This is a genomic window from Streptomyces sp. NPDC001787 (genome assembly GCF_040297465.1).
Taxonomy (GTDB): domain Bacteria; phylum Actinomycetota; class Actinomycetes; order Streptomycetales; family Streptomycetaceae; genus Streptomyces.
The window spans coordinates 1-57,671 of sequence record NZ_JBEOZE010000014.1; the positions used below are offsets into that span (position 1 = coordinate 1).

General features: G+C 70.1%; 41 protein-coding genes and 5 pseudogenes (1 of these 46 running past the window's edge). 17 read left to right on the top strand and 29 right to left on the bottom strand.

Translation table 11 applies throughout. The features are described 5' to 3' along the window. Positions 1–154 precede the first annotated feature (154 nt). Positions 155–917 (bottom strand): annotated as a pseudogene (locus tag ABT170_RS19980) (transposase family protein). Between the two features lie 903 nt (positions 918–1,820). On the opposite strand from ABT170_RS19980, the pseudogene istA reads away from it, so the two are divergent. Both istA and istB read left to right on the top strand, forming a co-directional pair. Further along, positions 1,821–3,464, top strand: a pseudogene (gene istA, locus ABT170_RS19985) (IS21 family transposase). Continuing rightward, positions 3,461–4,258: an IS21-like element helper ATPase IstB gene (gene istB, locus ABT170_RS19990; protein ID WP_266357142.1), complete on the top strand. Its 798-nt coding sequence runs from the start codon at positions 3,461–3,463 to the stop codon at positions 4,256–4,258. The pseudogene istA and the gene istB overlap by 4 nt, the downstream one beginning before the upstream one ends. Positions 4,259–4,276: 18 nt before the next feature. On the opposite strand, the gene ABT170_RS19995 is transcribed toward istB, so the two are convergent. Further along, positions 4,277–5,266, bottom strand: coding sequence for a hypothetical protein (locus tag ABT170_RS19995; RefSeq protein WP_351869039.1), 990 nt, complete (start codon positions 5,264–5,266; stop codon positions 4,277–4,279). 481 nt (positions 5,267–5,747) lie between these two features. On the opposite strand from ABT170_RS19995, the gene ABT170_RS20000 reads away from it, so the two are divergent. Then, positions 5,748–6,929 (top strand): NsdA family TPR-like regulatory protein, encoded by a 1,182-nt coding sequence (locus tag ABT170_RS20000; RefSeq protein WP_502970542.1) that lies wholly within the window; start codon positions 5,748–5,750, stop codon positions 6,927–6,929. Between the two features lie 453 nt (positions 6,930–7,382). Here the strand turns inward: ABT170_RS20000 and ABT170_RS20005 are convergent, their stop codons facing one another. From ABT170_RS20005 to ABT170_RS20050, 10 genes and pseudogenes are all read right to left on the bottom strand, one after another. Next, positions 7,383–8,477, bottom strand: coding sequence for an NUDIX domain-containing protein (locus ABT170_RS20005; RefSeq protein WP_351869045.1), 1,095 nt, complete (start codon positions 8,475–8,477; stop codon positions 7,383–7,385). Positions 8,478–8,534: 57 nt separating this feature from the next. Then, positions 8,535–9,342 (bottom strand): annotated as a pseudogene (locus ABT170_RS20010) (PIG-L deacetylase family protein). Beyond that, on the bottom strand, positions 9,335–11,650 hold the full coding sequence (fxlM, locus tag ABT170_RS20015; protein WP_351869048.1) for a methyltransferase, FxLD system: 2,316 nt from the start codon (positions 11,648–11,650) through the stop codon (positions 9,335–9,337). Before fxlM ends, ABT170_RS20010 begins: the two are co-directional and overlap by 8 nt. A gap of 44 nt (positions 11,651–11,694) precedes the next feature. Beyond that, positions 11,695–12,347 (bottom strand): annotated as a pseudogene (locus ABT170_RS20020) (M15 family metallopeptidase); the annotation flags it as partial. Next, entirely contained in the window at positions 12,344–13,384 is a 1,041-nt protein-coding gene (locus tag ABT170_RS20025) for a GNAT family N-acetyltransferase (protein WP_351869051.1), read from the bottom strand. The pseudogene ABT170_RS20020 and the gene ABT170_RS20025, both read right to left, overlap by 4 nt. Further along, positions 13,381–14,823 carry a phosphotransferase gene (locus ABT170_RS20030; protein WP_351869054.1) on the bottom strand — a complete coding sequence of 481 codons (1,443 nt, stop codon included), beginning with the start codon at positions 14,821–14,823 and terminating at the stop codon, positions 13,381–13,383. The genes ABT170_RS20025 and ABT170_RS20030 overlap by 4 nt, the downstream gene beginning before the upstream one ends. Then, positions 14,820–15,689, bottom strand: a complete 870-nt coding sequence (locus ABT170_RS20035) for a class I SAM-dependent methyltransferase (RefSeq protein WP_351869057.1) — start codon at positions 15,687–15,689, stop codon at positions 14,820–14,822. Before ABT170_RS20035 ends, ABT170_RS20030 begins: the two co-directional genes overlap by 4 nt. Beyond that, on the bottom strand, positions 15,686–15,916 hold the full coding sequence (locus ABT170_RS20040) for a hypothetical protein (protein WP_351869060.1): 231 nt from the start codon (positions 15,914–15,916) through the stop codon (positions 15,686–15,688). Before ABT170_RS20040 ends, ABT170_RS20035 begins: the two co-directional genes overlap by 4 nt. A gap of 26 nt (positions 15,917–15,942) precedes the next feature. Next, positions 15,943–16,878 carry a protein-L-isoaspartate O-methyltransferase family protein gene (locus tag ABT170_RS20045; protein WP_351869062.1) on the bottom strand — a complete coding sequence of 312 codons (936 nt, stop codon included), beginning with the start codon at positions 16,876–16,878 and terminating at the stop codon, positions 15,943–15,945. Positions 16,879–16,978: 100 nt separating this feature from the next. Then, positions 16,979–19,021, bottom strand: a complete 2,043-nt coding sequence (locus ABT170_RS20050) for an ABC transporter ATP-binding protein (protein WP_351869065.1) — start codon at positions 19,019–19,021, stop codon at positions 16,979–16,981. A gap of 688 nt (positions 19,022–19,709) precedes the next feature. On the opposite strand from ABT170_RS20050, the gene ABT170_RS20055 reads away from it, so the two are divergent. Beyond that, on the top strand, positions 19,710–20,087 hold the full coding sequence (locus tag ABT170_RS20055) for an HIT domain-containing protein (RefSeq protein WP_351869068.1): 378 nt from the start codon (positions 19,710–19,712) through the stop codon (positions 20,085–20,087). Positions 20,088–20,214: 127 nt separating this feature from the next. Here the strand turns inward: ABT170_RS20055 and ABT170_RS20060 are convergent, their stop codons facing one another. Then, entirely contained in the window at positions 20,215–20,406 is a 192-nt protein-coding gene (locus tag ABT170_RS20060) for a glycosyltransferase (RefSeq protein ID WP_351869071.1), read from the bottom strand. A 666-nt stretch (positions 20,407–21,072) separates the two neighbouring features. Between ABT170_RS20060 and ABT170_RS20065 the strand changes: the two genes are divergently transcribed. From ABT170_RS20065 to ABT170_RS20085, 5 genes and pseudogenes are all read left to right on the top strand, one after another. Beyond that, the gene (locus ABT170_RS20065) at positions 21,073–22,302 is read left to right on the top strand and encodes a TfuA-like protein (protein WP_351869074.1); all 1,230 of its coding nucleotides are present in this window, start codon (positions 21,073–21,075) and stop codon (positions 22,300–22,302) included. Continuing rightward, positions 22,292–23,437: a YcaO-like family protein gene (locus tag ABT170_RS20070; protein WP_351869077.1), complete on the top strand. Its 1,146-nt coding sequence runs from the start codon at positions 22,292–22,294 to the stop codon at positions 23,435–23,437. Before ABT170_RS20065 ends, ABT170_RS20070 begins: the two co-directional genes overlap by 11 nt. After that, entirely contained in the window at positions 23,434–24,321 is an 888-nt protein-coding gene (locus ABT170_RS20075; protein WP_351869080.1) for a class I SAM-dependent methyltransferase, read from the top strand. The genes ABT170_RS20070 and ABT170_RS20075 overlap by 4 nt, the downstream gene beginning before the upstream one ends. Continuing rightward, positions 24,297–25,000 (top strand): annotated as a pseudogene (locus ABT170_RS20080) (NAD(P)H-dependent glycerol-3-phosphate dehydrogenase); the annotation flags it as partial. The gene ABT170_RS20075 and the pseudogene ABT170_RS20080, both read left to right, overlap by 25 nt. A 1,142-nt stretch (positions 25,001–26,142) precedes the next feature. Beyond that, positions 26,143–26,601: a DUF6326 family protein gene (locus ABT170_RS20085; RefSeq protein ID WP_351869083.1), complete on the top strand. Its 459-nt coding sequence runs from the start codon at positions 26,143–26,145 to the stop codon at positions 26,599–26,601. 1,038 nt (positions 26,602–27,639) lie between these two features. On the opposite strand, the gene ABT170_RS20090 is transcribed toward ABT170_RS20085, so the two are convergent. Both ABT170_RS20090 and ABT170_RS20095 read right to left on the bottom strand, forming a co-directional pair. Next, positions 27,640–29,949 carry an FtsX-like permease family protein gene (locus tag ABT170_RS20090; RefSeq protein WP_351869086.1) on the bottom strand — a complete coding sequence of 770 codons (2,310 nt, stop codon included), beginning with the start codon at positions 29,947–29,949 and terminating at the stop codon, positions 27,640–27,642. Continuing rightward, complete coding sequence (locus ABT170_RS20095; protein ID WP_351869089.1) at positions 29,946–30,656, bottom strand: ABC transporter ATP-binding protein; 711 nt, start codon at positions 30,654–30,656, stop codon at positions 29,946–29,948. The genes ABT170_RS20090 and ABT170_RS20095 overlap by 4 nt, the downstream gene beginning before the upstream one ends. Positions 30,657–30,815: 159 nt before the next feature. Here ABT170_RS20095 and ABT170_RS20100 point away from each other — a divergent pair, with 159 nt between their 5' ends. The 3 genes from ABT170_RS20100 to ABT170_RS20110 all read left to right on the top strand — a co-directional run bounded on the left by ABT170_RS20100 (position 30,816) and on the right by ABT170_RS20110 (position 33,340). Further along, positions 30,816–31,634, top strand: a complete 819-nt coding sequence (locus ABT170_RS20100; RefSeq protein WP_351869092.1) for a sensor histidine kinase — start codon at positions 30,816–30,818, stop codon at positions 31,632–31,634. Further along, complete coding sequence (locus ABT170_RS20105) at positions 31,631–32,341, top strand: response regulator (protein WP_351869095.1); 711 nt, start codon at positions 31,631–31,633, stop codon at positions 32,339–32,341. The genes ABT170_RS20100 and ABT170_RS20105 overlap by 4 nt, the downstream gene beginning before the upstream one ends. A gap of 402 nt (positions 32,342–32,743) precedes the next feature. Then, positions 32,744–33,340 (top strand): hypothetical protein, encoded by a 597-nt coding sequence (locus ABT170_RS20110; RefSeq protein ID WP_351869097.1) that lies wholly within the window; start codon positions 32,744–32,746, stop codon positions 33,338–33,340. Here the strand turns inward: ABT170_RS20110 and ABT170_RS20115 are convergent. From ABT170_RS20115 to ABT170_RS20135, 5 genes are all read right to left on the bottom strand, one after another. Next, the gene (locus tag ABT170_RS20115; RefSeq protein ID WP_351869100.1) at positions 33,243–34,829 is read right to left on the bottom strand and encodes a type 2 periplasmic-binding domain-containing protein; all 1,587 of its coding nucleotides are present in this window, start codon (positions 34,827–34,829) and stop codon (positions 33,243–33,245) included. The two genes, ABT170_RS20110 and ABT170_RS20115, sit on opposite strands and share 98 nt — an antisense overlap. Positions 34,830–34,967: 138 nt before the next feature. Beyond that, entirely contained in the window at positions 34,968–35,741 is a 774-nt protein-coding gene (locus tag ABT170_RS20120) for a trypsin-like serine peptidase (RefSeq protein ID WP_351869103.1), read from the bottom strand. Positions 35,742–35,781: 40 nt separating this feature from the next. After that, on the bottom strand, positions 35,782–36,108 hold the full coding sequence (locus tag ABT170_RS20125; protein WP_351869106.1) for a CU044_2847 family protein: 327 nt from the start codon (positions 36,106–36,108) through the stop codon (positions 35,782–35,784). A gap of 437 nt (positions 36,109–36,545) precedes the next feature. Further along, positions 36,546–37,499, bottom strand: coding sequence for a tetratricopeptide repeat protein (locus tag ABT170_RS20130; protein WP_351869109.1), 954 nt, complete (start codon positions 37,497–37,499; stop codon positions 36,546–36,548). Then, complete coding sequence (locus tag ABT170_RS20135) at positions 37,439–39,364, bottom strand: AfsR/SARP family transcriptional regulator (protein WP_351869112.1); 1,926 nt, start codon at positions 39,362–39,364, stop codon at positions 37,439–37,441. Before ABT170_RS20135 ends, ABT170_RS20130 begins: the two co-directional genes overlap by 61 nt. A 933-nt stretch (positions 39,365–40,297) precedes the next feature. On the opposite strand from ABT170_RS20135, the gene ABT170_RS20140 reads away from it, so the two are divergent. Together ABT170_RS20140 and ABT170_RS20145 are read left to right on the top strand one after the other, a co-directional pair. Beyond that, positions 40,298–41,947, top strand: a complete 1,650-nt coding sequence (locus tag ABT170_RS20140; protein ID WP_351869115.1) for a SpvB/TcaC N-terminal domain-containing protein — start codon at positions 40,298–40,300, stop codon at positions 41,945–41,947. Further along, on the top strand, positions 41,923–42,225 hold the full coding sequence (locus tag ABT170_RS20145; protein WP_351869118.1) for a site-specific integrase: 303 nt from the start codon (positions 41,923–41,925) through the stop codon (positions 42,223–42,225). Before ABT170_RS20140 ends, ABT170_RS20145 begins: the two co-directional genes overlap by 25 nt. A gap of 159 nt (positions 42,226–42,384) precedes the next feature. Here the strand turns inward: ABT170_RS20145 and exaC are convergent, their stop codons facing one another. The 7 genes from exaC to ABT170_RS20180 form a co-directional block, all read right to left on the bottom strand. Then, positions 42,385–43,908 carry an acetaldehyde dehydrogenase ExaC gene (exaC, locus tag ABT170_RS20150; RefSeq protein WP_329941474.1) on the bottom strand — a complete coding sequence of 508 codons (1,524 nt, stop codon included), beginning with the start codon at positions 43,906–43,908 and terminating at the stop codon, positions 42,385–42,387. A gap of 192 nt (positions 43,909–44,100) precedes the next feature. Continuing rightward, positions 44,101–45,354, bottom strand: coding sequence for a GAF domain-containing protein (locus tag ABT170_RS20155; RefSeq protein ID WP_351869121.1), 1,254 nt, complete (start codon positions 45,352–45,354; stop codon positions 44,101–44,103). A gap of 134 nt (positions 45,355–45,488) precedes the next feature. Continuing rightward, entirely contained in the window at positions 45,489–46,070 is a 582-nt protein-coding gene (locus ABT170_RS20160; RefSeq protein WP_351869124.1) for an N-acetylmuramoyl-L-alanine amidase, read from the bottom strand. A 36-nt stretch (positions 46,071–46,106) separates the two neighbouring features. Beyond that, a complete protein-coding gene (locus ABT170_RS20165; protein WP_329941477.1) occupies positions 46,107–47,123 on the bottom strand; it encodes an acetamidase/formamidase family protein in 1,017 nt (338 codons plus the stop codon). 367 nt (positions 47,124–47,490) lie between these two features. Further along, positions 47,491–48,861, bottom strand: a complete 1,371-nt coding sequence (locus tag ABT170_RS20170; protein ID WP_351869128.1) for an esterase-like activity of phytase family protein — start codon at positions 48,859–48,861, stop codon at positions 47,491–47,493. 192 nt (positions 48,862–49,053) lie between these two features. Beyond that, positions 49,054–50,514, bottom strand: a complete 1,461-nt coding sequence (locus tag ABT170_RS20175; protein ID WP_351869131.1) for an SWIM zinc finger family protein — start codon at positions 50,512–50,514, stop codon at positions 49,054–49,056. Further along, positions 50,511–53,429: an SCO1167/SCO6262 family helicase gene (locus tag ABT170_RS20180; RefSeq protein ID WP_351869133.1), complete on the bottom strand. Its 2,919-nt coding sequence runs from the start codon at positions 53,427–53,429 to the stop codon at positions 50,511–50,513. The genes ABT170_RS20175 and ABT170_RS20180 overlap by 4 nt, the downstream gene beginning before the upstream one ends. 415 nt (positions 53,430–53,844) lie before the next feature. On the opposite strand from ABT170_RS20180, the gene ABT170_RS20185 reads away from it, so the two are divergent. Together ABT170_RS20185 and ABT170_RS20190 are read left to right on the top strand one after the other, a co-directional pair. After that, positions 53,845–54,918: an acyl-CoA desaturase gene (locus ABT170_RS20185; protein ID WP_351869356.1), complete on the top strand. Its 1,074-nt coding sequence runs from the start codon at positions 53,845–53,847 to the stop codon at positions 54,916–54,918. 85 nt (positions 54,919–55,003) lie between these two features. Further along, positions 55,004–55,186 carry a tail-anchor membrane protein gene (locus tag ABT170_RS20190; protein WP_329941481.1) on the top strand — a complete coding sequence of 61 codons (183 nt, stop codon included), beginning with the start codon at positions 55,004–55,006 and terminating at the stop codon, positions 55,184–55,186. Between the two features lie 18 nt (positions 55,187–55,204). Here ABT170_RS20190 and ABT170_RS20195 read toward each other — a convergent pair whose 3' ends face one another. Next, positions 55,205–56,164, bottom strand: coding sequence for a hypothetical protein (locus tag ABT170_RS20195; protein WP_351869136.1), 960 nt, complete (start codon positions 56,162–56,164; stop codon positions 55,205–55,207). A 195-nt stretch (positions 56,165–56,359) separates the two neighbouring features. On the opposite strand from ABT170_RS20195, the gene ABT170_RS20200 reads away from it, so the two are divergent. Beyond that, on the top strand, positions 56,360–57,295 hold the full coding sequence (locus tag ABT170_RS20200; RefSeq protein ID WP_351869139.1) for an oxygenase MpaB family protein: 936 nt from the start codon (positions 56,360–56,362) through the stop codon (positions 57,293–57,295). A gap of 202 nt (positions 57,296–57,497) precedes the next feature. On the opposite strand, the gene ABT170_RS20205 is transcribed toward ABT170_RS20200, so the two are convergent. Beyond that, on the bottom strand, positions 57,498–57,671 hold the end of the coding sequence (locus ABT170_RS20205) for a TerD family protein (protein ID WP_329941484.1). 402 nt of this gene lie beyond the right edge of the window; 174 of the gene's 576 nt are visible here — the last part of the coding sequence; its start codon lies beyond the right edge, outside the window; the stop codon is at positions 57,498–57,500.

The following is a 57,671-nucleotide window of genomic DNA, read 5'->3' on the forward strand; positions in this document are numbered from 1 at the left end:
GACGCAGCCAAGGAACTCCTCTTCCGCCTTCGCCTGATGCACCCAGAGATCACCCTCGTCTGTGCAGACTCCGCCTATGCCGGCAAGCTCGACTAAAGCGTGTTGCAGAAGGCTGGGATTGGTCGGGTGAAGCCGCGTTCTGTGCCCTTGGGGATCATGCGGCCAGGGCGTGGTTGTGGAGTGTGGCGACGGCTTGGACTGCGTAGTGGAGGCCGTTGCCGGCAGTCGCGGAGGATCTTGTAGTGCTTCATGCGGGCGAAGGCGTGTTCCACGCGGGCCCGCACGTGTCGGTGCTCCGCGTTGTCTGTTTCCTCGCCGGGCAGGAGTGGGCGGCCGGGGCGTTTGCGGTGCGGGACGACGAGTCCGGTGTTGATGTAGGCGCCGTCTCCGAGCACCGTCACTCCCTGGCACATGTCGGCCAGTCCGGACTCCCGCCATGCCTTGGCGTCCGCGGTGTTGCCGGGCACCGGGCGGGCCGTCGCGATCACGAGTTTCGTGTCCGCGTCGATGATGACCTGCACGTTCGCGGAGAACCGGTAGTTGCGTGAGGAGGCGCCGACCTTCCGGTCCCGGACCGGGATCAGGGTGCCGTCCACGATCCACAGCCGGTCCACGGCGTCCGCCGGACGAGCGGCGGGCTCTATCGCCAGGAGCGGCCGCAGCCGATGGATGACCCGGCACACGGTGGCTGGCGAACAGCCGAACAGCGGCGCGGGCTGCCGCATCGTGAGGTTGGTCCGGTAGTAGACGGCCACCAGCAGCACCCGGTCCGCCAACCGCAGGCACCACGGCCGACCCCCGCCGGGCCCGTTCCCACCCCGCTCACGCACGACCTTCAGAAGCCGGTCGAACTGCCGCATCCGCAACCCGGTGAACGTTTCCACCCACAACGCCTCAGCTCGCAACACCCCACCCATACAGGAGAAATACCCATCCCGCAGCCTTGTGCAACACGCTTTAGTAACGGCGCAATCGATAGCGTGCCTGCGGGTGGCCGGGACAGCGGGTGGAATGGCTGGCGGGAGGACGGGACCACCATCGGATATCAGCCGATGTCCGATTGTGGAGGATTGCTCGCGGCGGACCGGGCGGGCGGGCAAGGTTGGTAACGGCGTGCGAACCCGGTGGCATTTTCCGGCCGGGTGGGGACCTGCCGGCAAACACGGCGAGCTCCCGCACCACGTCGGTCGGCTCATCGGCGCTGTGCACCATCGTCAGCACCCGGTTCACCGCGCCCGCAACCTCACGCAAACTCCCCTCCCGCCTGCGCCGTCCCCCTTCGCGGCCGTCATCCGCGACGACGCCGGCACCGGGCTGCCCGTGTCTTGGTCGGCCCACAGCACCACCAGCCCGGGTCCCAGGTTGACGACCGCGTCCAGCAGCCACAGCCGCTCGACCGTTGCCCACCGGCACATGTACGCCCATAACGCGCGGGCCCCCGCAGGCTCCACGCGCACCGGCCGTGCAGCGAGAACCCTGAACCCCCGCCCCGCGACGGCACTCAGGACCCGGCGGGCCGAGCCAGGTCACCGCGACCCGTCCGGCGAACCGGTAAGCCTCCGCCTCGCCCAGGGCCAGGCGCAGCGACGACCAGCCCTCACGCGTCCAGATGTCCGCCGCGAACACGGCACCCTTGCCCTCCAGTCCCGTGAGCCGGTCCCACGCGTGGCTTTAATCACGAGTCGTGACGTCAGTTGTTCACGAGTTTGGGAGTCACCCGGAACCACGGACGGGTGATGTTCACGAGTTTCGACGTCACCGGGGTACTTGCCGGGCCAGCATCGGAGTGCTCCTGGTGAAAGGCCCTGGTCATGCCGCAGATGTCGAAGGTCGAGCTGTACGCCGCGATCCGGCGTGACCACCGCGACGGCATGACGATGCGGGAGATCTCGCGCAAGTACAACGTGTCGTGGCGGACGATCAGGAAGGCCGTGGACTCGGTCTGGCCGGAGCCGCGGAAGAAGCTCCCGCCCCGGGCGACCGCGCTGGATCCGTACAAGGCGGTGGTCGACGGGATCCTGCGGGCGGACCTGGACGCGCCGCGCAAGCAGCGGCACACGGTCACCCGGATCTTCCACCGCCTGGTCGAGGAGCACGGTGCCGAGGTCTTCTACCAGCAGGTTCGCCGCTACGTCGCTGACCGCAAGCCGCAGATCCTGGTGGAGTCGGGCAAGGCTCCGATCGAGGCGTTCGTTCCGCAGACGCACCAGCCCGGCATGGAGGCCGAGGTCGACTTCGGGGACGTGACGGTGCGGCTCGCCGGCGAGGTGGTGACCTGCTATCTGTTCTCCTTCCGTCTGTCCTACTCGGGCAAGGCCGTCCACCGCGTCTTCGCGTCCTGCGGGCAGGAGGCGTTCTTCGAAGGCCATGTCCACGCGCTGCAGACGCTGGGCGGGGTTCCGCGGAGCAAGGTCCGCTACGACAACCTGAAGGCGGCCGTTGCCCGGGTGCTGGGGCTGAGCCGGGCACGGGTGGAGGCCGACCGGTGGATCGCCTTCAGGTCGCACTTCGGGATCGAGAGCTTCTACTGCCGGCCCGGCATCGAGGGCGCCCACGAGTAGGGCGGGGTCTAGGGGCAGATCGGCTACTTCCGCCGCAACCACTTTGTGCCGGTGCCGGAGGTCGAGTCGCTGGCGGAGCTGAACGAGCTGGTCGAGCAGTGGGACCGGCACGATGGACGGCGCCGGATCGGGCCCAGGGCACGGACGATCGACGAGTACTTCGAGGACGAGCGCCCTCGGCTGCTGCCGCTGCCGGAGGACCCGTTCGAGACGGGGCGGGTGTTCACCCCGCGGGTCGACCGCTACGGCCAGATCGCGGTCCGCACCAACCGCTACTCGGTGCCGGTCCGCCTGATCGGCAAGCGGGTCCGGGTGCTGCTGCACGCCTCACACCTGGTGGTCTACGACAAGAACGTCGAGGTGGCCCGGCACGAGCGGCTGATCGCCAAGGGCGCCTGCCGCCTGGAGCTGGACCACTATCTGGAGGCACTGGTCCGCAAGCCGGGGGCCTTTCCCGGCGCGACCGCACTCGACCAGGCCCGCTCCGCTGGGAAGTTCACCCCGGTCCACGACGCCTGGTGGGCCGCGGCGGTCCGGGCCCACGGCGACGCCGAGGGCACCCGGGCTCTGATCGATGTGCTCCTGCTGGGGCGCCACCTCGCGCACGAGCACATCGTCGCCGGCCTGGCCACCGCGCTACGGGCCGGAGCCCTGACAGCGGACGCGGTCGCGCTGGAGGCCCGCAAAGTGGCCCAGGCCGAGGACGAGCCCACCGACGCCGATGTCCCGGCACCGCGGCCGGCTGCCGGGCTGGGAGCGGCGACCGTGACGTTCCTGCACGAGTGGAGGCTCAATCATCTTCCGCCGGACACCAGGCCGCTGCCCTCGGTGACCCACTACGACCAGTTGCTCCGACACCGTCGCGTCGGCGGCGGTGACCTGCGAGAGGGAGAAGCGCCATGACCCTGCCCCGCCAGCGAAACCTGACCGAGCAGGCCGCGACCACGGCCATCGACACCGCCTGCCGACTGCTGCGGTTGCCGTCGATCCGCAGCGAGTTCGCTGAGATCGCCGACCGGGCGGCGAAGGACCAGATGACCTATCGGGGCTTCCTCGCCGAGTTGCTGATGACGGAGTGCGACGACCGGGCCCGACGCCGCTCGGAGCGGCGGATCAAGGCCGCCGGGTTTCCCCGGGACAAGTCGCTGCGGGCCTTCGACTTCGACGCCAACCCGAACATCGACCCCGCCGTGGTCAACACCCTCGCCAGCTGCGAGTGGATTAAGAAGAGCCAGCCGCTCTGCCTGATCGGCGACTCCGGCACCGGTAAGTCCCACATGCTCATCGCCCTGGGCACCGAAGCGGCGATGCAGGGCTACCGCGTCCGCTACACCCTTGCCACGAAGCTGGTGAACGAGCTGGTGGAGGCTGCGGACGAGAAGCAGTTGAACAAGACGATCGCCCGCTACGGCCGCGTCGATCTCCTCTGCATCGACGAGCTCGGCTACATGGAACTCGACCGTCACGGCGCCGAGCTCCTCTTTCAGGTGCTGACCGAACGCGAGGAGAAGAACAGCGTCGCGATCGCCTCCAACGAGTCCTTCGGCGGCTGGACCAAGACCTTCACCGACCCCCGCCTCTGCGCGGCCATCGTCGACCGCCTGACCTTCAACGGCACCATCATCGAGACCGGCACCGACTCCTACCGCCTCGCCTCGACCCGGGCGCGGACCGAAGCGCCCGCCAAAGCCGGCTGACCGCTGCATGGTTCAGCTTCATGGTCCTTCACCCCAAGGATCGTCAAGCACTGTTTCGGAGATGTTCGCCGTGAGCATTTCGTCGATGCAACTGCGCAGCCCGACGCCGGTGGGGTCGATCCAGGTGAGCCATGGCACCGGCTGGAGCAGGCCGTCGTATTGACGGGTGCCGGGGTCGGTGAGAAGGGCACGGAGCTCGTCGGGGGCAGGGTCGGTGACCAGGCACAGCCAGGCCAGGCCGGCGCCGATGCGGACCTCGGGCGGTCGTCCGGGATCCGACCACAGGCCCCGGGCCCACCTGGGAGCGTGTTCCTCCTCGTGTTCGCGGGCGAGTTGGGCGATCGCCAGGATCAGGCTCACCCGGACTACCGCATCGTCTTCCTTCGCCAGCCTGGACTGCAGAGCAGAGGAGACCTGTGAATGCTCGCCGGTCGCCGCCGCCAGGACATAGGCGGTCACGGAGCGGACCTCGGGGTCGGGGTCGGAAAGAAGCGGGAGCAGAAGGTGAAGGTCGTCCGTGACGGTCTGACGGGCGGCCTGGATCGTCCAGTCCACCGGGCACATCGTGCTGCCCTCGATCATCAACGGCTCCTCAGCGACCTGGAGCAGGCCTTCCCGTGATCCGTCCCCCATGTGCTGACACCGGCCGATCTCGGCGACCAGGCGAAGGGTTCGGGCACGGAGTTCGGGGCGCGCGGTCGCCGCGATCCGGAGCAGGAACGGCACCGCCAGTGCCCCCACCGCGATCGTGCCGCCCTGGTGGTGAAGACTCGTCCAGAGCCGCCCCAAGGCCCTGTCGGCAGCTTCGGCGTCTCCGGACGCGAGCGTGGCGAGCAGGCCGGGGATCTCCTCGCCCGGGCCGTAGAAGTGCGGGAACCGCTGCCAGGGGACCTCGTCGTACCTGAACCCGTTCTTGACCTCCCGCGGGATCGCGCCCATGGCCGCCCGCACGTCGCAGTCCGTGCCGACCCACCGTTCCGGCCAGTCGGCCCAACGGTCATCGTCCATGGCTTGGCCTTCCAGTCCACCGACAGCATCCGAACCCCGGGAGTCTAACGACCGGTGATCAAGAGACGGACCTGCTTCTGCCGCACTCCGGTGGCACCGCACCACGGCGACGTCATTTCTCGTGAGCATCTGCTGCACTCAAGATCGCCAACTGCTGCCCAAACGGCTGATCAAACGCTGCTACTTCACGTGAACGAAGCCACACGCGCAGCCCGCCAGGTCCCACCCGATGTCGCGCGGCGCCTTGCCCGGCGCACCCACAGCCGCTTCTGCCATCGACGCATCCCCTCGTCCCCAGGACCGGCACAGCACCGGCCCGGCGCACAGACAACCCGCCCCGCCCCCACCCGGACCAGAGGTGTACGAGGTGTATGAGGTGGATCCACCAACTCGGTGTACGTACACCGGTCGGCGTCCGCCGCCCGGTACCGGGCCGGGGCCCCGGCTGCTAGCGTCCGGCCAAGGTCCGCCTTCCCGAGGGATGACGCATGGAGCCACAAGCCGCCGACAACGCGCTCGCGGACTTACTGCGCAGGCTCGGCTGGAACCCCGAGTATCTGATCGCCCGCATCAACGAGGTCCGCGCCGGCCGCGGCTGCGGACCCCTGGACCCCAAGAGCGGCTACTCATGGGTGCGCACGAACCCCGCGCGGCCGCACCCCGACAACCAGAGCGACGCCCTCGCCGTACTGGGCAACCGCGCCGAACGTCCGGTCACGGCCGCGGAACTGGGCTGGGACGGCCCCAGAACCCGCGCCACCCGACGACGGCACCTGGACGCACCGGCCGACGCCCCCCTCGACGCGCTGACAAGGTCATCGACAACATCGACCACGCCATCCAGGACCTGCGCGACCTCGACGACACCGACGGCAGCGGCACCAAAGCCCTGGAGTGGGCCGGAGGCCTGTGGCAGGCCACCGCGCGCATCGTCAACGGTGCAACAGGCGACAACGCGAACGTCCGACGCCTGCACACCGCGTTCATCGAACTCTCGGAGCAATACGGCTGGATGGCCTTCGACAACAACCTTCACCCGCAGGCTCAGCGCATCTACCACACCGGAATGCGCCTGGCCGCCGAAAAATCACCCCACCCCGCCGCCCGCCACGCGACGAGCAACCTCCTCGCGTCAGCCGCCTACCAGGCCGCATGGCTCGGACAGCACGCCGAAGCCACCGTCTTCCTCACCGTCGCCGAACGCACCAACACCGCAGCCGGCACCACCCCCGCACTGGCCGCCGTCATCGCCGAACGTCGGCTCTTCGCCGCCGGCCGCTGCGGCGACACCGAAGACCTCCGCCGCGCCAGCGACACCGCCCACGAACAGCTCGACAAGACCGGTCTCGGCTCCGGAGCACCCTGGTGGTGCCAATGGCTCTCCCACACCGCGATCGACGCCGCCACCGGCCGCGCCTGGCTGGCCGCCCGACAGCCTCACCACGCCGAGCCGTACCTCACACGCCGCGTCACCGCCACCTCCCTCGGCTATCCCCGCGATCACATGCTCGCCGTCCTCGACCTCGCCGACGCCCACCGCCAGAGCGGCGACACCGACCGAGCCACCCAGCTGCACGACACGGCCACGACGCTCGCCGAACACGTCGATTCACCTCGCGCCCAACTCCGGCTCCAACAGCTCGCCACCGCACTCACCCACTGAACCCGAGACGGGGAACCTATTGCGACGGCCCTTGACCTGCCGAGAGGGCGGGAGGTCAAGCCAGTTCCCCCTGCCGCTACCGCGGCGGAAGCACTGCGGGGGAGGCGGAGAAGCAGGGGCCCTTCTGAAGGACGGGGAAGGCAGGCCAGTCACGGCCGCACCATCCCTCGGTACACGCAATCCAGTCCCTTGGTCCCTGCTGGCCCACGACAGATGCGCTGGTCAGGGCAGTCCCTTGTAGCGTGCAGGGACTGAATTCCCGGCGTCAACGTCCCGACGATCAGCTCCCTGGCCGTCGTGGCGCAGGCGACCGGCGGGGTCTGAGGCAATCACGTAGCCACCGCGTAGCGTCATGCCCTCGGGGGATGGTATGAGGACATCGGCGCGTGGAGGTATGTGGGGTGAGCGGTTCTTGTTTCCTCGGGGTCGGCGGAGCGGGACGCAGAGCGGTGGTCACCAGGTGGTAGAGCCGGTGAGTTCGGTGACGGGCTGAGGGACAGCGTGGGGGATGCCGAGGTGCTTGCGGGCTTGGTGGACAGCGGCGAGTTGGTTTGCGGCCGTCGGCCCCCAGTCGAAGAGTTGTACGGCTTGTTCGGGGGTTGCCAGCACGCGGGCGTAGGTGGTGTCGGTGGCTGGATCGGGCCGTGCGGGGCCGATGCTGGTGAGTGCGGCGGCGTAGCGGTAGTAGCCGCGACGGGCTGAGGGATCGGTGACGTGCCCGAGGAACAGCGGCCTTTCCAGCCGGGCGGCCGCCTCTTCTTCGGCTTCGCGTAGGAGGGTGGATACGGGGTTGTCCTGGTCCTGTGCCTCGGGCTTGCCGCCTGGCAAGACGGCAACGCCGGTCTCGGGGTCGAGGAGGACGAGGACACGTCCGTCCGGCGCGAACAGCCATGCCCATACCTGGGCGACCGCGAGCCCGTCCGGGGCGGGACCCTGATGCCAGGGGTAGCGGTAGGTCGGACGGGCGGTCTGTAGAACGCCGAGGCGGTCGAGGGCACTGGGGGCGATGGGTTGACCGTTCTCCAGGAGTGCCGTGCCGGCGGAGTTGATCCGGGCCCGCAGCGCGGACAGGGCGCGTCGGGCGTCGGGCGGGGAGAGCAGCTCGGGCAGCCGTGCGGGTTCGACGAACTCGACCGCGGTGATCTCGCTGGGCGGTAGACGGATTTCGCCAATTCGGTCGTCGTCCCAGACTCCGCCGTCGAAGACATGGAGGAGCTCGCCGGGAAACCGCATGGCCGCTGGCGCGCTGGTGCTGCTGGCGGCGACCCAGTCGACGGCCAGGCCCTGGTTGGGGGCAGCCGTGATCCCGAGTTCCTCGCCCAGTTCACGGGCGGCGGCGCGAGCGGGGGACTCGCCCTTGTCGACGGCACCGCCTGGCAGGAGGCAGGTGTTGAGATAGTCGACGTGCTGGACCAGGACCTGCCCGAACTGGTTGGTGATCAGCACGGACGTCCCGACCCACAGGGCGGCCGAGGCGCGTAGAGCGCCGTACGCCTCGTCGGTCATGGCGCTGCCGGGCAGCTCGCCGGGAACGGATGTGGTCGTCATGACTCTCCAGATCAGAAGGGGCTGCAGCCCGGGGAAGAGCGAGGCGGTTGCCCGCCGTCAGGCGGTGAGCCGATGGGAAGCATCAGGGAGTGGCCCGGTCGCGAGCCGGGTGAAGTGCTCGGTCGCGATGATGCCGCGCCGAATGTCCTCAGGCAGGCGGGCGAGAATGCCGGGCAGTGGCCGTTCGCGGGCGACTTCCCCGCGGTGCGCGAGGACCGCTGCCCACTTCTTTTCCAGCCAGGGGGTGACGTCGACGGTGGTGGTGGCGTACGCATCCGGCACCGCGAGCACGGCTTTGCCGACGGCCTCCAGAAGCGGCCCGAGCTCGCCGACACCCGACTCGGGGTGCGTGGCGCAGTACACGGCGCGCGGGTTGCCAGGGCTCACCGGCCTCGTGGTGAAGGTGCGGGAGCCCCGCGTCGTGAACGGCGAGGAGAGCGGCCTGGTGGGTACGGCGGTGGTCGGGGTGACCGGTCAGCTGGCCCAGGGCGTCGTGCGTGACGACGATGTTGGGGCGGAACGAGCGGATCTGCTGAACCAGGGCGGCGACCACCTCGTCGAGCGGTGCGTCGACGAGCCGGGGACGGCCTGGAGCCGCCCGCTCGTTGCGGGCATCGCCGTATCCGAGCATGCGAGGGGGACCCGCGCCGAGCGCCCGCAGGGCGTCGGCGAGTTCGGGAGCCCGCGAACTGTCGGACGCCCACGTCATGGTGACGACAGCGGTGCGCGCGTGCGCGGCAGCGTGCTGGGCCAGGACCCCGCCGGCGAGGAGGCTTTCGTCATCGGGATGGGCGAACACACCGAGCAGGGACGGCCAGGCGGAGGACGCCGCCTTCTCGGGGGTCAACTCGTGGGGGTCAGGCACGCTGTCCCCCTACGGTCGAGAGGCTCAGTGCGTCCGCCGGGGTCCGGCCCGGCCACTGGAGGACAAGCCGTGCGCTGGGCTTGTCGAGCACGTCGCCCGGCGGCAACTGGTCGTCGGGCGTTGCGGCCGGGTGGACGATCAACGGCGGGTAGCCGCTCTCGCGCACCTCGCGGTCCCACACGCGCACGCACTCCGCGAAGCGCTCCGCCACCTCTTCGGCTGCTGGGCCGTAGGCGTGGATGAAGAACTCCGTCATGCGGTCGGCCGGCTCCGGGGCGTCCTTGACCTTCCGGTAGGTCAGGTAGGCGAGCGAGCCGTCCGTCAGGATCGCGGCCGCGTCCTGCTGCTCCACGAGCGTGGACCCTTCCGGCGCTGACAGGCGGCAGAATCCCGCCAGGGTGGTCGCGGCATAGACCTGCAACGTCTCGAAGTTGAAGATCCCCTGCACGACGAGGCCCGTGGAGTGCTCGTGCCGGGGCCCGCGCAGAGCCTCGTCGAGACAAGCGGTGTCGCCGGGTGTCCCGTCCTCCCACCGCACCGTGACCTCGCCGCCGGCCAGAGGGACGGCCGGGGCGGTACGGGCGGCGGCACCGCGGTCGCGTACGAATCCGCAGTACGTCCAGTGCTCGCAGTGCAGCACGTCGCCGCGCCGGACCATGGTGAGGGAGCGGGTGTAGCCGCCCATCTCCAGCGGCACGACCAGCCGGGCTCCTTCGGCGAGTTGCTCTCGCCATGCTGGTGCGATGTCGGACGCGTTGTGCGTGATCACGATCCCGTCGAACCCGCCGGCCGGGACGTGGCCGGGCACGCCGAGTCCGCCGTCACCGAGGACGGCGGTGACCCGGCCGCTGCCGGCCTCCGCACACAGCCGTTGTGTTCGGTGCACCACGTACGGGTCGACGTCCACGGTCACCACCCGGCCGCGCTCTCCCAGGACGTGCGCCAGGAGCTCCGCGTTGTATCCGCCGGAGCCGACCTCCAGCACGGTCATCCCCGGCTCCAATCGGAGTTGCTCGATCATGTCGGCCTGCAGCCAGGCCGCGGAGACGGAGCTGAGCGCCTTCTGAGGTGACTCCCGGACCGTCACCACGGCGAGGTCGTCGTGGTAGGCCGTCTCCAGCCGGGTCTCGGGGACGAACCGGTGCCGGGGCACCTCGCGCAACGCAGCTTGGACCCGCGGCGAGGATGCCCAGCCCTTGCTGATCACGATGCCCGCCATCCTCTCGCGCAACCGGACCGCCTCGGCCGGCTCCCCCGGCACCGGCGGGACGGCGGCGGAGCACGGATAGGAGTGGACCGGCGGAAGCCCCGGCAGCACCCCGGGCCACACCGCAGTCAGGGCGGCGGCGCTGGGCGCGAAGATCTTCCCGAGGGTCGCCAAGGAGTTCAGGTCGTGGAACTCCCAGCGTACGAAGCGGTGTGGCTCGGGCAGAGCGAGTTCACCGGCCCACCGGGAGACGCGGACCACAGCGGTGACGCGGCGTACGTCCAGCCGATCGTCGTGCAGCACGGTGATGACGTGCGCGTCCTCCACGCGCGCCGTCAGCCCGGTCTCCTCGTTCAGCTCCCGCACGGCGGCCGCTGGCGCGGCCTCGCCGGTCTCGATCCGGCCGCCCGGCAGCTCCCCCATGCCCCGGGTGGAGCGGCCCAGCAGAACCCGGCCGAACGCGTCGGTGACCACCACTGCGGCACCGAAGACGGCCTGCGGCTCGGGCCGCCCCTTCTCCACCGCGCTGAACGATGCGGCCGGTCCGCGCAGCACCAGCACCGCCAGGCCCTCCGCGTCGAACAGCTCGACGTGCTCGAACCCGTCGGTGAGCGAGGCGAGTTCGTTCTCGTCCAAGGCGATGTGGCGCCGCTCTTCCGGCGTGCTCTCCACGATCGGCGTGATGATGACGAGCACCCCGCCCTCGCGCAGCCGCGCGGCCAGAGCGCGAAGGACACGGGCGCGATCACGGATGAACGCGATGGACAGCCGCAGGACGATCAGGTCGTAGCCGTCCTCGGCGAGGGCGGCCAGGTCGTCGCGTTCGACATCCACACTCAGCCAGCGCACCCCCTCCACCTCGGCGTGCTCCTCGCGAGCCCGATCGAGCGCGCCTGCGGCGAAGTCCGCTCCGTCGACGGTGTAGCCGAGCGAGGCGAGGTAGACGGTCAGCTCGCCCGTGCCACAGCCGATGTCGAGCGCGCGGCCGCCCTCGGGGGCCGGGGCGTGCTCGACGAGCAGGCCCTTCTCCTCGTCCCCGAGCCGCCGGAAGCCGCGCCCGTCGTTGTAGTGCTCGGACCAGTCAGTCCGGGTGTATCCCACAGGTCGCTCCTCGTTCGTGAAAGGCGGGGTTGTGGTGCGGTGTCAGGGCAGTTCGACGGGCCGTAGAGGGCGGCCGGCTGCTGGGTCTGCAGTGCCCAGTACCGGGCGCCGAACGACCAGTGCCACCACTCGGTCCCGTAATTGATCAAACCTGCGGCGGACAGGGCACCGCCCAGGGTGGCCCGGTTGGTGCGGGCCCGGGCGCTCAGGGTGGGGGCGTCGGTGTAGCAGGCGCCGTCGGACTCCTCAGGGGAGGCGTTGACGCGCGTGCCCATGTCCAGCTCGCGGCCCTGGTGGTCGATCAGGGTCACGTCGACGGCCGCGCCGGCGGAGTGCGGCGCGATCTCCGGAGGCGACACGAAGCGGCTGGCCGCCTCCCGGATCGCGGCGGCCTGCCAGTCCGGATGGGCGCGCGAGCTCGTCGGAGTACTCCTCGAAGTACCGGCGCTGCAGGGACGGGAAACCGGTAGCCCTCAATGAACAGCAACCGCACACCGCCGGGGAGCAGCGCTTGCGCCTGCTGGAGCCGTGTGAGCACACCCTGGCGGACGTGGGCCCAGGCGCCCGCCGCGTCCTGCTTGCGGTCGTCGACCGTCAGGCCGTGCGCGCGGGCGTCGAGGAGGGCCTCACCGCGCTCCTGGACGGGGATTGCGGCGACTCTCCGGTCGGACATCAAGACAATGCTGCCAGCGCTCATGCGTTCCCCCAGGTGTCGACGTATGCGGCCACGCCGGTGCGGCGCGCCTCCTCCACGGCGCGCAGCCGCACGAAATCGCGGGCCGGCATCAAGGCCTCCCACTCGGCCAGGGGCAGGATGCGGGCCTCGTCGTGCTCGCGCGGGTTGAGGGCGAGGCCCCGGATCTGCTCAGCGGTCAGGCGCCCGCCGTCGAAGATCAGCTGCAGCGTGCTGTAGGGACGCCCTTCCCGGGGCTGCCCGTACACGGTGGCCAGCAGCCGGGGCGGGCCCGCGGCGGTCATGCCGGTCTCTTCCCGGCACTCGCGCACCACCGCGTCCCAGGGCCCCTCGCCCAGATCCATCGCTCCGCCGATCATGTGCCAGGGGTGGCCGGGGGAGTAGACGGAGCGCAGCTGGAGCGGCCGGTCGTCCTCGTCGGTGACGTAGAGGCACACGTACGCGGCCGCCCGGGGCAGTGAGTCGGCGTACTGCTGCGGCGGCACCCACGTCGATTCCGGCTGCGCACCGGGCACGGCACCGGCCAGATGGTGGTGGCGAGTCATCCGCATCAGTGCCGGGTTGCCGCTGAAGCCGAACTCCCGGTACAGGGAAGCGGCCTCCGGGCTGGTGTGCAGCTCGAACAGCGTCACTTCCTCGACGTCGGCGAGGTGGTCCAGGAGTGCGGACACGACGGCCCGGGCGTAACCGCGGCGCCGGTGGTCCGGGTGCGTGGCGACCAGCTGTACGCGGGCGGCCCGGCCTCGGGGGTAGGCCGGGGCCGGGAGCACGGGGTGGATCAGGCCGAGGGCGCAGGCGGCCATCGTGCCGTCCGGAGCGTCGATGACGAAGGCCCGGGCGTCTCCACCCGGCGTGAGCCGTGGCGCCAGCTCGTCCGTGCACCGCCGGACCCAGTCCTCAGTGAACGGTGTGGACAGGACATGTTCGGAGCGCATCCGGGTGATGGTCTCGGCGTCAGCCGGGGTTGCCGCGCGGACCGGCGGCCGTCCGTCGGCGTCGCGCGGCTCGGCCGCGGCAGTGGGGGCCGTGTCGGCGTTCACGGGGCATCTCCTGTCGGTGAGAGGGCTGCACGGTGCTCGGCACGCAGGCGGGCCAGCGTCCGCCGGCCGCGTTCGACGAGCTCGGGGTCACCGTGGGCAGCGCCGTAGGCGATACCGCTCACGGAATCGAGAGCTGCGTCGATGACCAGCCGGGCCTGTTCGGCGGCGGTCAGGGTCCTGCCGTACCCGGCCAGAAACGCCTCGAACAGGTCGTCGCGGCCGGCCCAGGCGTCGGACAGACGGACCAGATCCCGTACGGCCGGGCCCGGTTCACTGCGCTCGAAATCGATCACCGCCACGAAGACCTCACGGTCATCCGTCTCGGCACCGGCGTCAGAAATGGCGAGGACGTTTCTGAGCTGGAAATCTCCATGGGTCTCCACCCACTCCAGCGGTGGCAGGGCCTCGGCCTGCCGGACGAGCGCGCGGATGAACTCCTCATCACCCGGGCGAAGATGAGACTGCGCCCCGGCCAGGTGCCGGTCGGCCTTGGCGACAGCTGGGCCGCTGCCGGCGGGAGCGGGCCGTGGGGGAGAGGCCTGGTGGATGCGGCGGGCCAGCGCGCCGATCCGGTGGAAGACCTCCCTCTCCCGCTCCGGGGCAAGGACGGTGCCGTGCAGCGGCTGGCCCGGCACCGCGGTGAGGACCACCGCCCGCAGGGTCTCGTCGGCGGCGACCAGCCGGGGGGCGGCCGCCCCCAGCTCCCGCGCCCACGTCCGTAGCCCCCGCACTTCCCGGCCGTGGAACCGCTCGTTCTGGTGCACCTTCACGTACCAGGTGCCACCCTGGACGCCGTGGACCCGCCATACGCGGCTCTCCTCCGCCCATGACGTATCCGTCCACTGCGTGATCCGGCCGACCGCCTGCTCCGCGAACTTCACGACCGCGGCGTCGGGACGGGCGGTGAACGCCTGGCCGGTCACGTCCGGCACGAGACTCAGCCGGTCGGCGCCGGGGTCGAAGGCGATGCTGTCGCCCGGCAGTTGGAAGTGCACGGCCAGGCACGCGCCGGCGATGTAGGCGTCCAGGCCCGCACGGCAGTACGCCACCATCTGGGCGGGCAGTGCGTGAAGGGGTGCCCAGTCCATCGCGTCGCAGACGTCCGGCTCGGCGATCTCGGGCTCGCCCTTCCACCGCCGGACCTCGAAGAAGTGCCCGGTACGGGAGGCGCCTCCGGGGCTTCGGTGGTGCACGGTCACGGCAGCCCGCACATCGGCCGGGTCGATGACGACCCCGGTCTCCTCCCGCGCCTCGCGGATCAGGGCGGTGACCACGTCCTCCTGCGGACCGTCCAGAAGCCCCGACGGCAGGTGCCACAGACCTGCGGCGTACACCTGCCCGGCCCGCCGGGACAACAGAACCTGAGGCCCGGCGGCAGTCTCCCGGCGCAGGATCAGGTGGACGTCCACCGGCTCGGTGTGCCGCTGCCCGCCGCTCATCGCGCTCCCTCCGGACGCCGGGCGAGCAGAACCCTGAACGTCGCGTCCTCGACCAGAGACCCGTCCACCGCGTGCGCGTGGAGAAGGGCAAGGGCCTCGTCCTCGAACGCCTGGTGCCGCTCTCCGAAGAGCTCAGGCCCGGCGAAGGACGTGGTGCGCAGGTAGCCGAGCACCTCCCGCGGCGCCCACGCGCGGGTCACCGGGAAGAGACGTTCAGTGACGTCGTTGAACGCCGAGGCGGCGAGGTCCTCCTCGTACGAGCGGCGAGGCTCGTCGTAGGAACGACGGGCGCCCGCCCGGCGCTCGGCGCCCAGGTAGCGCTGGATCAACTCACGCAGCACACGGGTCCAGTCGGCGTCGTGGGTCCACAGGCTCCCGTCGCCCATGATCGCCACTGAGGCGCCCGGTGTGGCGACCCGGTCGGCCATCTCCAGGACCGCCTCACCGTTCATCCAGTGGTAGGACCGGCAGAAGGTGATCAGGTCCGGGCCGGAGTCCGGCTCTCCGGGCAGCGTCGCGAGCGGCTCATAGGCGTCGGCCGCCGCGTGGACCAGGGTGAGGGTGCAGTGGCCGAGCACGGGGGTGAGTGTTTGCCTGGCCTGATGCAGCATCTGCGGGCTGACGTCGACCGCTTCGATGTGCGTCAGGTCAGCGCCGGCGGTCAGGAGCGCGAAGGGCACCTGCCCGGTTCCGGTCCCCAGATCGAGCAGCACCGGGGACGGCCGGCCCCGCAGCGTGCCGGCGAGCAGGCGCACCGCCGTGTCCGGCAGGCCGGGGCGGTGGCGGGCGTAGCTCAACGCCGCGCCCTCGAAAATGGTCTCCTGCTCCGGTGAAAGGCCCGGAAGGGGCCCGTCGGGGTAGGTCACGAGGTGGCTCCCTCATCGAGCGGGTGGGGGGCGGGTAGGGGCCAGGACAGGCGTCCGCACTCGGACGCGGCGCGCTGCCCGCCGTCCGCGTCGAAGGAGAGTCGGTAGCGGTCGGGGGAGCGTGCGGCCCGCCACCGATCGGCGAGGTCCTGGATCTCTTTCCAGATGTCCCGCGGGCCGTTGACGGTGACGCTCCAGAGCCGGTGGCCCACCGGCTCTGCGCGCATCCAGGATCCGCAGCCGGGTGCGCCGATCACGTGGTGCTCAGCGCCGAAATCCCGCACCAGACCTCCGAGGAGGTGGTCGGCTGCCAGCCAGAATCCGCGGTCGCTGTCCGCGGGCGGCGCCAGCATGCCCCGCTGGGTCCACGTGCCGGGCTCGGTGGCCATGGGCTGCCGGAACTCCTCGTTGAGCCAGATCCGGTCCAGGCCGTGCCCGGCCCGGTGGGCGAACTCCACGCCACGCAGCTCCGCCCTGAACTCCCCGCCGACGGTGCGCTCGACGACGGCGAGGCCGTGGTCACGTGGGCCAGAAGACGGCCCCCGGGGGCCAGCTGCTCGACCAGGGCGCAAGGTACACGCCGCACCGCGTACGAGACGAAGATCCGGTCGAACGGCGCCTGTGTGGGACAGCCCTCGTCCCCCGTCCCGCACACCACGTGAGGCCGGAAGCCGAGACCCGCCAACCGCACCTTCGCCGCCTCGGTGAGATGCCGGTCGCGGTCGAGGGTGACCACACCAGAGTCGCCGCAGACCTGGCAGGCCAGCGCAGCGGTCACCCCCGCGCCCGTGCCGACATCCAGCACCCGCAGACCGGGGCGCAGATCCAGCTCCTCCAGCAGTGCGACGGTCAGGCCCATCACCGTGGACATCGACGAGATCGCCCCACCCGACCGGGATCCGCGCACCCGGTCCAGCAGCGGCTCCCCGTCGTGCTGCACGAGCACACTGCCACCCCCGTAAAGCAGGCCAAGCAGTTCCGGGCGGTCCCGCCATGCCGCCCAGTCCAGCAAGTCCCACCGCGGCGGCGTCTCTGCCGGGGTACTGCGCCGGACGTAGGCCTGCGGCATCAGCACCTCACGGGGGAGCGCCAGCAGTGCGTCGCGGACAGGGCCGGGCCCTACCGCTCCGGCCGCCTCAAGGCGGGCGACCATCGCCCCCCGGGCCGCCGCCGCGTCCGGGGTGCTCATCGGGTCCAGCCCATATGCGAGTAGAGGCGGCGGACCAGGACCGGGCCCGGTAGAAAAGCTGGATCCTCGGCCTGGCGGCCCGGGCCGGGAGCGGCGGTGTTCACTGCGGGCCGCCTTTCACCGGGTTCGCATCCGGGGCGGGGGAGTGGCCCGGCTGCGAGGGAACGGCCCGGGAAGTGGCTCCGTACTGGGCTGCCTGGGCGGTGTACATCGACCGGTAGATGCCGTCAGGTACGGCCATGAGCTGTTCGTGGGTGCCCTCTTCGGCGAGTCGGCCCTGGTCGAGGACGTAGATGCGGTCGGCGTTGGCCGTGGCCGCGAGACGGTGCGTCACGAGGAGGACCGCGTGGCCTTCCTCCGCGAGGGACCACAGGCTCTCGAACGCGGCGATCTCCGCGTGCGGGTCGAGGGCCGAGGTCGGCTCGTCGACCAGGAGGAAGGGGGCCCCTCGGTAGAGACTCCGCGCCGTGCCGAGCTTCTGCCACTGACCGCCCGACAACTGGACTCCTCGCTCGTACCCCTTGAAGACGATGGAGTTCCAGCCGTGGCGCAAGCCCTCGATCAGCTTCAGGACACCGGCCGACCGGGCGGCGGACTCCACCCGGTCCATGTCGCGGACACGGTCGCCTGCCCCGATCGCCACATTCGCGGCCGCGGTCATCTCCCAGCGGGGGAAGTCCTGCGCGAGCAGCCCCACCAAGGCGAAGACCCCGGCCCGGTCGGCCTCCCTGAGCTCCACCCCGTCACCGCCGTCACCGGCCTGCCACCACACGTTGCCGGCCGAGGGCAGCAGCAGCCCCGACAGCACCCTGGTCAGGGTGGTCTTGCCGGATCCGTTCGCGCCGACCAGCGCGGTCACCTCACAACGCCGGACCCGCAAGCTGACGTCCCGCAACGCAGGGGAGTCGGCCCCCGGGTAGGTGTACGACACGTTCTCCACACTGACCTGACGGACACGGGCCGGCAACGGGGCACCGGTGGCAGGGATGGCGTTCGCAGTAGCCAGGGCAATGGCCTCCTCGGTGTCGGTGAGGAACAGCAGTTCCTCGTACAGCCGGTTGACCTGCTGGACCAGCGAGGTCAACCGGGCCGTTGACGCACGGATCGCAAGGACCGCCGTGCCGCCGACCGCGAGCGGCAGTGACCCGTCGGCCAGCAGCCACCACAGCACTCCGTAGCAGGCCAGCGACGCGATGCCCGCGAACCCACCGGCGACCAGGTCCGTAAAGGCCTGCGCACGGGCCAGACGCCGCTGCTCCGCCTCGGTCTGGCGGGACATCTCCTCATAACTCTTGAGGAGCCTCTCCCCGGCGGCGTGCACACGGATCTCGCCCTGCGCGTGCGGGCGGGTCAGGAAACCCAGGAGCGAGGCGATGGCCCGCCGGTGGTCGATCCAGTGCAGTTTCGACACGTACTCGCGGCGTGCCGAGCGGACCGCGCCCCATCCCTTGGGCAGGGCGATCACGAGCAGCATCGGCAGCAGCATCCAGTGCAGCGACGCCAGAACAACGGCGGCCGCCACCATCGCAATGAGAACGTTGCCGACCCCGACGGACAGCCCCAGCATGCTGCGCGCGGAGTCCGTACCGAACCGGCCTGCTTCCAGCACCCGTTGTACCTCCGGGCGTTCGGTAGCCTCCAGCTCGACCCGCGTCACGGCCGTGTAGTAGCGCGCCGAGACCGCCCGCTCGACCTGCGGCTCCAGCCGGCCGGACATCGCCGTCGACCACGCCATCAGCAGGGCCGAGATCACCGCGGTCACCGCCAGTACCGACAACGCGGGCAGAGCCTCACGCAGCTTCTCCGCCGTCGGGCCCTGCGCGAACAGGTTCGTGAGCACACTGTTGACCGCGACCAGCCCCCACGCCGCGGCCACCCCCTGACCCAGCTGCGCGGCCACCACCCCCGCCATCGCCCGCCTGTCCGTCTGCCAGCCGGTACGGAGCACCAGGGCGATCATGCGCGGCAGCGCGGCAGCCATGTGCCGGAAGGAAAGCCTCGTCAGCGGGCCCTCGTGACGGACGTACGACTGGTCGTAGCGCAGCGGCCCGCCGTACAGCTCCCGCTCCGCATCAGAGATGGTCTTCCCTGCCGGTGCCCTCTTCGAGCCCTGCGGGGTATTGCGGCGTGAGCCGGTCGGCATCGAGTGATGCTCCTTCCTGACGGTCCGGGGGATCGCCGGGTTCAACGAGCACTCCGGGACTTCGAACACATGCGTTCCGGCCGAACCTCGAACCCCTGTTCACCACGGTGAATGGCCAGTGCGCGATACACCGGCCCTTGCCTCCCAACGGCGCTTGCAGGCAAACCTGTTGGCCGAAACGCCGCCGGTCGCGGCGGTCGCGCCCAATCTCAGGCAGCACTCGCAGGGCCCTCCGGCATCGTCATGCCCAGGACTCTCACACCCCGTACTGACATCCAGCCCCGCGGGAGTGATCCAGAAGAGTCGGCCTAGTGGTTCTGTCGAGCCTCCGGCCGGACGATGACAGCGGCGGTGGCGTCGTCTCGGTATCCCGAGGCCGTCGGTCGGGCGGCGGCCACCAACGCGGTGGCGAGCAGTTGCGGGTCGGCGGCGTGTCTCTGGACGAGTTGTTCGAACTGCCGTCTGCGCGGATCTCGCCGACGCCGCCAGGACCGAGCTGGAACCGTTCTCGCCTGCGGGAGAACTCCGGTGCCGAGCGGCCGACATGCACGAACACTCGTTCGGTGGATGGGGGTTGGGTGATTTCGGCTGCGGGTTGGCTGGTCGCTACGCTGTCGTCGGCGCCTGCCCCATGACCACGTCGGGCAGGCGCCCTTCCGGCATTCCTGCCCAACGAAGGTGTGCGCTTGTGACCGGTTCCGCGACCGTCTCCGACTTCTACTGCCATCAGGCGCTGGCCGGCGCGGTTCCCATCGAGAGGGTGAAGGAGACCGAACGGGTCCTGGCCTTTCGGCACACCAACCCGTCGTACCCGGTGCACATCGTGGTGATTCCCAAGGAGCATGTCCCTTCGTTCACTGACCTCGGCAACGCTGACGAGGGCCTGCTGAACGAGGTGGTGGCCGTGGTGCGGGAGGTGGCCGCCGGTGTGGAGAGGGAGTATGGGGCGTGCTCGGTGACGACGAACCTGGGCCTGTACCAGGAGTCGAAGCACATGCACTGGCACGTCACCTACCGGGGCGAGAGCGAGGCGGAGATCCGCGACATGTACGGCAACCACGACTGACCCTGCGCTACCGGTCCTGATCCGCCGCTTGCAGGACGAGATCAGCGACGTGCTCGACTGCGGCTTCCGGCCGCGGGGGACGGCGGACAGGGCGGCGCAGGCCTGGACGGGTACACGCCGGTGTCGGTCAGCTGCTCGTCGGCGACGACGCGGCAGCGCTCCGGGGGGCTGAGCGGCGTAGGCGCGCGTTGTCGAGCTGGTCACCGCGGCTGACGGAGGCGGGCAGCGGCACCAGGACGGCGGGCAGTTCCAGGTCGGCCAGGGTGGTGGCCCCCGCCCGGCCGATGACGAGGTCCGCCAGGGCCAGGGCGTGAGGCATGGCGTCGCGCGGCTGGATGCCCAGCTGCCAGTATCCAGGCCGGTCGGGAACTGGGGGTCGAGGTAGCCCTCGCCGACGACGTGCAGCACGCTGTACCGCTCTGACAGGGGGCGAGTTGGGTACGGATGGCGCTGTAGATGCGCTGCTGCCGCAGAAAATCAGCAATACCCGCTTGTCGGCGGGAACGCCGAGACGGTCGCGCAGCGCTTCGGGCTTGGCGTCTGCGCTATTCGGTCCCGCCGTTCCTTGCCGAGTCTGTGAAGCGGATGGGAAGGCAACGTACCCCGCGCCGCCGAGGGCGTCCGGCGTAGCGGCCAACCGCTACATGCCGCTACCTGTGATGCGCGAATCCGCTACAGGCCGCTACAGCGTCCCCTCTGGCGGCGCTACGTGAGAGTGCGGTGCACTCTACGTGTTCGAGCCGGTCAGTCGATCGGCCGCTGATTCCCAATCTGAGGAGCTACCTCATGGTGCCCAAGTCCGAGCCCATCGCCGCGAAGTCCCAGATGACGGAGATGCCCACCGAGGTCCTGGAGGAGCTGGCGCTCGCCGAGGACGTCGAGCAGGAGTGGTAGGCACCTCCACTTCCTGAACCGGTGGGGTGCCTCCCGCAGGCCCAGGCCTGCGGGAGGCACCCCACCACCTCCTTCCCTCCTAGGAGTTGTGGTGATTCACGTCTTCCTCGGGCCGACCCTCTCCCGGTCCGAACCTCTGTTGCGGGATCCGCGGGTGCTGGTACGGCCCCCGGCCCGGCACGGGGACCTGTTCGCCCCTTCGGTCGCCGACGGCGACCAGGTGGTGCTGATCGACGGGGTGTACCACCAGAGCCCGGCCCTGCGGCACAAGGAGATCCTGGCCGCGTTGGGACGCGGAGTGCAGGTGATCGGGGCGGCGAGTATCGGTGCCTTACGGGCCGCCGAACTCGCCCCGTACGGCATGGCCGGTGTCGGGTCCGTCTTCGACGCCTACGCGAGCGGCGAGATCGAGGGCGACGACGAGGTCGCCGTCGGTCAGGCCCCGGACGGGCAGTGGCAGGCGCTGACCTGGCCTCTGGTCAACCTCCGCCACATGCTGGAGCTCGCCCGGAACGAGGGCATGGTCGACCGGGAACGCGCCGCAGTCCTGCTGGAGGCGTTCCGGGCGGTCTACTACCCTCAGCGGACCCCGGCGGCGGTGCACGCGGTCTGCCGGCAGGCGGGCGCACCGGATTTCTCCGAGTGGCTGGCCGACTGGCGCGGCAGCGACCGGTACTTCGGTGACCTGAAACGGGCCGACGCCCTGGCGGCCGTCCGACTGGCCCTCGCCGGCGCCCCGTCACCTGTGGTGATCCCGGTGCCGGACAACCTCTATGTCCGCCAGTGGGCCAACGACTTCGCGCGGAGCCGGGTCGCCGGCATCGACCTGCTGACCATCGACCGGCTCGTCTACCAGCAGGTCTTCGACCCTCGGTTCCCCCGGCGCTGGCACGCCTTCCTGGAACACCGTTCCCTGCACCCCGGCGGTGAGCCCGGCCGGCCGCTGTCCGAGCGTCTCGCCGACGCAGGCGGGACTCTGCCCGCGCACCGGGTCTTCCACCCGCGGTTGGATCTGCGGGACGAGCAGACCGTTGCCCGTCTGCTGACCGGTGAGACCCTGGCGGACCGGCGCGCGGTCGCCCGCTACGCCCGCGCCCGGGAAGCCGACCGGGCCGCGCGACCCGGGTTCTCGATCAGCGCGATCCGCTCGGGCCTGACCCGCACCCTGTTGTCGGAGGCGTGGAAGACGCCCGTCGGCCAGTTGGACGCGCACGCGTCCGCCCGGGGGCTGGGCACAGCCGAGCGTGCGGTGGACGCGGCAAAGCGACTGGTGCCCGGATACCTCGACGAATGCAAGGAGCGTGCCGCCCATGCTGGATGAACGGCTGGTGGAACTGCCTGGCACGATCCGGGCCCGGATGCCCCAGGAGACGTGGGAGGCATTGGCCGGACGGCTGCCGGACTACGGGATCACCCGTCTGGCCCGGCTGACGGACCTGGACGTGATCGGTCTGCCGACCTGGACCGCGATCCGCCCCGCTTCCCTCACGCTGAGCGCGTCGCAGGGCAAGGGACTGACCGATGAACTTGCCAGGCTGTCGGCGGTGATGGAGGCGATCGAGCTGTGGCATGTGGAGCAGCCCCTGCCCCTGACAGCGCGGGGCCCGGCCGCGGAGGTCGCTCCGGACTGCCCCGTGGGGGCGCTGCCGCTCAACGGCCCCGCCGACGACCGGGCGCTCGCCCGGGTGGTGTGGGACTGGACACCGGGAACGGGCCTGGTGCGCGGCACTGCGGTTCTCATGCCGTTGGACCTGGTGCGCCGCCGTGCGCAGCGCGGCGACTGGAGCCCGGACCTGCTGCGGGCCACGAGCACGGGACTGGCCTGCGGGAACACCCGTGACGAGGCTCTGCTGCACGGCCTCTACGAGGTGATCGAGCGGGATGTCCTGCACCGTGACGGGCTCGCCGCGGGGTCCTTGCGTACCTGGATCGACCCGCGCACCGTGGACGACCCAGCCGGCCGCAGGGTTGTCGAGATGGTCTGCCGGGCTGGGATGTCGCTGGAACTGGCCCTCGTGGAGGGCGCGTACGGACTGCCGGTGTGTCTGGCATACCTGTGGTCGGAGGGCCTACCGCCGGTCTTCGCCGGGGGTGGCTGCCACAGCAGCCCGGGTATCGCGCTCACCCGCGCGCTGACGGAGGCTGCCCAGTCGCGGCTGACCTTCATCGCAGGTACCCGCGATGACCTTCCCAGCGACACAGCCCCAGATGCGGCCGCGGTGTTCCGGCCCGCGCGCAGTAGGGGACTCGTTCCCTGGGCGCAGGTGGCGGAGGGCTTCGATTCCCCCACCGGTTCCCTCGCCGCCCGCGTACTCGTGACAGCAACAGCCGTCGAGCAGGTCACCGGGCACGAACCGGTGGCACTCGATCTCTCCCAGCCTCAAGGGCCCGTGCACGCGGTGCAGGTCGTATGCCCTGGCACCGGCTCCCGGGTGACCAGGCAGATGCCCCGATGACGCCCCTCCGTGACGGTGCGGCAGCCCGCGCCTCCCGTGAAGCACGGCTCGCCGGCCGGTTCGACGCACTCCACGACGCCCGGTCCAGGACCACGATCGCTGCCCGCCTGTACGCCGAGGCCCACGGCGAGGAATATCCCGGGCAGGTAGCAGCCTCCGGATCGTGCGACTGGACACTGCTGTCCCTGCTGGTGGCACGGCTGCGGCTGCGCCCCCGGCAGGTTCTGGTGGACGCAGGATGCGGCACCGGCGGAGTCGGCCTGTGGCTGGCCCGCGCTCTGGACTCCGACCTCATCGGCGTGGACCTTTCTCCCGTCGCTGTGCGGGAAGCCGTCTCCCGCCGAGCGGGTTTCGGTCTGGCACCTGATCGGGCGGCCTTCCGGACCGCGTCCCTGGAGGCGACCGGCCTGCCGAGCGTCCACGCGCACGGCATCGTGTGCGTGGACGCGCTCGGTTTCGCCGCCGACCCCGCGGCCGCCCTGCACGAGCTGGCCCGGATCCTGGCCCCCGGCGCGCGCCTGGCCCTCACCCGCTCCACGCGAAGCGGCACCGGGAACGCATGGGCGCACGAGGCGGCGGCCGCGGGTCTGACCCTGGAGCACATCGACGAGCGTCCGGACGAACCGGCCATGTGGAACCGGCTGTACGGGCTGTGGATCGACCACGCCGCTGAGCTGCGGCACGAACTCGGCCAGGAGCAGGCGGCGAGCATGCTCGCCGAGGCCGGGCGGCGCCGCCCCACCCTTCCCGGCCGGCGCGCGGTCCTGCTGACCCTGCGCCGCCCTCCGGCACCACCGGGTGCCGGTGCCCCTACCGATACGATGACCGCGCAGGCCCCCGGAGCTGACGCAGGCCCGGAATCGCCCAAGAGCAACACCCAGTGAGTCACGCGCGTCCCGCCCACGCGGCGGTCCTCTCGGCCGGATCCTGGGGCACCGCCGCGGCGAAGATCCTTACCGACGCCGGCACCGGTGTCACGCTGCATGCCCGGCGCCCCGAGATCGCCGATGCCATCAACACCACCCGCTGCACCCCGGCCTATTTCCCGGACGTCAAGCTGCCCGAGGCGGTGACCGCAACCACCGACCTGGCAGCCGCGATGAGTGGCGCCGACTACCTGGTGCTCTCCATTCCCGCCCAGTCCCTGCGGGCCAACCTCACGGCCGGGCCCCGCACATCCCCGACAACGTGGTGATCGTGTCACTGATGAAGGGCATCGAGCAGGGGACCGGGATGCGGGCCAGCGAGGTCATCGCTGAGACGACCGGCGTGGCAAAGGAAAGGATGGCGGTCCTCTCGGGCCCCAATCTCGCACGCGAAATCGTCAGCGAACAACCGGCTGCCGCCACCATCGCCTGCCCCGACGAGAACGTGGCCCACCGCTTCCAGGCCGCCTGCCACACCACGTACTTCCGCCCGTACACGAGCACCGACGTCATCGGCTGTGAGCTCGGCGGTGTACTCAAGAACGTCACGGCCCTGGCCGTCGGCATCGCCAGCGGCATGGACATGGGCCAGAACGCCATCGGGGTGCTCGTCGCCCGGGGCCTGGCGGCGCCGACGATAGGCGGCGTGCTGCGGTGTCGGCCCTCCAAGCGGGTTCCACCGATGCGTACGCACAGCATCGGACGCTCCGCCGCAGCCTCGGAAAGCAGATTGAGCACCGCCAGACCGACGCTACTCGCCCAAGCAGCCCAGCTCCAGCAAGCGCCTGCGCAAGGCCACCGAGCTGCTGCGGCGGCCTGCGCGATGTCGAGCAGCCGCTGCCCGGTGGTGAACCGGCCGACGAACACCGCCGCCGCGAAGGCCTCAAGTGCGTGACTCAGGCGACGGTTCAGCCCGTGAGGCCGATCCTCCCGTGCTTGTGCGCTGGGCAGATCGGCTCCACGGGCCGGGGCATACTGTCAGACGCGGCTGATCCTGGAGAAGCTGCTGTTCAGGTGTGAAAAGGCGCCGGAGGGCACGTCTCCCTTCCAGTTCGCTCCCACACACGTCAGGCCGCTGTAGAGGCCGATGGCCTTGCCGGAGCGGCTCCACAGCGAGTTGGCGGAGTCAATCCCGATGGGCGAGCAGGAATCCGCGTAATCCGTCGTGCTCTTCGACCCGGAGAAATCTTTCTCTCAGGAACAGATCTTGCCGTTCTCACAGTCGAAGACCCGGAATGACTTGGTGTTGGGGCCAATAATGTTGGTGAAGGCGTTGGGCCCCATCACACCGCCGTACTCGCCTGAGCAGTCGATGCCGTGGGTACCCCACAAGGCACCGGAACGCGCGTTGTGGATGGCCTTGGGCCTGGACGTGGTTCCGTCGGGCCGTGGGGTCTCAAAGCTGAAGCAGGTGCCCCCCGCCGGGCTGGAGACTCGGCGGATCTGCCCCTGACTGTCGGGCTGGTCCCAGAAGCACACGTCCTGACCCCAGCTGTTCCGCGGCGTTCGCGGGCGGGGCGGCGAACATTGCTGTGCCCGCGACTGTCACCAGTGTCATACCCGTCAGGCGGATCCCGCGGGCCGCCCGTGCGAAGCGCTTCGTCATGAACCCCAAATCCTTTGCCGGCGCTCTCCGGGAAGGCGCCGTGCGTCTCCGCACGCCCACGACCTTCGCGCCACGCGGTAACACACTGATGGCTCTCAGTGAAATTAGTGCAGGGTTAGGGGAACTCAGATCTGGTGAAAGTAGATCTTTGGACTGAAAGAGTTCCGGAGCCCATGATGAGAACACGTCACACCACCACCACACTGGAAGACCAGCAGATCCCGGTGAGAGCCAAGCTCGCCGCAGCGTGGACAAGCTTCATGTTCCTGTACGTCTACGTGGACATTCTCGCCTTCTTCAAGCCCGGCGTCATCAATGACATCCTGGTCGGTGTCGTCTGGGAGTTCGACATCAGCCAGACGCTGTTGACCGCCTTCCTCGCGCTCATGGCGATCCCGATCCTCATGGTCGTGCTGTCGATGACGCTGCCCGCCCGGGCGAACCGCATCACGAACCTCATCGTGGCCTCGGTACAGATCCCCTTCGCGGCATTCAACGCGGTGAGCGAGTCCTGGACGTACTTCTACGGCCTTGGCGTCGCACTGGAAGTGATCGTTCTCGCCCTCATCCTGCGATACGCCTGGACCTGGCCCCGCACCGTCGGCGAGCATGGCGACCAGCCCGGACCGTGAAACCGTTCGCGCCCAGCAGCAAGCGTGAACCCAAGAGCAGTCCTCGTCCTGTTCGGATGCCCCGGCGGATGATCCGCAGCAGCCACCGGCCCTCGTCATCATCGATCTCACGTGCGCGAACTCGTTCCGCCACCCGCACACGGTGACCGCCGCCCGTCATCCGGCGAAGGACCCCGGGCGGCGCGTCACATCACAACAGGGCAAACGTGACTGACACGGCACTAGATATTCGGCCGCCCGGAGCCTGCGCCACCTGGGCCCGAGGGCGCGGCTGGCCACACGACATACGGTCCGCACGTTCATGATGTCGACGATCCGCAGGGTCTCCCGCTCGCTGTTGGGTTTGCGTGGCTTGCAGACCTTCGTTGGGGTACGGCCGCACTGTCAGGCGGTGGTCTGTCGGGCGTCGGTGGTGCCGTGCTGCTCGTCCCATTCCTGGGTGCCGTGCGCAGCCCGTGCGGCCGGCGCGGGGCGGGCTGATGTGACACCGCCTGGCGGGACCGGCCGCGCGGAGACCGGCTTCCGCGCCGGCTCAGTGACCGGCATCGGCTGTGTCCCCAACTTTCGAGCGGAGAGACCCACCGGGGCGCTTCTGTACAGGCCGGAGGGTGGTGGAGTTCGCGCCATCCTTCGTCAAGATCCAGCGGGCCCGTCCGGCTGTCGCCATACTCGTTCCGCCCGACCCCGGAAAGCCGGGGGAGGGGTCAGAGGACGAGGGGCCCGGTGGGCGAAGCGCAGACAGGACACGAGGTGCATCAGCAGCACGAGAAGCTGGTCCGTGCTCTGGCCGATCAGCACGCTCGCACCGTCGCCCAGGACCACGACGAGGGTGTTCCGAACGAGGATCACAAGGTTGACCAGGAGGGATAGGCGCTTCCGCAGCCAAAGCGCCGCACCAGCGCCTCCGTGCCCGAGGGGGCACGGACCGGCCATGACCCGCAGCCAGCACTCACGCAGATGATTGCGGAGCGAAGCTGGGAGCAGGCAGTGGCCGGCGAGAGCGTCGTCGACCTTCTCTGCACCATGCCGACAGGTGATCTACTCGGTGTGCAGCACCGAGGCGATGGTCATCCGGGCCGCCGACCGGGCCGGGACCAGTGCGCCGAGGACTGCGATCGCCACACCCGCCAGAAGCATTGCGGCCAGCTGCGGCGCGTGCCACACGTCCTTCATGTACGCGGGGAAGTCGACCACCCCGACGTTGTCCACGACGAGGCGGTGCGCCACGATCCCGAGCGGGATGCCGAGCAGCCCGCCGACGGCGCCCAGCCCGGTGACCGAGGTCACCGTCATCGCCACCACCTGCCGGGGGGTCATCCCGATCGACTTGAGCATGCCCAGGTCCCGGCGCCGCTCACGGGTGTTCAGGAGAACGGTGTTGAAGACACCGAGCGACGCGACGAGCGTCAGCAGCACTGTGAACACCGTCGAGAAGGTGATGACGGTGGCGGTGCCGGCGTTGCCGGAGTCCAGCACCGAAGCGTGCAGGCCCGGGTCGAGCACCGCGACCGCCTCGGCGTAGGCGCGCGCGTCGGCGCCGGGGGCGAGCCGCACCGTGTACTCGGTTGCGTGGGCGTCCGGCGCAAGTTGGGCGAAACTCTCCCAAGCGGCCTCCAGTGCCCGGGCGTTGCCCTCTATGAGCTGGCCCACGACGGTCGCGGTGATCTTCCTGCCGTTCAGCTCCAGCGTGACCCGGTCACCGAGCTTCAGCCCGCGCTGGGCCAGGAACGCCGGACCGGCCACGATCTCGCCCGCCGCGGCCGGCGCCCGGCCCTTGACGATGGTGTGCTCGTACAAGGAATCGTCGCCACGGTAGAAGTCGGCGAAGACGGGCTGGGTCTGCCCGGTCATGTTCGCCTGGGACAGCGCGCGGGCCCGTACCCCCTGCGCACCCGGCAGGGACCGCAGCCCTTTCTCGATCTGCGGGTCACTGAGCCGGGGCGGGGTCCGGTCGTTGCCCGATCCCCCGGTCGTCACGTGGATCCTGGCGCCACCGTCCTCCCGCCCGACATTGCCGTACGCCACCATGGTGCTGGTCAGTCCGGTCGACAGGGTCACCGTGGTGACCCCGAGGACGATGGCCGCCATGGTCAGCAGGGTGCGGCTGGGGCGGGCGAACGGCTGGCCGAGGCCCAGACTGACCGGGCGAGGCAGCCGGGTGGCGCCGAGCAGCCGCTGGACGCGCAGCCCGCGCCCGGCCCGCGGCGCGCCGCCCGCGCTGATCGCTTCCGCGGCGGGCACCCGGTGGGCGCGCAGGGCGGGGACCAGCGCGGCCAGCAGGACGAGGGCGGGTATGCCTACGAGGCAGGCCACGGATACCCACGGGCTGATGTCGCCGACGGAGGCCCGGCCCACGTCGATGCCGGTGAACGCGCCCTTCAGGATCGGCCCGGCCAGCGCGTTGCCTGCCAGCGTGCCCAGCACGCAGCCCACCAGCGCCGGTACGGAGAGCATCGTCAGGTAGACGGCGACGACCTGGTTGGGGGTGAAGCCCAGGGCCTTGAGCACCCCGATGTGCCGGTACCCGGAGACGACCGCCCCGCTGACCACGTTGGCGACGATCAGGGTGGAGACGAGCACGCCGAGGATGCCGAAGAGTGTGATGAATGGGAGGTAGGAGTCGGCCAGCGCGGAGAAGGCCTGCTTGAGGGTGAGGTAGGTCTGTGCGCCGGTCAGCGATTCCTTGGGCAGTCCCGTGGTGGCCCGTGTCAGCGAGGCGCTCAGTTGGGCCTCCGTCGAGGAGTCCGTGAAGCGGTAGAGCATCTGGGCGGAGGTCGGGTGCAGTGCGGCCATCTGTTCGGGCGAGACCCAGGCGCTCGCCGATTTGCTCATGCTGGTGGCGAAGCCGACGACGTTCAGCGTTGCTCCGCCGGGGGTCTCCAGCTCGGTGCCGAGCAGCGCGGTGCCGGGGGAGCCCTGGGAGGACCAGTTGACGACGATCTCGCCGGGTGCGGTGGCCCAGTGGCCCTCAAGGAGTTCGATCCGGTCCACGGTGCCCGCCGGATCGGCCCGGCCCACCACGGTGAGGGTGCCGCCCGCCATCCAGAGCCAGTCCTTGGGGATGTCGACGACGGCCTGCCCGAACGGTCCGGCCGCGGCCTCCACCCCAGGATGCCGGGCGGTCCGTGCCAACTGTTCCTGTGAGACCTTCGTGGTGTCGAAGGCCGCCACCGTATGGGCCCCGCGCTGTGCGGCGTAGGCCTTGTCGAAGGGGCCCGAGGCGGCGCTCAGCAGCGCCAGCGCGAGCAGGACGGTCGTGGTGGAGCAGAGCACGACGAGCCCGATGACGAAGGTCTGGAGCCGGCGGCGCTTGACGGCCGCGCGGGAGGCTCTCCATACGGCGCTCACGCGGTCGCCTCCAGCGTGCTCTCGCGGGCGACCCGGCCGTCGGCGACTTCGATCAGACGGCTGGCGCAGCGGGTAGCCAGCTGCGGGTCATGGGTGACGATCAACAGGGTCTGGCCGATCTGGTTGAGGTCGATCAGCAGATCCATCACCTGCTCGCCCGACCGGCTGTCGAGGGCGCCGGTCGGCTCGTCGGCAAGCAGCAGGGCCGGGCGGTTCATCAAAGCCCGTGCGACGGCGACCCGTTGCCGTTCGCCGCCGCTGAGCGTCGCCGGATAGTTGTTCCGGCGTTCGGCGACACCGAGTTCGTCCAGGAGCTCCAGGGCACGGCGGCGCGCCTGCCGGGCCGGGGTGCCGGTCAGCTGCGCGGCCAGCGCCACGTTGTCCAGGGTGGGCAGATCGTCGATGAGGTTGAAGAACTGGAAGATCATGCCGACGTTCCGCCGCCGGAACAGTGCCAAGCCGGTCTCGTTCAGTTTCCCGAGGTCATGACCCTGCACCTCGACTGTGCCCGAGGTCGGCCGGTCCAGGCCGGCCACCATGTTGAGCAAGGTGGACTTGCCGCAGCCGGAGGGGCCCATGACGGCGACCGCGTCCCCTGCCCTGATCTCCAGCGACAGGCCGTCCAGGGCCTTCGCGTCGCCGTACTCCTTGTGCACGCCGTCCAGCCGCACCACCACTTGCCGGGCACTGCCATGATCAGTTGTCATGGCTCGAACCTAGGACGGAGTCTGCGGACGGGGCGTCACCCCCCGGATGTATCCGTCCGGGCAGGTCATCCCGGGGATGTACGGAGCTGCATCCGGGGGCTGATGCGGGGCGCTTCGGACAGCTGCGAAGATGATCCGGTGTGGGGATCTGGGACGATCTTGCTGGTCATCGCCCTGGCGGCGGCAGTTGGCGCCGCTGGGTGTCTGTGCGTGGTCGCGGTCCGGGCGCGGCGGCTGCACCAGGCGGCCATCGAGGAGCGTGGCTGGCTGCTGGAGCGGGAGCGCGAGGGCGCGGCGCGGATCGCGGTCGACGCCGAGCGGGCCAGGATCGCCGCCGAGCTCCACGACATCGTCAGCCACAACGTGAGCCTCATGGTGGTCCAGGCCGGGGCCGCCCGCGAGGTGCTGGCCACGATGCCGGACGAGGCTGCGGCGGCGATGAGCGCCGTCGAGAGCGCCGGGCGGAACACGATGACCGAGCTGCGGCACCTGCTCGGCCTGCTCGCACCCGCGCAGAATGGCGACGACGAGCCCTACGGTGTGGACCTGTCACCGCAGCCGAGCTTGAGCCGGCTCAGCCCGCTGATCGACCGGATTGCCTTTGCCGGCCTGCCTGTGGAGATGCGCATCTCGGGTGAGCCGCGCCCGCTGCCGACCGGGATCGATGTCACCGCCTACCGGATCATCCAGGAGGCCCTGACCAATGCCCTCAAACACGGGGACGGAGCGAAAGCCGAGGTGACGGTGCGATACGCGGACCACTACCTGCGAGTCGAGGTGCTGAACAGCGGACCGAGCGTCCTGTCGGACAGCCGGCCCGCGCGGAAAGAGCCGGTCCCGGGCCAGACGGACGGAACGGGGCGCGGGCTGCTCGGCCTGCGGGAGCGGGTCGCCGTCTACGGCGGCGACCTGGACGCCCGCCGCCGCCTCGGCGGCGGCTACCGAGTCCGCGCCCGGATCCCGCTGGACCGGCCATGACGGCGCACACCGAACCCGCCCTTCGCGTCGTGATCGCCGACGACCAGGAGCTGGTCCGCACCGGCTTCCGCCTGATCCTGAGCGCCCGCGGCATCGACGTGGTGGGCGAAGCCGGCGACGGAGCCGAGGCCGTGGCCACCGTGCTGAGGCTGCGGCCCGACGTCGTGCTGATGGACATCCGAATGCCCATCATGGACGGCCTGGAGGCCGCCCGCCGCATACTGGCGCAGGCCCCGGACTGCCGGGTGATCATGCTGACCACCTTCGACCTCGACCACTACGTCTATACCGCCCTCGCCGCCGGAGCCAGCGGATTCCTGCTCAAGGACGTCACCCCCGCGCATCTGACTGCCGCCGTACGCCTGGTCGACACCGGTGACGCCCTGCTCGCACCCTCGATCACCCGCCGCTTGGTGGAGCGCTTCGCCTCCAGTGCCTCCAGAACCGGTTCGGGACTCGCAACCCCAGCCGTCCACCGAGACCTGGCCGCACTGACGCCGCGCGAGCGCGAGGTACTGACGCTCATGGGCCGGGGTCTTTCCAACTCCGAACTGGCAAGCGAACTGACGCTCAGTGAGGCGACAGTGAAGACCCACGTGGCCCGAATCTTCGCCAAACTGACTCTGCGCGACCGGGCTCAGGCCGTCGTCCTCGCCTACGAGACAGGACTCGTCTCACCGGGCGACACCGACAACCCCTGCCGATAGCTGGTCGCACCGTGACCTGCTATCGCCGGGCCGTCGCCTGAACCTGTTCCTCCTCAAGGTCGAAGTACGGGCGGGTCACCCAGCGCCGTTTGCCGTCGTCGCCCCACACCTTGGCCCGCAGGCGGTGCGGGCGGGTGGTGTCTGCGCAGATAGCGGTGACAAAGCAGTCCAGTGGGAAGGGGGCGGCCGTCAGTCACTTGCCGTGGCCACCACAAGGGGAGTGGTCCCTCGCCCCCTGGCCCGCAGTTCTCGCACTCGCACGGTCCGCAGTCGGCTTGGTCCTCGCACCACTCGGGTACGAAACGGGCCGCTCCGGCGGTGATCTGAACGGGACCACCGTCGTCAGGCCGGGCGATCTGGACGGAGGGCGCGTTGTCGAGCCAGGGGACGGTCTTGCGGTCGGTGAACCAGCCCACCTCGACACCGGCCGCACGGTATCTGTCGGTGCGGACCTCGATGTCGGTGATGGAGATAGCCGCCATCTGCGGCTCCAGGGCGACACTTCTGGGCGACGACGAGGGCGTCACGCAGTTCGGACACACGGGTGCCGCGTACTGCCTCTACCTGGACCACCTCGGCCTCGGTGAAGACCGTGAGGCCCGGTTCTGGAAGCGGCAGGTCATCACGGCGCTCTTCCGCTCCGGCCCGAGCCGCAGCCCCGACCCCGAGGAGTTCCTGAACGCACTGGACTCCCTCACCGGCTACTTCGCCCGCCACCACACCCGCGGGCCCGTCCCCACCGGACGGCTGGAAGCCGAATTCGAGCGCCTGGTCGACCACCACACCGACGGCCTCGTCTGCCGCCCCGAGGCCGACTCGCCGACCACATCCACGCACTCGCCCTCCGCCGTGCGGCCTATAAAGCAGCGGTCAGGTAGTCGTCGGCTGCGCGGACCGCTGGTCAGGCATCAGCGCACGCCCACATTTTCGGGGAGATGGTCACACTCTTCCCGAGAGTTGAGTACGCCGTGGATCGGTATTCCCTCACCTCTTCCATAGCCTTGCATACTGCACTTTTTAGGGCCAAGCTGTTCTTGCTTAGGTCAATTCCGTACTCTTCACTTTTGCCAAAATCGTCCGCACTGATAATATACTTCCAATTCCTATCCACTTGGAAACCTCTCAGGATTGCGGCGTCTGTCATTACTGCGTCTACGCCACTCCTGGATTCAGGATCCTTACCCTTGTCGAGATCTGCAACGCAAATGTTGTAGTCGCTGCGCGGGATGATCTCGTACGGAAGCTCTCCTTTCTCCTCGCTAAGCTCGTTGACGTGCAACTCTGCGGTGGACCCGCTGACTACGCATACGCGGGCACCATCCGGGAGATCGGTAAGGTCATTCACCACCCTGGAATCGTCGTCAAATAGCGCCTCCTCGGGTTTGTTCGGGTTCTTCCGCATCATTATTCTTTGATCCGTTTCAAGGTACGGTCCGGCGAAAATTACAGCAGGTTTTTTTGCACTTCCCTTCTTCCTGCCGTCCGAGATCCCGTAAGTGCCAATGAACATATCGACCCCCTTCCCGCCCATCTCCTCCCCTCCGCCTCCCCCCTCGGCCAGTTCTTTTTCTCGATCGTCTGTCGCTACGCCTTTAAATTCGTATTGCCAGTCTTCGGCGAGACCCATGGCTTCGAGAACCTTGACCGCGTAGTCAATCTCTGCACCAACCCACTCTCCGCCCACCTTTTCGCTTAGCTTTTTTTGGCTCCTTTTCACGCCGACTACGAACTTGAAATTCCCCTTTCCTTTTTTGCCTCTCTTCGCTTTTTCGAGAGCGGCAAAGGCAGTGTCCTCAGGGGATGGCGAGGCTGAAGGGCTGGGGCTGGTGGGGGCAACACCGGGTGCACCAGCGGTTTGCCTGGCTTCATGAAGGTGGTTCCAGGTGAGCCAGCCTCCGCCGGTGAGGAGGGCGAGGCAGGCGGTGCCGATCAGTGCGATGCGTGGGCCTCGTCCGTGCCCGCCGGGCTGGACTGCGGCAGGACTTGTTCCCGTCCCGCCCGCCGAGGGCGCGGCGCCGTGGTCCTGTGGCTTGTTGCCTTCGGGAACGGCGAGGGGCTCTTCCTCGGCGGTTTCGGAGTTGTTGTCCGCCCCGTCCGTGGGCGGCGCGGGCACGACCCTTCTGCGGACGGTCGGTACGGTGTTGCCGGGAGCAGTGCGAGATTTGGACCTGGCTGCTCTGCGGGCGGCCTCGGCCCGTTCTGCGGCTTCCATCAGTTGTGCCCCGTCGTGCAGATACGCCCGCCTCAGGGTCTGGTCGGGGACCAGGTAGTTGACCAAACCCGTCAGCTGGGTAATGGAGATCAACTTGCGGCCGCTGAGGATGTCGCTCCACTGGCTCTCCCCGGGGCTGTAGGGGAAGGCGTCGTGCAGCATGTGCGTGCTCCGGTCGCCAACAAGCTCACGCAGCCATTGAGCAAGGGCTTTGGCCTCGTAGGTTCCGTGCAGGTTGCCGGACAGCCTGTGGGTAGGCCGGTCTTCATCGTGCACTGATGCTGCCTTTCGGTCGATCCGTCCGCCGCGTCCAGAACCTTCCGGCCGTCTCTCAGTGCTGTTGACCTGCGCGGACACGCAGTGGAGGACAGTGGACAGAAAATGTTCCTCAGATTACCAACTAACCCTGGTCTTTCACTCGTTCAACGAACTGGAAGGCTCCGACATGCAAGAACGTTCGAAAAAACGCACCACACTCCTCTTCCGTAGCAGGACCGTCACTGCCCTCAGCGTGATGGCCGTCGGAGCGGTGCTTCTCAGCCGGGGCTTTCCGAGGGCTGGGACGATCTTGGCCGTCTCGCCCTCACCGCAGAGACGAGGGCACGGAGGACCTGGAGCTGATCGGGGGCGTAGCCGGTCCGGCGTCGCTCGTCCCCCCGACGGCGACACGATGCCGATGACACCGCTGTATTCCTCGTCCCACACCGGCGCCCCGCTGAAGCCGCCTGTCAGCGGAAACGGTGCCTCTTCGTCGCAGGTCAGCTGCCACCAACCGGTACCCTCGCGGCCCTCGACGGTGCCGCGGGTCCAGATCCCGGCGTCCCTGCTGCCACCACGCCCTGGGTACTGAGGGAAGCCGGAAGCCTGCCAGCGGTGCCCGGCCAGGTCATCCGCCTCTACGATCCGCAGGGGCACGGCCCCCGGCGGGAGCTCGTCGATCAGCTGCAGGACGGCCACATCGCCGCTGTTGTCACCAGCCACCGACACGCTGAAGTGCACGGAGGCCGCGGCCTCGGGACGACAGGGCAGCAGCGGGAAGTCGAGAGTGACCGGGAGAAGGTCCGGCAGCGCTTCGTCATACGGGAGGCCTGCGGTGGAGGCGACGACGTGAGCACAGGTAAGGAGCAGTCGGTCGGGGATGAGGAACGCCACTCCGACGGGACGGCCGTCCTGCAGCACCCGGGCCACCCCCCCCGCTCCCACGCGGAGTCCGGCACGCCTGCCGACGTCACGTGCCGCCCTCGGAGCGGTTCCACTCCAGCTCCAGCTTGATGTGCGCTTCTCCAGATCCCTTCGCCACGACCAAGCCCGCCTCCGCTGTCACCCGCAATCCGAATTCCGCGCGGACGTGATCAGGTTTGCGTGGCAGATCCGCCAGACGCTCCAGCATGGCAGCAGCCACCCGCTGCACCCGGGCCATACCCGACTCGAACGTGTCGGCCGACGTCGCGAAGAGTTCGTCGCCACGACTCGCCCGGATCACCCCGGAGCCCTGCTCGTCGGACAACTCGACGACGAAGACTTCACCGTCTTCGAAGGGGACACTCAAGTACACGCGACTACCTCTCCTTCGCTGCACCAACTCACTTACTAAATAGTGCAGTTGTGCCTATCTCCTCGACCTTTCATGGTCGCTGCGATCTTCGGCAGCGGCCCCTTTTCCGGCGTCCATGAGTTGGGTGTACTACCCTCTGTAGGTTTGCGCACCGTGAATCCGCTGATCACGGGGCCCTGCCTACTGCGCTCGGTCGCGGACGTCCCTCGGGAGGTGTCCGTGGCTGCGGGGGATCGCAGCGCAGCGTCTCCCTGCGTCGTGCTGATGAGGATGCGGGTCTGCCAGAACAGCCACCCCATCGTGGCCAGAGTCCATCTTGAAGTAGGAGGTGAACGTCAGCGGCGTCCCGGCCCGGGCTGTCCTGGCCGAGCGCCTGACTCTTTCACTGGTGACGGCATGGCGTTGGGCGCCATGGTTCATCAGAGTGGTTTCCATGGTCACATCACGGACAGGTCATGCAGTCCGCAGGCACCGAGGCCCGCTTCGGCCCGTGCGTGTTCGAGGACGTGGGTTTCGGCGCCGGGTACGGCAAGGGCAGCCCGGAACTGTTCGCGTGCCTCACGGAGGCGCCCTGTCGTCGCGTACGTCTGACCGAGCCGGCAGCGGATGTCCATCTCCAGCCCGTAGCAATACGGTTCCGCCGACGGATCGAGCAGGCCGTGCCGGGCGAGTGCCTCGTGATGGCGGGCGAGCGCGCCGTCCACATCGCCGACGCCTTCCTCCGCCGAACCCAGCCGGGCCAGCAGGAGCGCCTGCAACACCCTGTCGGAGTTCTGGGAGATCAGGTCCAGGGCGCGGCGGAACATGTCCTTTGCCGCGTCGTGGCGGCCCAGGACGAGCTGGACGTCCGCGATGCCGCACAGGGCCCGGCTCACCAGGAGGGGTATCCCGCCGGCCTCGGCGTGGAGGTAGGCGCGGCCGAGGCAGTCCAGCGCTGCGCCGTTGTTCTCCTGGCGGAGGTGCATCATGCCGAGTGTGCCGAGCGACAGTCCGGCGACCCAGCGGTCGCCTTCCGCCTCGGCCAGGGCTACCGCTGCGACCAGGTTGGGGGCCGCGTCCTCATTCCGGCCCAATCCCAGATCGGTGATTCCCAGTCCGGTCAGGGCGAAGGCCTCCTCACGTGCCTGCGCGCCCTGCCGGCTGATCCGAAGGGCCGCGGTGAACCAGGTGCGGGCCTCCGCGAACCTCCCCTGGTAGCAGTCGATCGCCCCCATGCAGTTGCGCAGGGCACCGGCCATCCGCCGGTCGCTCGTCTCATCCGCAAGGGCGAGCGCGGTCTCCACGACGCTGCGGTACTCGTGATAACGCCCGCGGCGCAGCAGGTAGTCGCTCAGGGCCTCGGCGATCCAGCAAGCGTGATCCGCGTCCCCGAGCGCCGCGGCGTAGGCCACGACGTCGGGCAGCTGTGTGCCCGCTGCGTCCAGCCACTTCTCCGCCTCCTTCCAGTCCGAGAAGGGTGTGCCGGACGGCTGCGGTCCGGTGGGGAATCCAGCGGGCCCCAGTCGCTGGCGATGCGGGCCGCGTCCAGGTAGAGACGGAGCACGGCGGTGCGGGCCGAGGCCTCCTCCGCAGGTACGGAGTGGGCTAGCCGCCGGGCGTGGGTCCTGACAAGATCGTGGAGGCGGTAGCGGCCCGGGCCCGGCTGCTGGAGCAGGCTGGCGTCGACCAGACCCTCCAGCACCTCCTCCGCGTCGCCGGCCGGGCAGCCCAGCATGGCTGCTGTGCCCAGCCGGTCGATCTCGGCCGTGGGCGCGATCCCCAGGACACGGAATCCGTGCCGCAACGAGGGCGGGAGCTGCTCGTAGGAGAGACGGAACGCGGCCTCCACGCTGCGGTCCCCGGCGCTGAGTTCACCTATCCGGCCTTCGTCACCGGCCATGCGTTCCACCATGTACGCCAGCGTCCACGTGGGCCGGGTCTGCAGCCGTGCCCCGACGATCCGCAGGGCCAGGGGCAGCCCGTCGCACAACCGGGCCAGTGCGAGCAGCGCCTCCGGCTCGCACTCGGCACGCTCCTTCCCCGCCAGCCGCCCCAGGAGCGACACCGAACCGCCTGTTTCCAACGGCTCCAGGGTGATCCTGAGGTCGGCATCAAGGTCTGCCAGCCGGCGGCGGCCGGTGACCAGAACACGGCAGCCCGGCCCGGCCGGGAGCAGCGGCCCGACCTGCCGGGCGCTGGCGGCGTCGTCCAGCACCAGCAGAAGCCGCAACGAACTCGTCGCAGTGCGCCACGCCGCAGTGAGTTCGTCGAGGTCGTCGGCCTCCTCGCTGGGTTCCCCCAGGGACCGCAGCAGCCTCCTCAGCGCGCGTTCCGGAGCGAGGCTCTGCCGGCCCTCGCTGTACGCCTGCAGGTCCACGTAGAGGCTGCCGTCCGGGTATCCGCCGCACAACTGATGGGCGGCCTGGAGGACGAGCGTGGTCTTGCCGACGCCCGCAGTGCCGTCCACCGTCATGACCGAAACCGACCCGGACGGGCAAGGTGCAGTGAGCCTGCCCAGTTCCTCGGTGCGTCCGGTGATCTGCCCCGCTGCTCCGGGCAGATCGTTCACGACCCGCCGCGCCCTGACGGGGCGGGCCGGTGCGGGGTCGAGGAGGAACGCGTCGTCGCGTCGCAGGACCGCCTCGTGGACTCGCCGCAGCTGCGTGCCGGGACTGACCCCGAGTTCCTCGGCGAGCCGCACACGCGTGGCCTCGAACACCTTCAGTGCCTCGTCCTGCCGCTCGACCGCGTACAGGGCGCGCATGTGCAGGGCGGACAGTAGTTCGTTGAGGGGGTCGGACAGAGTCAGAGCCGCCAGTTCGTCCAACGCGTCGCTGGCGCACCCGAGTCCGATGAGGCATTCCAGTCTCTCGGCCTGGAGCACGCTGCGGCGTTGCGAGAACTGCTGGCGTTCGGCCTGGGCGAACGGGCCGGGCAGGCCGGCCAGCGGCTCTCCCCTGAACAGGGCGAGTGCGGCGGTGAACCTGTCGGTGGCGGTGGCGAGGTCGCCCGTGTCCTTGGCCAGCCGTCCCGCATCCGTGTGAGCACGTAGGTCAGCCGTGTCCAGGTCGGTGTCGTCGAGGACGAAGCGGTATCCGCTGCCGTCACCGCGGATCACGGAGGTCTTCGGGCCGGTTCCCTGCGGGTCGAGCGCCTTGCGCAGCGGGTAGACGTAGCTCGGCAGCACGCGACGGCCGGAGGCCGGCGGGCGGGTGCCCCACACGCTGTCGAGCAGGTGTTCCCGGCTGACGGTTCCGCCTCCTCTCAGGAGCAGCATGGCCAGAACGGCCTGCCTCCGCACAGGCCCGATGTCCAGTGATGCGGTACCCCGCCGCGCGGAGAGTGGGCCGAGCACCTCGACGCGAAGGCGCCCAGAAGTACTGCCGCCCGCTGCGGCGCCGTCGCTCACACTCACTGCCACCTCGCATTTCATCGATACTTCATCCGGATTGCAGTGCCCGGAGGCATGGTTGGTGGGTCAGGGCAGGGCCGGAGGCGGGGGTCGGGTGCATACGTGGGGAGTCCACCGGGGTCGCGTCGGCAGTTGTGGGGAGGAGGGCCACCGGATGCTCCTTCCCCGTCCTGCACAAAGACGCGCGTGGCAAGGACTGAGGTCTGTCACGCGAACGGTCCCGGAGTACCGGGGGCGGAGCCCACGGGCATTCTCTGCCGCTGAGGTTACAGGGCCCTGCAGGTCTCCAGCCCCTGATTGCAGGGGAGTTGGGGGATTTCGGGTGCGAAGGCGGCTCGGGCCTGAAACGAGGAACAAGTTCAGCATGGCGGAAACCAGGGGTGTGCTGTTGCCGGCCCATGTATGGGCCGGTGAATCGGGCTCGAAGCCCCCGTACGGGAGTGCTGGGTCCAACGGCTTGCTCGCGCTCGATGAGGGTTTGCCAGCTGGGCCGGTGACCGTGCCTAACGGCGGGCGGCGGGGGCGGGTTTCTCGCGCCACCGGTCGCGAGCAGGGAATACATGACCGTGGGGACGCCGGGCCACGTGTTGCGAGGCCTGGTCGCCGAGCTGGGCTGACGACGCAGGAGTCCGATGGGGAGCGCCCGTTGTCGGATCGTGACCGCACGGACCGGTTCTGACGAGAAAGACCTGTACGGACACAACCCGGCACGCAATCTAGCGTTCGGTACGAGTTGGGGACCGCGGCCGTCAGGGCAGTCGTGGTCCGGGGGACATCTGACGGTGTGGGGGCTCTTTGATGACTGTTCGGCGCAAGTTCCGCTGCAGGGTCGGCGTGATCCTCATCCTGGCCATGGCGCTCGTCATGTCCGCCATGACCTCGATCGATCGATTCCGCAGCGTCGTGGCTGGCCCGGACGCGGGGACGGCGGCCACCGGACCGGAGGGACCGGAGGGCACGTCGTTCAACCCGAACCAGATCAAGGACATCAAAGCTGCTGACCCAGGCGCCGGAGTGAACCTGATCGAGGCGCCCGGGGCGAACAGCGCGGGCGACGCACGGCTGGCGTACCCGTTCGAGGTGCCCAAGGGGCGCAGTGGCATACAGCCCGATCTGTCGATCGCCTACAGCTCGGCGGCCGGCAATGGCTGGACCGGAGCCGGCTGGGACGTCAGCACACCCTCGATCACGGTGGACACACGATGGGGCGTGCCGCGCTACGACGCGGACAAGGAAACCGAGACGTACCTGCTCAACGGAGAGCAGCTCACCCCGGTGGCGCACCGCGGGGAACTTAAGGCACGGTCTGCGGAGAAGGTGTTCCACTCCCGTGTCGAGGGCCGCTTCGACCGGATCGTCCGGCACGGCGGCAAGCCGTCGGACTACTGGTGGGAGGTCACCGACCGGCAGGGCACCCGCACCGTCTACGGAGGGGCCGAGAACACCACGCTCGCCGACACGGCGGGCAATATCGCGGTGTGGGCGGCGCGCGAGGTACGCGACGGGCACGACAACCTGCTGCGCTACCACCACGTCCGGGTCGACGACGGCGGGGTCGCCAAGTCCACCGTCATGGGGTACACGCTGTACCCGAAGCGCATCACCTACACCGGGCGCGGCGAGACCGAGGGCCGCTACTCGGTCACCTTCGTCCGGGACCGTGAGCGGGACGAGCCGCGACGCGGCGACGTCCAGATCGACGCACGGTACGGCTTCAAGCGGGTCACCGCGGACCTGCTGCGCCGGGTCGAGGTGAAGCTCGACGACCAGCTGATCCGCGCCTACGAACTCGACTACCGCACCGGGGCGTTCGCGAGGACGCTGCTGGAGTCGGTATCGCAGTTCGGTGAGGACAACAAGCTCTTCAACACCCACCGGTTCGACTACTTCGACGACGTGCGGGACCAGGCGGGCGCCTACACCGCGTTCGCTCCCGCCGCCGACTGGACGGTCCCTGACGACGGCCTCGGCGTCAACATCCGGGAGGGGGAGGCGAGCGCCCTGTCGTCGAGCACGACGGTCGGCGCGGGCGGGTACCTCTACGTCGGCTACAACCCGGTCGCGCCCGTCAAGTCCGGTTCCGCCGGGGTGAAGGTCGGGGCGAACGCGGGGGTGTCCGACGGCCTGCTGGCCCTACAGGACGTCAACGGTGACAACCTGCCGGACAAGGTGTTCCGCAAGAACGGCGACGTGTTCTACCGGCCGAACCTGTCCGGGCCCGGCGGCCAGCGGAAGTTCGGGGACAAGCCGGTCAAACTCACCGGACTGCCTGGCATCACCCGGGAGACCACACTGTCGGGCACGGCCGGCATCGAGGCATACGCCGGCGTCCCCCGCAGTTCGTCCGCACACTACGCGCGCACATCGAGCGCTTCGGCGTGGCAACGGACGGGCGGTTGTTCCGGAACGGGGCAGGGAACTACGTGGACGCTGCTGCGTACGGCATGACGTGGTCGAGAGCTCGGAAGAACGTCTTCACCCGGGTCGAACTGGCCTCCGGTCTGGCCAAACGACCGTATGACCTGCGGCACGCTGGAATCTCCTTCTGGCTCTACTCGGGTGTGGATCCTGCGGAGTGTGCTCGTCGAGCGGGCCAGAGCATCGAGGTGCTGTTCCGCTTCTACACCAAGTTCCTCGACGGCCTCCAGGAGCACGCCAACCGCCTCATTGAACAGTCGATGAAGGAGTGGGACCGCGTCAGTCGAGGCGAAGCTCCGCTCGAGTGAGCCAGCTTGGACCGGGAATAGACCGGAACACCTGGTCTGCAGTGGGATAGGTGTGGGATGAACTGGGAGTTTCCACGTGAATCACTCTTGGTTGTTTCCCTGCCGAGCGACAGGTGCCTGACCGGTGAAATCCCAGGTCAGGCACCTTTTCTCATGCCCTTAGAAGAAGCCCAGCTTCTTCGGCGAGTATGACACCAGGAGGTTCTTCGTCTGCTGATAGTGCTCCAGCATCATCTTGTGGTTCTCCCTGCCGATGCCCGACTGCTTGTATCCGCCGAACGCGGCATGCGCCGGATACGCGTGGTAGCAATTCGTCCAGACCCGGCCCGCCTTGATGGCGCGGCCCGCCCGGTATGCGGTGTTGACGTCACGGGTCCACACGCCCGCGCCGAGGCCGTAGAGCGTGTCATTGGCCGTGGCGATCGCGTCGTCGAAGTCGGTGAAGGACGTCACCGCGACGACCGGGCCGAAGATCTCCTCCTGGAACACCCGCATCCGGTTGTCACCCTCGAAGATCGTCGGCTGGACGTAGTAGCCGCCCTCCAGCTCGCCGCCGTGCTCGATACGCTGACCACCGGTCAGGATCTTCGCGCCCTCCTGCTGCCCGATGTCCAGGTACGACAGGATCTTCTGCAACTGGTCGTTGGAGGCCTGGGCGCCGATCATGGTGTCGGTGTCCAGGGGGTGCCCCGGCACGATCTGTTCGGTCCGGGCGATGCCGGCTTCCAGGAACTCGTTGTAGTGCCCGCGCTGGATCAGCGCGCGCGACGGGCAGGTGCACACCTCACCCTGGTTGAGGGCGAACATGGTGAACCCTTCCAGGGCTTTGTCCAGGAAGTCGTCGCTCGACGAGGACACGTCGTCGAAGAAGATGTTCGGTGACTTGCCCCCCAGCTCCAGAGTCACCGGCTTGATGTTCTCGGAGGCGTACTGCATGATCAGCCGCCCCGTCGTGGTCTCACCGGTGAACGCGATCTTCGCGACACGGGGGCTGGACGCGAGCGGCTTGCCGGCCTCCGCGCCGAAGCCGTTGACGATGTTGACGACGCCGGGCGGGAGCAGGTCGGCCACCAGTGCGAGCCAGAAGTGGATGGACGCCGGGGTCTGTTCGGCCGGCTTGAGCACGACCGCGTTGCCGGCGGCGAGCGCCGGGGCGAGTTTCCAGGTGGCCATCAGGATGGGGAAGTTCCACGGAATGATCTGTGCGACCACGCCCAGCGGTTCGTGGAAGTGGTACGCGACGGTGTCGTCGTCGAGCTCGCTGAGCGAGCCCTCCTGGGCGCGCAGCGCACCCGCGAAGTACCGGAAGTGGTCGATGGCCAGTGGGATGTCGGCGGCCAGCGTCTCGCGCACCGGCTTGCCGTTCTCCCAGCTCTCGGCGACCGCGAGCTCCTCCAGATGGGCCTCCATCCGGTCGGCGATCCGGTTCAGGACCAGGGCGCGGTCGCCCGCGGAGGTCGCCCCCCAGCCGGGTGCCGCGGCGTGCGCCGCGTCCAGGGCCAGCTCGACGTCCTCAGCGGTACCACGGGCGATCTCGGTGAACGGGCGGCCGTTGACGGGGCTCGGGTTCTCGAAGTACTGGCCGCGGGTCGGCGGGACGTACGCGCCGCCGATCCAGTGGTCGTAGCGCGACTCGTACGAGACGATGGCGCCCTCGGTGCCCGGCGCAGCGTAACGGGTCATCTCTGTGGCCTCCCGGATCCGGTGCCGCCCGCCGTTGGACGGCCCTCGGCGCGAGGCTAGGGAACGCGACGTTGCAGGGTCGTTGCATCCCGCTCCGGCAAGCGACGGGGCACCACCCCACGACCACCGGGGCCGGGCACCCCGCGGCGGCCGGAGGCGGGCCCCCGTGCCGGGGGGAGACGATCTCGGCCGTCACCCGCCCTGCTCCGTGTCGAGCCCGCGCACCCTGGCCAGCAGCGGGGCCCGCCGCTCGGCCGGCACCGCTTCGGCGAGGGCCCGCCACACCGGCAGGTCCTCCTCGCCCCACGGGCTGTACGCCCAGTCGGCGAGCAGCCCCGGATCGCCCCGGGCGATCAGTGCCGCCCGCAGCTGGTCGGCGAGCCGCCGGCGCAGCCGGACCACGGCGGGGGACTGCGAACCCGGCAGCAGCGGTCCCGCGTACGCACCCAGCGCGGCGGCCACCGCCCCGGAACCCAGCAGCCGCGCCACCGTGTCGAAATCGGCGTCCATAGGGGCGGCGATCCGGTACGGCCGGGAGCGCAGCAGATCGGGCCCCAGCAGCCGCCTCAGCCTGGAGAGTTCGGCCCGCAGGGTCACCGGAGTCACCGACTCGTCCTCGTACAGCTCGACCAGCAGTTCGTCGCCTCCGACGCCTTCGGGATGGCGGGCCAGCGCCACCAGGATCTCGCTGTGACGCCTGCTGAGACGGATCTTCCGGCCCTGGGAGACGAGCACGGCCTCGTCCCGTCCCAGTGCCCCGAGCCGCACGGACTCGCCGGCCGGCGGCGGTGCCAGAAGCGCCAGTTGCGACTCGGCCGCACGCGCCACGGCCTGGACGAACGCCAGGCTGTGCGGGTGTGCCAGCCGGTCTCCGCCCGTGATGTCCACGGCGCCCAGCACCCGCCCGGTCCGCGGGTCGTGCAGCGGGGCCGCGGCACACGTCCACTGCTGCACCGGCCGCAGAAAGTGCTCGGCGCGGAACACCTGGACCGGCCGGTCCAGCGCGATGGCGGTCCCCGGCGCGTTCGTCCCCGCCACGGACTCCGCCCACCGGGCGCCCTCCGCGAAGTCCATCAGCCCGGCGCGCCGTCGGGTCGCCGCGTGTCCCTCGACCCACAGCAGCCTGCCGTGCGAGTCGCAGACCGCGAGCAGGTGCTCCCCGTCCGTCGCGTACGTGCTCATCAGCTCGCGGATCACCGGCATGGCACGGGCCAGCGGGTGGGCCTCGCGATAGGGAATCAGCTCCTCGGCACCGAGTTCCATCAGGGCCGCCCCGTCCGGGCTGACCCTGGCCCGCGCCGAGCGGCGCCATGATTCGGCCACCACGGAACGTACCGGCCGCTCCATCCGGCCCGCCGAGGTGAACACCTCGTGCGCACGGTGCAGTGCGCCGAGCCGTTCGCCGGGGTCCGTGTCGGGTGCCAGGGCCGCCCAGGGGTCCGTCAACTCACCCTCCCGTCCATGGGTGTCGCGCCCCATCGTTACCCCGGTCCACCTCCGTGACAACCTCGGCGCGGAGAGTCATTCTCGCGGTCCGCCGGACAGGTGGGCCGAGGCGGGGAGGCTGTGGGGCAGGTGGGTCAGGCGAGATTCACGAGGCGGATGTAGCGGACCCAGTCCCAGTGGGCGCCGGGATCCGTGTGGCCGCTGCCCGGGACCTGGTGGTGGCCGATGATGTGGGCCCGGTCCTTCGTGATGCCATGGCGGTCGCAGATGTCCGCGGTGAGCTTCGCCGACCGCTCGTACATCGCGTCGGTGAAGTAGGCGGGCTGGTCGACCCAGCCCTCGTGCTCGATGCCGATGCTGCGGGTGTTGTAGTCCCAGTTGCCCGCGTGCCAGCCGATGTCCCGCTCCCGTACGCACTGGGCCACGTACCCGTCGCCCGAACGCACCACGTAGTGGGCGGAGACCTTCTTCGCCGGGTTCTGGAAGATGCCGATCGTCTCGTTGAACGTCTCCTGCGTGACATGGATGACGACGAAGTCGACCGGATATGCCGAAGGCCGTGTCGAGACGGTGTAGTTGGACGTGGAGGCGGGAGCCCAGTTCGCCCCCGGGTAGTCCGTCTCGGCGGTCGAGGCGGCGACCGCCCGGACCGAGGCGGGCAGCAACGCCGCCGCGGCGGTGACGGCGGCGCCCTGAAGAATCCTTCTGCGGTGCATCGGCACTCCTGGGGAGGACGGGACGGTGACACAGGATCAGGACCGTGGCAACACCGAGGCTGTCTCCCGGAGATGACGATGGAGACCGCGATTCGGTTCCCCGGCGGGCAGCCATTCCTTGCGGATCTTGGCCACGCAGGTGTAGTTGGTGTCGCAGACGTTGGCCAGCGGTGCCTCACCGGCCTGGCCGACCAGTTGGTACGCGTCGAGTTCGGAGAAGCCGTAGTCGCGGGCCAGCCATCGTACGAGGTCCAACTGGGAGATCCGGAAGGCGTCTTCGAGCGGCCGGGCGGAGCCGGTGGACATCAGATGGGTGTCGGACTCGATCCGCGGCCACGGGGTGGCGAGACCCTTCAGCAGTTCGACCAGTACCACGGTGTTCATCGCGCACTCCACGGCGACTCCGCAGGTCTCACCCTCTCCCTGACGGGCGTGCCCGTCGCCCAGACTGAGCAGCGCGCCCTCGACGTTGACGCCCAGATAGCAGGTCACCCCGGCCCGCATCTCCGGCGTGTCCATGTTGCCGCCGTGCGCGTCCGGCACCAGGGCGGAGCGGACCTCCAGGTTGGCCGGGGCGACACCCACCGTGCCGTGCATGGGGTCCATCGGCAGCTCCACCTGGATGTCGCTGTCCCTGGCGCTGAACAGGCAGGTCCGCCGGGCCCGGTCCAACTGCCACATCCACACCACCTCGGGCAGCGGGGCCTGGAGCGAGGCCGTGGCATGCGTGGAGGTCAGCGCCCCGAACAACGGCACGGTCGTCGAGGCGGCCCAGTCCCTGGCCGGTTCGATCGACACGAAGTGCACCGCCACGGTGTCGCCCGGCTCGGCCCCCACCACGTGGAAGGGGCCCGTCTGCGGATTGAGGAACGGGAACTCGCACACCTGCGACACCAGGTCCCTCTCGGAGCGCACCCGACCCGCGAAGCAGTCCTCGGTGTACAGGTCGAGGAAGGTGCCCGGTTCGATCCGTGCCACCGGAGCGGCGCCGCCGAACGTCCAGGCGTACTCGTCCTCGCGCGGTCGTACGGTCAGAATCCTGGGGTCACTCATCGCTGTGCGAGCTCCTGTCTCGGGCTGACTCGGGCTCGGGCGTGGGCTGGGTCCCGGACGGACGCGACGAGCACCCCGTGACGTCACCCCTGGTGAGTCGGCACCCCATGAATCCTCGAACCTCATGCCCGATGACCGCGAGGCGCTGTCCGATGTACGGCCGAGCGTCCGGCGGGAGCCTACGGTACGGCCGTTGCGCAGGTGGCGGAAGACGGCGCGCGTGGGCCGGAGGGGGCGGGCGGCAGCACGGCGATCGCCGGGCGCGACCTTCAGCAGGGATACACCTGCTGAGAGTCGGGCCCGGCGATCGCCGCGCGTTGAGCGATCCGGCCGTTCGGCCGGTCAGCTGTGCGAGTGGTTCAGTCGTTCATCCGTTGAGCGGGCGAGGCAGCTTGAGGGACGTCACCGATGTCTCGATGCCGCTGTCGACCAGCCGTCCGTTCGCGTCGAAGGCTTCGGCGCCGTCCGTCATCCCGAAGTCGTTGTCGTTGATGAGCGCGAGAGTGCTCCGGCCCGTGACCGCCACACCTTCGATCTTGCCGGGGATGCCGGGGACCGTACCGAGGTCGACGACCAGGCGCTTGCGCAGCACCCGCACCCCGGCCGCCGCAGGGTCCGTCAGTTCCTCGTACGAGGGCGAGCTCTTCGGGTCGTCCCAGGACGAACCCAGGATGCCGGAGCCGCGGGGGAGCGTCACCCGGTGCAGCCGGGCCGCCCTGTCGGTGCGCTCCTCGACCAGAAGCGTGTTCCGGTCCAGGGCGACGACCGAGGAGATTTTCAGCTCGGAGGTGTCGTCCTCGCCCGGGTCGACGACCTCGACCGGGTCGAACCTGTAGGCGTATTCGGCGGTCACCGCGTGCTTCTTCGTCGAGAAGCGCAGCAGCCGGACATTGCGCGAGCCCTCGCCCGCGTCCTCGTCGGGCAGCGAGAGCGGGCTCTGCACCGCCATCACCAGATCCCCGCCGGGCAGCAGGGCCAGCCCCTCGAAGCCCCGGTTGACCTTGCGGTGCAGCAGCACTCCGGGAAGCGCCTCGACCACCGGGTACTCGGCGCCCCTCAGCCGCAGGCCCTCGGGTACGTAGCGGGCCAGCACACGGCCGCGCGAGGAGACATGGACGAGCGAGGGACCGTACTCGTCCACCAGCCAGAACGAGCCGTCCGCCGCACGGACGATGCCCTCGGTGTCGAGACCGTTCGGGTTGTACGTCAGCGGCGTGGTCGCGTCGTAGGTGTAGGGAGCCTCGTCGCGGCTCCGCTGGTTCGGCAGCCCGGTGACCGGGGCGCCGGACCGGGTCGTGAGCGGGATGGCGCTCAGGACCTCGACCCGCTTGCCGCCGACCCGGATCTTCACGATCGCCGGATCGAACCCCGGCACGGGGAACGTGCGGCGCTTCTTTCCGTCGACCTTGATCTGGCCGTTCGGCCCGCGGTCCGTCACCGTCCAGAACTCGCCCTTGCGGCCGGCCGGGTAGATGTCGCTCCCGATGCCGCCGAGCCGCACATCGCGGTCGTCCCGGACCGTGCCGGGCAGCAGACCGTTGCTGAAGCCGGCGAGCGGGATGTCGCCCAGCACGGCGCTGCCGGTGATCCGCGCGGTCCGGTCGGGACGCTCGTGGTGTCCGTGGCGCTCCTGCGGACCGGCGGTGGCGGTGGCGGCGGTGGCGGCGACACCGAGCGTGGACAGCAGGGCGAGCGGCAGCCCGACGGCAAGGGTACGACGGACAACACGCGCGGACATGGGGCCTCCAGGGGCACAAAGGTTCTTCGGCGACGTCAGGTTCTGCCCCCACGCGCAACTCCCGGTGACATCGAGCTGAACGCGGGGGCACCACATGACGAACCTGGCCCCGCGTGCCGCCGGCCCCGTGTACGTCCGCAGGGGCGGCGCACGTCCGCCGGGGCGGTGCACGAAGGAGCGCGCCCCCCCGCGTCAGGCGTCGGCCCGGGAGGCGGCCAGGGCCCCCGCCGGGTCGTCGTCCGCCGGACCGGCCGGAACCCAGCGGCCCCGGTCCTTGCGGTACGGCCACCAGCGTCCGTCCCGCCCGTACCGGAGCTGGACGTCCGCGCCCGTCACCGTCCACCGGGCACGCCCGGCCCGCAGCGGTGGCCGTTCGCCCTCCTCCCAGGCTCCGGCGAGCTGCGCCTGAGCCCGTGCCAGGGACTCCGGGTCCGGGTCCCACTCCTCCTCCAGCACCGCGAGCGCGGCGCTCCCGCCGTACCGCCAGGCACGTACGGCGGCGTCCAGCTCCGCCCGCCGGCGGCCGGAGCCCGTCGCGAGCCGGGTGGCGATCCACGACTCGGGCGCGGTCTCGGCGGCCAGTCGTACGGCGTCCTGGTGCGGCGTCAGCTCGGCGGGCAGCGGCTGGTGTTCGTGCCCCGGCGCCAGGGCGTCCAGCAGCATCCGGTGGGCCCGTGCGGCGCTGTCCGTCGCCAGCAGCTCCAGAGCCGTCGGATCGAGACCCGGTGCCGGCTCGGTCTCCGTGTCCAGGGAAGGCGGAAGGCCCGGTTCCGAGGGGACCGGCGGGGGCTCCGGGAGCGGCGGGACCACGCCCGCGTAGGCCTCCTCGGCAGGCACGCCCCGGCGTGCTCCGGTGCCACCCCGGTCCGCGGTGTCCGACGGCTCGCCGCGGGCATCGCGGACCGCGCGTGCGGCACTGCGCACCTGGAGCTCGTCCAGCAGCCGCCGCTCGTCGCGCCCCCGCATCAGCAGCAGTACGAACGGGTCCTGGTCCAGCAGCCGCGCCACCTGGTAGCACAGCGCACCCGAGTGCGGGCAGTGGTCCCACGCCTCGCAGCCGCACTCCGGTTCCAGGTCGCCGATGCCCGGCAGCAGGTCCACCCCGGCCGCCGCCGCGTCCTCCACCAGATGCGGGGGCATCTCCCGGTCGAGCAGCGCCGCGATGTGCCCCGCCCGGTCGACGGCCATGTCCAGGAAGCGGTCCCACTCCTCCCCGCTCAGCTGCTGGAGCAGCACATCGCTGCGGTACGGCGTCCCGTCCCGGTCCTGGACCACGGCCGTGATCCGGCCCGGCCGTACGGAGACCGCACCGACCTTGCCCTCCCTGGCCAGCCGACGTCCCTTCTTGAGCTGCTCAGCGTCGAGCGCCGTGTCCTCCAGTGCCTTCAGCCAGGCCTGGCCCCACCAGGACGACGCGAATCCGCGTCCCTGCGCCGGCGGCAGAGCCGCGAACGTGCGCTCGGGACCGCCACGTCCGTCAGCACCCTGTCCGTGTCCGGCCCCGTCGTGGTGCCCGTAGGGCTCACCGTGGCCCTGACCGTCGTTGGGCTCGTCGCCCGGTTCCTCGCTCAGTTCGCTGCTCCGGTCCTCGTCGTAGGCGTCGTTCCCGTACACGTCGCTCCCGTACGCGTCGTTCCCGTAGGCGTGGCTCATCGTGCGCCCCCTCGCAGCTGGACCAGATCGGCCAGTTCCGCATCGGTCAGTTCGGTCAGGGCCGCCTCGCCCGAGCCCAGCACCGCGTCCGCGAGCCCCTGCTTGCGGGCCAGCATCTCGGCGATCCGGTCCTCGATGGTGCCTTCGGCGATGAGCCGGTGCACCTGGACCGGCCTGGTCTGGCCGATCCGGTAGGCGCGGTCCGTCGCCTGTGCCTCGACCGCCGGGTTCCACCAGCGGTCGAAGTGGACCACATGCTCGGCCCGGGTCAGGTTGAGGCCGGTGCCGGCCGCCTTCAGGGAGAGGAGGAAGACCGGGGCCTCGCCGGACTGGAACCGGCCGACCATCTCCTCCCGCCGCGCGACGGGCGTACCGCCGTGCAGGAACTGGGTGGGCACCCCGCGTGCCGCCAGATGCTCCTCCAGGATGCGGGCCATCTGTACGTACTGGGTGAACACCAGCACGCTCGCCTCCTCGGCCAGGATCGTGTCGAGGAGTTCGTCCAGCAGCTCCACCTTCCCCGAACGGTCCGCGATCCTCGGCCGCTCCTCCTTGAGGTACTGCGCCGGGTGGTTGCAGATCTGTTTGAGCGACGTCAGCAGCTTCATGACGAGCCCACGCCGGGCGAATCCGTCGGACCCGGAGATCTCCGCCAGGGTCTCGCGCACCACCGCCTCGTACAGTCCGGCCTGTTCCGCCGTCAGCGACACCGCACGGTCGGTCTCCGTCTTGGGCGGCAGTTCGGGCGCGATGCCCGGGTCGGACTTGCGGCGCCGCAGCAGGAACGGGCGCACGAGCGCCGCGAGGCGGTCGGCGGCCGCCGGATCGTTGCCGCCCTCGACCGCCGCCGCGTACCGGTTGCGGAACGTGCCGAGGCGGCCGAGCAGCCCCGGCGTCGTCCAGTCGAGGATCGCCCACAGCTCGGAGAGGTTGTTCTCCACCGGGGTGCCGGTGAGCGCGACGCGGGCCCGCGCGCCGATCGTCCGCAACTGCTTCGCCGTCGCCGAATGCGGATTCTTGACATGCTGCGCCTCGTCGGCGACCACCATTGCCCAGTCCGTTCCGGCCAGCCGGGCGGTGTCCAGTCGCATCGTGCCGTAGGTCGTGAGGACGAACCCGCCGTCACCGAGCCCGTCCAGCGAGCGTGCCGCGCCGTGGAAGCGCCGTACCGGGGTGCCGGGGGCGAACCTCTCGATCTCCCGCTGCCAGTTGCCCATCAGGGACGTCGGGCACACCACCAGGGTCGGCCCGGCCGCCTCCGGGTCGCTCTGGCGGTGCAGGTGCAGCGCGATCAGGGTGATGGTCTTGCCGAGCCCCATGTCGTCGGCGAGGCATCCGCCGAGTCCGAGCGAGGTCATGGTGTTCAGCCAGTTCAGCCCGCGCAACTGGTAGTCGCGCAAGGTGGCGGCGAGCGCGGCCGGCTGACCGATCGTCCGCTGTCCGCCCGACTCCGGATCGGCGAGCCGCTCCCGCAGCCCCTCCAGCCACCCCGTCGCGGCGACCTCGACCCGGCGGCCGTCCACCTCGGTGGACCCGGTGAGCACGGCCCCCAGCGCGTCGATGGGGGTGACCTTGCGGTCCTGGGACTCGCGTGCCCGCCGGGCCTCCTCGGGGTCGATCAGCACCCACTGGTCGCGCAGCCGCACGACCGGCCTGCTGGACTCCGCGAGCCGGTCCAGCTCCGCCCGGCTCAGCTCCTGGTCGCCCAGGGCGAACCACCAGTTGAAGGCCAGCAGCGCGTCGGCGGACAGGAACGAGGGGGTGTCGGACCCGGTGCGGGCGGGGGCAGGTCCGCCGTCCTCGGGCCCGTCCTGGCCGTGCTCCTGGCCGGAAGGTCCGATCACCGCACGCGCGGTGAGCTTCCTGGCCAGTTCCCTCGGCCAGTGCACCTGGACGCCCGTCGCGGCGAGTGCCCGTGAGGCGGGCCCCAGCAGTTCGGAGATCTCCTCGTCGGCGGGCTCGACGGAGTCCGGCACCGCTGCCGACAGCAGGGGGGCCAGCGGCGGCCAGGCTCGGGCGGCGCGGCGCAGGGCGAGCAGGGCGTCCATCCGGGCGCGCGGGCCGAAGGCCGCGGCGGCCGGTGTGCTGCCCGCCCACACCTCGGCCGCGTCGGCGACCAGCGTGGGGTCGCTGACGCTGTGGATCTGCAGAACGGCACGGAACGACGGCCCGGCACCGGAGGAGTCCGTCGCGGCTTCCGGCACGGCCAGCCCCGACACCTCGATCCGCAGGGAGAGCCTTACGCCCGCGTCGTGTCCGGCCGCCACATCGGCCGCCCAGCCGCGCAGAGCGGGGACACGCTGCGGCTCGTCGGCCGCGAAGGCCGGCCCTGCCGCGGCGAACGTGGCGGCGGGCGTCCGGGGCAGCGCGTCGGCCACCGCGTCCAGGAACGCGCGCAGCAGCCGCTCGGGCTCGGGCAGCAGAAGGGGATCGCCCGCGCTGGTGCCGGAGCCGGCGTCGAGCGGCACCGCATGGGCGGTGGGAGGCATGGACGCCGCCAGCGCCCGGATCCGTTCGAGATCCTCCGCCGCGAGCGGCCCGGTCCGCCAGGCGTCGTGGTCCGTGGGGCTGAGTCCCGGCAGCAGCAGCCCACGGGCGGCGAGTTGAAGGGCGAGGATCCCGGCGGCGCCCCAGAAGACGGCCGAGGGGGAGGCGTGAGCGGTCACCCGGGCCCGGGTGAGTACCGCGAGAGCATCCCGGACGGGCATGTGCAGCGCGGGTACGGAGAAGGGCCGGGCGTCGGCTCCGACCACGGTCAGCTCCCGCGAAATCCCGGGAGAGCCGGGCGGGGTGCTACCGTCCGGGTTCCAGAACGCGATCAGGCCGGTACGGGCCGGATCCGCGGGGAGGAAGACTGCGGAGCAGCGGGACAGTTCAGAGATCTCGGAAAGCGTTTCCGCAGGGTGCCTGTGCACAGCGATGTCAGATTCCTCAAATTTGACTAGTGGGTCCGGGGTCGCCGAGGGTACTCCACCCGGAGTCCACTGCGGCAACTCCGTGCCGTGATCCAGGTCTCATTTTCCTGCCTTCCGGAGGTCTGTGGTGCAGCCAGCACCACCTTGGGACACGGGGGCAGCCCCCCGGATGTCCGGGGTGGTGGCGCCATGGCTGCCGCGGGTCCCCAATCCGTACGTTTCATGAGGTCAGCGCACATGCCCAGAGACCGGAGACGTCATGCCCCAGGCGATAGCCACCGTTGCGGAGCACACCCGTGACGGATCGGAGAGTTCCGGAAGCACGGGAAGTGACGCGACCTCCGCAGACGCTGCGAGCACCGCGTGCGAGGTGGGTGTCGCGAGTGCCGCGAACGATGTGAGCGTCGCCGGTGAGGTGAGCGCCGCCGGCTCCCCGGGCGGGGCGAGCGGAAGTCCGGAAGAGCCGGGCGCGGGGGCGCCGGGCCCCGGACCGGCCGGCTCGGGAAGCGACTTCGCCCCACTCCTGCGGGCCGTCCGGGGACAAGGACTCCTGGACCGCCGGACCGGTTGGTACAGCGCGGGTATCGCGGCCAATCTGACCGCCCTGGCAGGGGTGATCGCCGGCCTCGTCCTCCTGGGCGACACCTGGTGGGCACTGCTCCTCACGCTGCCGCTGGCGATCCTGTGGAGCCGCACCGCCTTCTACGGGCACGACGCGGGGCACGCCCAGATCACCGGTGACCGCGGGAAGAGCCGGATCATCGGGCTCTTCCACGCCAATCTGCTCCTCGGCATGAACGAGGCGTGGTGGAACGACAAGCACGTCCGTCACCACGCCAACCCCAACCACATCGACAAGGACCCCGACGTCGGCGTCGGCGCCCTCGTCTGGACCCAGAAGCAGGCGGCCCAGCGCGAGGGATTCGCCCGCTGGCTCACCCGTAACCAGGCCCGGCTCTTCTTCCCGATGCTCCTGCTCGAAGGCATCGCCCTGAAGATCTCCGGCTTCCAGTTCCTGCGGAGTCAGCCCGTCAAGGAGCGGGCCCTCTCCGGTCTGCTGCTGATCGCGCACCTCGCGCTGTACGCCACCCTGCTCCTGAGCACGATGTCCCTCGGCAAGGCCGTCGTCTTCGCCCTGGTGCACCACGCACTGTTCGGTCTCCACCTCGGCATGGCCTTCGCGCCGAACCACAAGGGCATGGAGATGCCCGACCCGGACGGCGACCGCTGGGGCCATCTGCAGCGACAGGTCCTGACCTCGCGCAATGTGCGCGGTGCCTTCCTCACCGACTGGTTCCTCGGCGGTCTCAACTACCAGATCGAGCACCACCTCTTCCCGAGCATGCCGCGCCCTCATCTGCGACTGGCCCAGCCGCTGGTCAAGGCCCATTGCGAGGGCATCGGCATGCGGTACGCGGAGACCGGACTCATCGAGTCCTACCGGCAGGCGCTGACCCATATGCACGAGGTCGGCGAACCGCTGCGGTAGACGCGGGCCGCGATGTGGAACCGATCAGCGCGTACAGGCGTTCACACAGCAGGGAGCGGCTTCGGCCGCGAAGGAGGCGTGGACCATGTCGAACGGTGCGAAGATCGCCATCGGGGGAGTTGTCGCGGCAGCCATCCTGTGGCCCCTCATCGGGTTCTGGTGGGCGCTGCTGGTGCTGATCGGAGTGCCCGTCGTGGGCTATCTGATGCTTGACCCGTCCCAGCGGCGCAGACTGCGCGGGGTCAGCCGCAAGCGGATCGGCCGCTGACCCCCGGGGCCGGGGAGGTCAGGACGGGCGCACGGCCAGTTCGTCCAGGGCCTTCAGCAGACCGGGCAACTCGGGGCCACGGCCCACGGGCAGCACCTCACCGGGCGTCTCGTCCAGCAGGATGAACGCGATGTCGTCCGTCCTCGCCACCAACGACCACCCCGGCCCGTCGGCACGCAGGGTGCGGGCGTCGGCGGTGGCGAAGGCGGACCGTATCCGTCCGGGAGGCGGTGGAGTCCGGATATAGGCGCGTGCCTCCTCCAGTGCCCGGCGCACACCGGGGTGCTGGAGGGAATGGAGGCCCGCCCCCTCTGTTCCGGGGCCCTCGGCTGTTCCCGGGCCCCCGTCGTCCGCTTCCCGGTGTCCGGCCGGAGCGGGCGTCCCCGTACGAGACGCGGCGGCTGCGGCCTCGCCGCTCCGCGCTCCGCCACCCTCCGTCTCCCCGGGCCGCCCCTCCCCGGGCCGGGCGAACGCCGAGTCGTCGATCCGTTCCCGCCAGTCCACCCACCGCGCGGCGATCTCGTCCGCCCCGAGACGCCGCTGCGCCGGACCCCAGGACCCGGTGTCGGGCGGTGTCAGCGGGGCGGGGCCGCCCCCTTCCGCCGCCGGGTCCGGCAGCGGGTCGTGCGGGGCCGGAACACCGGGAGCGGCGACGGCCACGTCGAGCGGCCAGCCGGGCAGCGCGCACACCACGGAGCGGTCGTCGGGGGAGAGGTCGTACTCCATTCCGCAGTCCCAGGCGGAGATGGCGACCGCGACCAGGGAGACGTCCTCGACGACCACGGTCCAGCGGGCGCCCGTGCCGTCCTGGCCGAGCACCAGACCGTAGCCCTCCTCGTACGGTTCGAGGGCGAGCGCCCGGCACGCGGCGACATAGTCGTCACCGAGCACGCTCGGGAACCGCGCGGGGGTGAGCAGCGCCGCGGTCAGCACAAGCAGCGCGTCGTCATCGGCGACCATGTCGTCCGTCCCGGCCACAGCGTCCCCCTCGTCCCTGACGGCTTGATCTGTCGGCGCACCTTAACTACTCGGTAACCCTGTCGTCGAGGCCCTGACAAGTACACGGGAGGGCCGCCGCCCGCGCTCCCGCGCCGGCGGGGACGCGGGCGGACACCGGCGCCGCCACCGCGAGCCCTGCGTAAGGTTGGACCTCCGGCCGAACGAGGGGACAGCGTGGTGAAGAGGTACGACAGGCTGAGGGAGATTCAGCGACTCGACCCGGAACGGGACTTCCTGGAGATCTACCGCCTCACCGCTTGCTACGAGTTCCCCTGGGACATCACCAGAGCACTCGAACTGGCCCTCTACCGCACGTATGCCGTCCCCAGCATCGGCCGGCTCCTCGCGGAGACCGCCGAACTGACGGACCGTCCGCAGAAGCGCTACGACGACACCGTCCTGCTCCTGGACACGGTCGTGGAGCACGGCTTCGACACCGGACAGGGACGCACCGCCATCCGCCGGATCAACCAGATGCACCGGAGCTACGACATCAGTGATGACGACATGCGCTACGTTCTGTGCACCTTCGTCGTCACTCCGAAACGCTGGATCGACAGCCATGGCTGGCGCAGGCTGTGCGACCACGAGATCCGTGCCTTCGTGGCGTACTACCGCACGCTCGGCACCCACCTGGGGATCAAGGACGTGCCCCGCACGTACGAGGACTTCGAGCGAACCCTCGACGCGTACGAGCGTGAGCACTTCGGCTGGGACGAGGGGGCCCGCAGGGTCGCCGATGCCACGCTGGCCCTGGTGGGCTCCTGGTATCCGGCCGTGCTGGCGCCCGTCGTACGCGGAGCCAGCCTCGCGCTCCTGGACGATTCGCTGCTGCGGGCGTTCCGGTACGGGCGGCCGAGCCCTGCCGCCCGTCGGCTGACCAACGGCGCGCTGCGGCTGCGCGCCCGTACGGTACGGCTTCTGCCACCGCGGAAGGCGCCGCACTACGCGCGCCGGAACCCCGAGGTCAAGGGGTACCGGGACGGCTACGAGGTCGCCGGGCTCGGCACGTTTCCCACGCCGGGGGTCCGTGGGTGTCCGGTCCCGCACGGCCGGACACCCACGGCTCGGGGCGAGCGGACCAAGAGCGGTCCGGAGTCCGTGCAGTAGGTGTCCGTCGGCCGTTCGTACGAGGGTGAGGGCGTCCGGGCGCAACGCACCGTCCGGTTCCGCTCGCCGGCCGCGGAGCGCAGGGCCGGCGGTGCCGGCCGAAGGCCTGATTCTCCGCGGGATGAGGCACGGGCGCCGGGCTGTCGTTTCCGGTTCCGGTTCCCGGGTCCGGAGAGCGGACGGACGGTGCGGGGGAGCCTCGTCAGACGTTGACGCCGTAGTCGGAGGCGATCCCCGCGAGCCCCGAGGCATAACCCTGGCCCACGGCGCGGAACTTCCACTCGGTGCCGTGCCGGTACAGCTCGCCGAACACCATCGCGGTCTCGGTCGACGCGTCCTCGCTGAGGTCGTAGCGGGCCAGCTCGACGCCGTTCGC

What these genes read in the sequence shown, in the direction of transcription:
- ABT170_RS20160 (WP_351869124.1), bottom strand. Translation starts at nt 46,070, where the DNA reads ATGCACCGCAGAAGGATTCTTCAGGGCGCCGCCGTCACCGCCGCGGCG.
- ABT170_RS20070 (WP_351869077.1), top strand. Translation starts at nt 22,292, where the DNA reads ATGCTGGATGAACGGCTGGTGGAACTGCCTGGCACGATCCGGGCCCGG.
- ABT170_RS19995 (WP_351869039.1), bottom strand. Translation starts at nt 5,266, where the DNA reads ATGGACGATGACCGTTGGGCCGACTGGCCGGAACGGTGGGTCGGCACG.
- ABT170_RS20045 (WP_351869062.1), bottom strand. Translation starts at nt 16,878, where the DNA reads ATGAGCACCCCGGACGCGGCGGCGGCCCGGGGGGCGATGGTCGCCCGC.
- ABT170_RS20085 (WP_351869083.1), top strand. Translation starts at nt 26,143, where the DNA reads ATGATGAGAACACGTCACACCACCACCACACTGGAAGACCAGCAGATC.
- exaC (WP_329941474.1), bottom strand. Translation starts at nt 43,908, where the DNA reads ATGACCCGTTACGCTGCGCCGGGCACCGAGGGCGCCATCGTCTCGTAC.
- ABT170_RS20060 (WP_351869071.1), bottom strand. Translation starts at nt 20,406, where the DNA reads ATGCCTCACGCCCTGGCCCTGGCGGACCTCGTCATCGGCCGGGCGGGG.
- ABT170_RS20170 (WP_351869128.1), bottom strand. Translation starts at nt 48,861, where the DNA reads ATGTCCGCGCGTGTTGTCCGTCGTACCCTTGCCGTCGGGCTGCCGCTC.
- istB (WP_266357142.1), top strand. Translation starts at nt 3,461, where the DNA reads ATGACCCTGCCCCGCCAGCGAAACCTGACCGAGCAGGCCGCGACCACG.
- ABT170_RS20075 (WP_351869080.1), top strand. Translation starts at nt 23,434, where the DNA reads ATGACGCCCCTCCGTGACGGTGCGGCAGCCCGCGCCTCCCGTGAAGCA.
- ABT170_RS20040 (WP_351869060.1), bottom strand. Translation starts at nt 15,916, where the DNA reads ATGCGCGCAGAGCCGGTGGGCCACCGGCTCTGGAGCGTCACCGTCAAC.
- ABT170_RS20175 (WP_351869131.1), bottom strand. Translation starts at nt 50,514, where the DNA reads ATGAGCCACGCCTACGGGAACGACGCGTACGGGAGCGACGTGTACGGG.
- ABT170_RS20190 (WP_329941481.1), top strand. Translation starts at nt 55,004, where the DNA reads ATGTCGAACGGTGCGAAGATCGCCATCGGGGGAGTTGTCGCGGCAGCC.
- ABT170_RS20135 (WP_351869112.1), bottom strand. Translation starts at nt 39,364, where the DNA reads ATGCTGCTCCTGAGAGGAGGCGGAACCGTCAGCCGGGAACACCTGCTC.
- ABT170_RS20005 (WP_351869045.1), bottom strand. Translation starts at nt 8,477, where the DNA reads ATGACGACCACATCCGTTCCCGGCGAGCTGCCCGGCAGCGCCATGACC.
- ABT170_RS20105 (WP_351869095.1), top strand. Translation starts at nt 31,631, where the DNA reads ATGACGGCGCACACCGAACCCGCCCTTCGCGTCGTGATCGCCGACGAC.
- ABT170_RS20000 (WP_502970542.1), top strand. Translation starts at nt 5,748, where the DNA reads ATGACGCATGGAGCCACAAGCCGCCGACAACGCGCTCGCGGACTTACT.
- ABT170_RS20165 (WP_329941477.1), bottom strand. Translation starts at nt 47,123, where the DNA reads ATGAGTGACCCCAGGATTCTGACCGTACGACCGCGCGAGGACGAGTAC.
- ABT170_RS20030 (WP_351869054.1), bottom strand. Translation starts at nt 14,823, where the DNA reads ATGAGCGGCGGGCAGCGGCACACCGAGCCGGTGGACGTCCACCTGATC.
- ABT170_RS20050 (WP_351869065.1), bottom strand. Translation starts at nt 19,021, where the DNA reads ATGCCGACCGGCTCACGCCGCAATACCCCGCAGGGCTCGAAGAGGGCA.
- ABT170_RS20095 (WP_351869089.1), bottom strand. Translation starts at nt 30,656, where the DNA reads ATGACAACTGATCATGGCAGTGCCCGGCAAGTGGTGGTGCGGCTGGAC.
- ABT170_RS20140 (WP_351869115.1), top strand. Translation starts at nt 40,298, where the DNA reads ATGACTGTTCGGCGCAAGTTCCGCTGCAGGGTCGGCGTGATCCTCATC.